The 57,671-nt window shown below is 56.5% G+C and carries 42 protein-coding genes and 2 pseudogenes (1 of these 44 running past the window's edge); 13 read left to right on the forward strand and 31 right to left on the reverse strand.

From position 1 onward, the window contains the following. Positions 1–733: group II intron maturase-specific domain-containing protein (locus GNZ12_RS04065; RefSeq protein ID WP_268959006.1), on the forward strand; the 733-nt coding region annotated here is incomplete at its 5' end. A gap of 352 nt (positions 734–1,085) precedes the next feature. Here the strand turns inward: GNZ12_RS04065 and GNZ12_RS04070 are convergent. The 12 genes and pseudogenes from GNZ12_RS04070 to GNZ12_RS04120 form a co-directional block, all read right to left on the reverse strand. Continuing rightward, positions 1,086–1,661 (reverse strand): cupin domain-containing protein, encoded by a 576-nt coding sequence (locus GNZ12_RS04070; RefSeq protein WP_172309135.1) that lies wholly within the window; start codon positions 1,659–1,661, stop codon positions 1,086–1,088. Between the two features lie 450 nt (positions 1,662–2,111). Beyond that, on the reverse strand, positions 2,112–2,450 hold the full coding sequence (locus GNZ12_RS44130; protein ID WP_235993589.1) for a GNAT family N-acetyltransferase: 339 nt from the start codon (positions 2,448–2,450) through the stop codon (positions 2,112–2,114). 6 nt (positions 2,451–2,456) lie between these two features. Next, positions 2,457–2,642 carry a hypothetical protein gene (locus tag GNZ12_RS44135; protein ID WP_235993590.1) on the reverse strand — a complete coding sequence of 62 codons (186 nt, stop codon included), beginning with the start codon at positions 2,640–2,642 and terminating at the stop codon, positions 2,457–2,459. Positions 2,643–2,842: 200 nt separating this feature from the next. After that, positions 2,843–3,067 (reverse strand): annotated as a pseudogene (locus tag GNZ12_RS45475) (lipid II flippase family protein); the annotation flags it as partial. Positions 3,068–3,258: 191 nt separating this feature from the next. After that, on the reverse strand, positions 3,259–4,734 hold the full coding sequence (locus GNZ12_RS04085) for a TolC family protein (RefSeq protein ID WP_172309137.1): 1,476 nt from the start codon (positions 4,732–4,734) through the stop codon (positions 3,259–3,261). Then, on the reverse strand, positions 4,731–6,824 hold the full coding sequence (locus GNZ12_RS04090) for a peptidase domain-containing ABC transporter (RefSeq protein ID WP_172309138.1): 2,094 nt from the start codon (positions 6,822–6,824) through the stop codon (positions 4,731–4,733). Before GNZ12_RS04090 ends, GNZ12_RS04085 begins: the two co-directional genes overlap by 4 nt. A 33-nt stretch (positions 6,825–6,857) precedes the next feature. Next, positions 6,858–8,195, reverse strand: a complete 1,338-nt coding sequence (locus GNZ12_RS04095) for an HlyD family secretion protein (protein WP_172309139.1) — start codon at positions 8,193–8,195, stop codon at positions 6,858–6,860. 31 nt (positions 8,196–8,226) lie between these two features. Next, a complete protein-coding gene (locus tag GNZ12_RS04100; RefSeq protein WP_172309140.1) occupies positions 8,227–9,159 on the reverse strand; it encodes a CPBP family intramembrane glutamic endopeptidase in 933 nt (310 codons plus the stop codon). Next, complete coding sequence (locus tag GNZ12_RS04105; RefSeq protein ID WP_172309141.1) at positions 9,156–10,115, reverse strand: CPBP family intramembrane glutamic endopeptidase; 960 nt, start codon at positions 10,113–10,115, stop codon at positions 9,156–9,158. The genes GNZ12_RS04100 and GNZ12_RS04105 overlap by 4 nt, the downstream gene beginning before the upstream one ends. 219 nt (positions 10,116–10,334) lie before the next feature. Beyond that, on the reverse strand, positions 10,335–10,805 hold the full coding sequence (locus GNZ12_RS04110) for a hypothetical protein (RefSeq protein WP_172309134.1): 471 nt from the start codon (positions 10,803–10,805) through the stop codon (positions 10,335–10,337). A gap of 79 nt (positions 10,806–10,884) precedes the next feature. After that, the gene (locus GNZ12_RS04115) at positions 10,885–13,692 is read right to left on the reverse strand and encodes an outer membrane protein assembly factor BamB family protein (RefSeq protein WP_172309142.1); all 2,808 of its coding nucleotides are present in this window, start codon (positions 13,690–13,692) and stop codon (positions 10,885–10,887) included. A 615-nt stretch (positions 13,693–14,307) separates the two neighbouring features. Then, positions 14,308–14,448 (reverse strand): annotated as a pseudogene (locus GNZ12_RS04120) (IS66 family transposase zinc-finger binding domain-containing protein); the annotation flags it as partial. A gap of 28 nt (positions 14,449–14,476) precedes the next feature. On the opposite strand from GNZ12_RS04120, the gene GNZ12_RS04125 reads away from it, so the two are divergent. From GNZ12_RS04125 to GNZ12_RS04135, 3 genes are all read left to right on the forward strand, one after another. Further along, complete coding sequence (locus GNZ12_RS04125) at positions 14,477–15,139, forward strand: alpha/beta hydrolase (protein WP_216673090.1); 663 nt, start codon at positions 14,477–14,479, stop codon at positions 15,137–15,139. 539 nt (positions 15,140–15,678) lie between these two features. Continuing rightward, entirely contained in the window at positions 15,679–16,512 is an 834-nt protein-coding gene (locus tag GNZ12_RS04130) for a DUF932 domain-containing protein (RefSeq protein WP_172309188.1), read from the forward strand. 130 nt (positions 16,513–16,642) lie between these two features. Continuing rightward, entirely contained in the window at positions 16,643–18,880 is a 2,238-nt protein-coding gene (locus GNZ12_RS04135; protein WP_172309143.1) for a ParB/RepB/Spo0J family partition protein, read from the forward strand. Between the two features lie 47 nt (positions 18,881–18,927). Here the strand turns inward: GNZ12_RS04135 and GNZ12_RS04140 are convergent, their stop codons facing one another. From GNZ12_RS04140 to GNZ12_RS04155, 4 genes are all read right to left on the reverse strand, one after another. Continuing rightward, positions 18,928–19,566 (reverse strand): hypothetical protein, encoded by a 639-nt coding sequence (locus tag GNZ12_RS04140; RefSeq protein ID WP_235993593.1) that lies wholly within the window; start codon positions 19,564–19,566, stop codon positions 18,928–18,930. Positions 19,567–19,648: 82 nt separating this feature from the next. Further along, on the reverse strand, positions 19,649–20,356 hold the full coding sequence (locus tag GNZ12_RS04145) for a nucleotide-binding protein (RefSeq protein WP_172309189.1): 708 nt from the start codon (positions 20,354–20,356) through the stop codon (positions 19,649–19,651). A 10-nt stretch (positions 20,357–20,366) separates the two neighbouring features. Further along, positions 20,367–20,831, reverse strand: coding sequence for a hypothetical protein (locus tag GNZ12_RS04150; protein ID WP_172309145.1), 465 nt, complete (start codon positions 20,829–20,831; stop codon positions 20,367–20,369). Positions 20,832–21,664: 833 nt separating this feature from the next. Continuing rightward, on the reverse strand, positions 21,665–23,140 hold the full coding sequence (locus GNZ12_RS04155; protein WP_172309146.1) for a mechanosensitive ion channel family protein: 1,476 nt from the start codon (positions 23,138–23,140) through the stop codon (positions 21,665–21,667). Between the two features lie 533 nt (positions 23,141–23,673). On the opposite strand from GNZ12_RS04155, the gene GNZ12_RS04160 reads away from it, so the two are divergent. Both GNZ12_RS04160 and GNZ12_RS04165 read left to right on the forward strand, forming a co-directional pair. Continuing rightward, positions 23,674–24,696, forward strand: a complete 1,023-nt coding sequence (locus GNZ12_RS04160) for a LysR family transcriptional regulator (protein WP_172309147.1) — start codon at positions 23,674–23,676, stop codon at positions 24,694–24,696. Positions 24,697–25,312: 616 nt separating this feature from the next. Next, the gene (locus GNZ12_RS04165; protein ID WP_172309148.1) at positions 25,313–26,254 is read left to right on the forward strand and encodes a helix-turn-helix domain-containing protein; all 942 of its coding nucleotides are present in this window, start codon (positions 25,313–25,315) and stop codon (positions 26,252–26,254) included. A 205-nt stretch (positions 26,255–26,459) separates the two neighbouring features. Here GNZ12_RS04165 and GNZ12_RS04170 read toward each other — a convergent pair whose 3' ends face one another. From GNZ12_RS04170 to GNZ12_RS04180, 3 genes are all read right to left on the reverse strand, one after another. Next, complete coding sequence (locus GNZ12_RS04170) at positions 26,460–29,240, reverse strand: ATP-binding protein (RefSeq protein WP_172309149.1); 2,781 nt, start codon at positions 29,238–29,240, stop codon at positions 26,460–26,462. 937 nt (positions 29,241–30,177) lie between these two features. Next, positions 30,178–31,080: an aspartyl/asparaginyl beta-hydroxylase domain-containing protein gene (locus GNZ12_RS04175; protein WP_172309150.1), complete on the reverse strand. Its 903-nt coding sequence runs from the start codon at positions 31,078–31,080 to the stop codon at positions 30,178–30,180. Between the two features lie 419 nt (positions 31,081–31,499). Beyond that, complete coding sequence (locus GNZ12_RS04180) at positions 31,500–31,928, reverse strand: OsmC family protein (protein ID WP_328805947.1); 429 nt, start codon at positions 31,926–31,928, stop codon at positions 31,500–31,502. A gap of 652 nt (positions 31,929–32,580) precedes the next feature. On the opposite strand from GNZ12_RS04180, the gene GNZ12_RS45480 reads away from it, so the two are divergent. The 6 genes from GNZ12_RS45480 to GNZ12_RS04210 all read left to right on the forward strand — a co-directional run bounded on the left by GNZ12_RS45480 (position 32,581) and on the right by GNZ12_RS04210 (position 40,633). Next, positions 32,581–33,060: a DUF3331 domain-containing protein gene (locus GNZ12_RS45480; protein ID WP_172309152.1), complete on the forward strand. Its 480-nt coding sequence runs from the start codon at positions 32,581–32,583 to the stop codon at positions 33,058–33,060. Between the two features lie 304 nt (positions 33,061–33,364). Continuing rightward, positions 33,365–33,907, forward strand: coding sequence for an acyloxyacyl hydrolase (locus GNZ12_RS04190; RefSeq protein ID WP_172309153.1), 543 nt, complete (start codon positions 33,365–33,367; stop codon positions 33,905–33,907). 1,488 nt (positions 33,908–35,395) lie between these two features. Then, positions 35,396–36,127, forward strand: coding sequence for a gluconate 2-dehydrogenase subunit 3 family protein (locus GNZ12_RS04195; protein WP_172309154.1), 732 nt, complete (start codon positions 35,396–35,398; stop codon positions 36,125–36,127). Continuing rightward, positions 36,127–37,905, forward strand: a complete 1,779-nt coding sequence (locus tag GNZ12_RS04200) for a GMC family oxidoreductase (protein WP_172309155.1) — start codon at positions 36,127–36,129, stop codon at positions 37,903–37,905. The genes GNZ12_RS04195 and GNZ12_RS04200 overlap by 1 nt, the downstream gene beginning before the upstream one ends. Next, on the forward strand, positions 37,902–39,269 hold the full coding sequence (locus GNZ12_RS04205; RefSeq protein WP_172309156.1) for a c-type cytochrome: 1,368 nt from the start codon (positions 37,902–37,904) through the stop codon (positions 39,267–39,269). The genes GNZ12_RS04200 and GNZ12_RS04205 overlap by 4 nt, the downstream gene beginning before the upstream one ends. Before the next feature lie 170 nt (positions 39,270–39,439). Then, positions 39,440–40,633 (forward strand): porin, encoded by a 1,194-nt coding sequence (locus tag GNZ12_RS04210; RefSeq protein ID WP_172309157.1) that lies wholly within the window; start codon positions 39,440–39,442, stop codon positions 40,631–40,633. Positions 40,634–41,076: 443 nt separating this feature from the next. Here GNZ12_RS04210 and GNZ12_RS04215 read toward each other — a convergent pair whose 3' ends face one another. From GNZ12_RS04215 to GNZ12_RS04270, 12 genes are all read right to left on the reverse strand, one after another. Further along, complete coding sequence (locus GNZ12_RS04215) at positions 41,077–41,598, reverse strand: DUF302 domain-containing protein (protein ID WP_172309158.1); 522 nt, start codon at positions 41,596–41,598, stop codon at positions 41,077–41,079. 83 nt (positions 41,599–41,681) lie between these two features. Beyond that, a complete protein-coding gene (locus GNZ12_RS04220; RefSeq protein ID WP_216673093.1) occupies positions 41,682–42,830 on the reverse strand; it encodes a YncE family protein in 1,149 nt (382 codons plus the stop codon). 72 nt (positions 42,831–42,902) lie between these two features. Next, complete coding sequence (locus GNZ12_RS04225) at positions 42,903–43,418, reverse strand: GlcG/HbpS family heme-binding protein (protein ID WP_172309160.1); 516 nt, start codon at positions 43,416–43,418, stop codon at positions 42,903–42,905. 127 nt (positions 43,419–43,545) lie between these two features. Then, entirely contained in the window at positions 43,546–45,063 is a 1,518-nt protein-coding gene (locus tag GNZ12_RS04230; RefSeq protein WP_235993594.1) for a cytochrome c, read from the reverse strand. 1 nt (position 45,064) lies between these two features. After that, positions 45,065–46,717 (reverse strand): GMC family oxidoreductase, encoded by a 1,653-nt coding sequence (locus GNZ12_RS04235; protein WP_172309161.1) that lies wholly within the window; start codon positions 46,715–46,717, stop codon positions 45,065–45,067. Positions 46,718–46,719: 2 nt separating this feature from the next. After that, positions 46,720–47,373 carry a sugar dehydrogenase complex small subunit gene (locus tag GNZ12_RS04240; protein ID WP_172309162.1) on the reverse strand — a complete coding sequence of 218 codons (654 nt, stop codon included), beginning with the start codon at positions 47,371–47,373 and terminating at the stop codon, positions 46,720–46,722. A gap of 1,176 nt (positions 47,374–48,549) precedes the next feature. Then, the gene (locus GNZ12_RS45225) at positions 48,550–49,050 is read right to left on the reverse strand and encodes a DUF302 domain-containing protein (RefSeq protein ID WP_172309163.1); all 501 of its coding nucleotides are present in this window, start codon (positions 49,048–49,050) and stop codon (positions 48,550–48,552) included. A 589-nt stretch (positions 49,051–49,639) separates the two neighbouring features. After that, on the reverse strand, positions 49,640–50,497 hold the full coding sequence (locus tag GNZ12_RS45230; protein ID WP_172309164.1) for an AraC family transcriptional regulator: 858 nt from the start codon (positions 50,495–50,497) through the stop codon (positions 49,640–49,642). A 686-nt stretch (positions 50,498–51,183) separates the two neighbouring features. Further along, entirely contained in the window at positions 51,184–51,531 is a 348-nt protein-coding gene (locus GNZ12_RS04255) for a DUF4148 domain-containing protein (RefSeq protein WP_172309165.1), read from the reverse strand. A gap of 1,172 nt (positions 51,532–52,703) precedes the next feature. Beyond that, positions 52,704–53,504 carry an MlaA family lipoprotein gene (locus tag GNZ12_RS04260; RefSeq protein WP_328805948.1) on the reverse strand — a complete coding sequence of 267 codons (801 nt, stop codon included), beginning with the start codon at positions 53,502–53,504 and terminating at the stop codon, positions 52,704–52,706. A 633-nt stretch (positions 53,505–54,137) separates the two neighbouring features. Then, positions 54,138–54,572: a MarR family winged helix-turn-helix transcriptional regulator gene (locus GNZ12_RS04265; RefSeq protein WP_172309167.1), complete on the reverse strand. Its 435-nt coding sequence runs from the start codon at positions 54,570–54,572 to the stop codon at positions 54,138–54,140. Between the two features lie 255 nt (positions 54,573–54,827). Continuing rightward, positions 54,828–55,760, reverse strand: a complete 933-nt coding sequence (locus GNZ12_RS04270; protein WP_172309168.1) for a LysR family transcriptional regulator — start codon at positions 55,758–55,760, stop codon at positions 54,828–54,830. 1,058 nt (positions 55,761–56,818) lie between these two features. Here GNZ12_RS04270 and GNZ12_RS04275 point away from each other — a divergent pair. Continuing rightward, on the forward strand, positions 56,819–57,671 hold the 5' portion of the coding sequence (locus tag GNZ12_RS04275; RefSeq protein ID WP_172309169.1) for a LysR family transcriptional regulator. 182 nt of this gene lie beyond the right edge of the window; the window shows 853 of its 1,035 coding nt (coding positions 1–853); the start codon lies at positions 56,819–56,821; the stop codon falls past the right edge of the window.

Below are 57,671 nucleotides of genomic sequence, written 5' to 3' on the forward strand. Positions count from 1 at the left end.
ACCATTCGCCATTCGATTCCCACCGCCACACGACCGGCCGGCGGAAATGGAGGCCCCTCTCGCCTGCCCGGATCTCCGCACGGCGCTCACGCCGACCAAAGTTATCTTTTGCGTCCATGGCGTGATCTCACCTCTGCTGGCGAATATCTACATGCGCCGGTTTGTGCTGGCATGGAAGAAGCTCGGACTTCAGCGCAGTCTTGGCAGCCGCATTGTGACTTACGCGGATGATCTTGTGATCCTGTGCAAGCGGGGCAAAGCGGAAGAAACCTTGGTGCGCATGCGCGAGATCATGAGCAAGCTGAAGCTGACGGTCAACGAGGAGAAGACACGAATCTGCAAGGTTCCGGAAGGCGAATTCGACTTCCTGGGTTACACGTTTGGGCGGATGTACTCGGCGACGACTGGACAGGCCCGTATGGGCATGCGTCCGTCGAAGAAGAGTATCCGGCGCATGGTCGAGAAGATCCACGCGCTGACCGCCGCTTCGATGACGTGGCTCGATACCACGGAGCTGATTGGCAAATTGAATCGCACGCTACGCGGCTGGGCGAACTACTTCAAGGTAGGCACGGTCAGTCGCGCATATCGGGCGCTCGATAGCTATACCAGCACGCGGTTGCGCCGGTGGTTGCGTACCAAGCACAAGGTAAGACGTCGCCGGGGCGGGAGCTATCCACCCTCGCACCTCTACGGGCACTTTGGTCTCGTTCGTCTACAAGGGCCTTGGTAGTGACTTGCCGTGTACGAAGGCGTGATGTCTTGTCCGAGAGCCGGATGCGGGAGATCTGCATGTCCGGTTCGATGAGCGGGTTGTGGAAACGGGGTTAAGGCTAGGATATTCGGGCACCGCCAAACGAAAGAGGCGGAAACAGACAAACCGAACCTAATGCTACCGCGCCACAACTCGACTCTACCGAGGGTGTGTCAAAACGCAAAAGTTGAATGTTTTGAGGGGTCACTTTACCCTTCCCGACACGCCATCAAGCCGTTGTAGGCCCTTCTCGAAAGCCGACTTTTTGAACGAGAGGCGTGAGCCTGAGTTTTGACACACCCTCGGCCGACAGTGATCCTACAACGTACCACTAACGCTCGCCGCCATTATGTTTGTCGACCGCTGTGTTTTCAGCCGTAACGCCGAATGATTGCACCAGATCCAGTATTTTCGGCCTGGTCGGTTCTCCTTCCATATAAGGTGCCTCTACCAGCCGTCCGACGGCCTTCAGGCTGCGGATCATTACCTTGCCGCTGTCCGGGTACGTGCAGACTTCGTGCGGATCATTCAGCCCGACCGCAAAGTAGACGAGGTCCTCGTCGAACGGATTCGCCAATTGGTGAGCGACGCCGGTGCCCGCAGGGCACGAGATGCAGTCGCCAGCCCGGATTTCCTGCACTGTCTCGCCGTGGCGGAATACGCCTCGACCGGAGAGCACGAAGAACACCTCGTCCTCACGTGCATGTGTATGAAAGGGGCAAGCGGTTCTGCCCGGTGCCACGCGCGACAGATTAGCGCCAAGACGCCCCGGGCTACCATCGAGAGCTGGCGTCAGCGGCTTCCATGCGCTTCCCCAGTGTTCCCCCTCCAGTTGCTCGACTTCCTGGACGTCGCCGACGTTGACGACAAGTGGTGGCGTCGGCGCACGCTCGGGCACATTACCCATGGCTTTTTCTCCGTCGTTAATATCACGTTAGGACAATATAGCTTTCACCGTTTTCGCGCGGAACCATGCAAAAAGAAATCGTCACTGGTGTCGATATTGAGGGGCTAGACGAGACGCTCGATGCCGCGGCGGAAAAATCTCCGATAGCGCTCCACGGGCGCCGATTTTCGACAAAATAAGCGTCTGGGCCGAACGGCCGTTTGTGGCCGCGTCGAGGCAGTGCCCTCTGTGATTTGCTCGCCGCAAACCGGCCATTGAGCGAGGCCGGACGAGACGTCGCTCAGCCAAACTAGTCGACGGGCTCGACCGGCCGTTCATGGCCGGGCACCGCCTCATGCGAATCGCATAACCGCTTTGGTCTTGGACGGCGGTGGTCGACAGCACGCGACCCGCTTCGGACTTTCAGTTTGCTTCAAAGCGGCCGTTCAGCGCCGAAAGCGCCGGCGCTGCCTAGCATCCTGATGACCCACGCATCGGATTCACCGATTTTTCATACAGTGAATCGACATAGTCGCCAAGCTCGGGCATTGGCGTCACTCCTACCCGGACGAAGCCAAGCGCTTCATAGTAGGCACAGAGCTTGGTGTTTCTCGCGTCGCAGCCGAGCCGAACATAACGTCGGTTCAGAATGCTGACCTGGTCTACGCACCAATCGATAATGAAGCTGCCAAGTCCACGGCCGTTGAAGCCCTTTCTCACGGAAAGTCCACGCACATAGCCGGCGATTGGTTCTTGGGGTCCCCAGTACGCTTCATCATCCCAATCCAGAGAAAACGTCCCCACCGGCATGCAGTCTTATTCGACAACATACACCGCTCTTCGCGAGAGACTGTTCAGCACCCACCTTTCGGAAAAGCCATCGCCATCCTTGCCCCATGCATAATCGTCGTGGGCCACCTTGATCGCATGCGCATCGTTTCGGATCAGCGTAATAGCCTGCACGTCATCTGCTGTTGCGCGGCGGATGCTTCTTGAGATCATCGCTTGTAGCTCCGTTCGTTGTAGCGTTTGTCATCTCGATCGCCGTGGAGATCCACGCTCCGATTGTCAACCGTCTGGTCCGTATGGCGAACGGCGGAAACTGGCTTGGCCTGCGCCGAAAGGAGGCAACGCGAATGAATCGGAAGCCGCCATGCTTTCCCCGTCAGCGGTCAATCCGTGTCGGGACGGTTTACTCAGCTCTAAATCAACTCGGCGACGCGTACGATAATCAGCGCTGCCGGTATTAGCATTATTTGCGCGCACAGGGTCCCGAGAACACGCGCTCCAGCAAGGGTGATGATAGCTCGCCGAAAGCTGCTGTCGGAGGTTTGGCCTTCGATGACGTCGTCCGCCTCGACAGATACTTGAGTTGCCACACGTTCGCTATGGTCAACGCTGGGTAGCGGACCATTGGAAACAGACGATGGGCGGCTGGAAATTCGTGAGTGTTCACTGCACTGAGCCGCACCGCTTACAGCAGAAATAGAAATTCCGCCATTTCGGAACGGCGGCTTTTTTATGGCTCGTTCCCCTCCCTTTGACGGCTCGGTAGACGATGGCCGGCGCGCAGACCTTGGATGCACGAAGCAGCGGCACGATGTGTTTCGGACCGCCGTCAAGGAGCTTCGGCGTGCGGTGCCCAACGTTCACCGTCAAGCGTACCAATTGAAAACGCGAGCACCAGCCGCGAAACGCGCCAGTCGGCCTGCGATTGGACTACCTGACGTTGTGCGGTCGCAAGTGTATTCTGAGCATTCAGCACGTCGAGCAGCGGCCCGACACCTGCGCTATAACGTTTGCTGGCAACATCGTATGCCTCCTGTGCGCTTTCCTGAGTGGACGCCGCAACCTGTACGTTTGCCGTCTTCGTTATCACGTCCTGATAATTTCGCCAAACTGCCGAAGCAACTTCCAGTTCGGCTTTATGCAGGTTCGCGCGGTCGATATTCACCTGCGCTTCGGATGCCTGCCGATGGTACTCTTCGCCGAAGCCAGCAAATATCGGGATGCTGATTTGAATTCCGACATATTTGCTACCTGTACGCGTGTCGCGCGGAAATGCGCCCAGTGATTTATCGTTGCTCAGCGAGCCGGACAGGGAAATCGTCGGCATTTCCTGCCGCAGTGCAAGTTTTGCGTTCGCTTCGTCAGCTTGGATTTGCGCTTGGGCTTCTCGCAGCTTCGGATTGACGGATTCCGCGAGCGCGAGCAGATCGGAAATTGAAGACGTGAAATTCACGTCCGGCTGTGCGCCTGAGTCAACGTCTATCCTGACCTCAGTTTCGACCGGAATTCCCATCCGCAGGCACAAGGTACCTTGCGCCGCTTTCAGCGTACCGGCTGCATTAACCCGCGTATAAATCGCTTCCTGCCATGCCGCTTTGGCCTGTAGTTCATCGTTGAGCGTGCCCGCACCGGCAACATGTTTGTGCTGGGCAATCTCATAGCTTCGCCGCCCGTTGGCTTCGGCCTTGATCGCCGCATTGAGCGTGCTTTCTGCGGCCCAGACCGCATAGAAGGCCCCCGCAGCCTGTTCGAACACGGTCTGTAGTGCATCGGTATGCGCAGCCTTGGAAAGCTCAAGAAGGCCCTTGTAGTAGGCGAGATTGGCATCCCGCCTTCCGAAATCGAATAGCACCCATGACAGCTTCAACTCGGCGTAGCGATCCGACGCGCGGCCAATCTCGTCGGGAAGCGTTGGACCTGATATGGTTTGCGTTTCGGTCGTGTGCGAGCGGGTTCCGTCTGCGTCGAGCGTCGGCAACCAAGCAGCCTTTGCGACTCCGACCTGAGCCGCGTTCAAAAGCATATTGGCCCAGCTTTCGCGCACGGTCGGATCACTGCACAAAGCCCGGCTGACCGCTTCGTATATGGAAACAGGCGATTGCAAACTCGTCGGGTTGCAGGCACCAGCATCGCGCGCCATCCGGTTCAGTTCGGGCGACACGTCTTCGAGCCCGGCACGCGTCGAAAAAGGATCAATTTGTGCCTGAGTAAGAGGAGTGGCAAGCAGTATAGCCGCGAGCACGATACCGGTAAGCGTGAAGGCAAGACGACCGACAGGCGAGCGCAGCAAGTGAATTTTCGTCATGCCGTTTCCCGCGCGCGCCCAAGCTCGATGACACGATCCGCGGATGCGATGGTTTCGGGCCGGTGCGCCACAATGATCCGCGTGATATTCAGCTTGCGCATGGCCGCGTTCACGGCACGCTCGTTTTTGACGTCCAGATGGCTCGTTGCTTCATCGAGCAGCAGAATTTTCGGACGACGGTAAAGCGCACGTGCGAGCATCACGCGTTGCCGCTGCCCCGCAGACAGTGCCGAACCCATATCACCGATGTAGGTGTAATAACCCATCGGCATCGCCCGGATATCCGCATGTACGGATGCCATTTCTGCGCATTCGCTAATCCAAGCGAAATCAGGCGACGGATCGAAGAAGCTGATATTTTCGGCAATCGATCCGGCAAACAGCCGGTCCTCCTGCATAACCACACCGATCAACGAACGATAGTTCGCGAGACCCATTTGTCGAATCGACATACCGCCCGCGACGATTTCTCCGGAGTGCGGGATCGATAAACCCGCCAGCAGTTTAAGCAGCGTCGTTTTGCCCTGACCCGAAGGCCCGACAATCGCGACTGCTTCCCCTGCCTCTACGCGCAGATCGAAGTTGTCGATGATCTTGGGTCCATTCTTGGAATAGCTGTAGGACAGATTTTTGACTTCAAGCGTCGGCGCGAATTCATCCTTATCCGGCGCTCGCCTAACCTCTTCGCGTTCGCGTTTCGTAAGCACGATATCCGCGAGCCGAGCCACGTGTAGTTTCAGGATTCTCAACTCGTATAGCTTGTCGATCAGCGCTGTGAAACGGGCAGTGAACTGCCCGCGATAGGACAAAAAAGCGAACAGCATGCCGAGCGACAAGGAACGATCAATGACTGCCAGCGCGCCGAAATAGGTCACTAGAATCGCTTCGAGCCCAAAAATGAAACGGTTGCCCGTGCTCGCGATCAGTTGCAGGCGGCGCGTTCTCAAATCAGCATTCTTTTCACTGACGACGACGTTTAGCCATCGTGCAAGCCGATCCTCAGCCTTGCCGAACAGGCGCACACTCTGGATGCCTCTGACCGATTCCATCAGCATGCTTTTCCCGCGCGCCGCAAAAACAATCTGCTTCTGGTTTGACATTCTGAGCGCGCCATAAATGCACGCTCGCAGAATGGCATAGAGCAGCACAGCAACCACGCTGATAATCGATAGTCGGGCGTTGTAGACGACCATGATAATGATCGTGCCAATCGACATGAGGCCGTCAAGTACAGATTCGACAAAGCCGACCGTGAGTGCTTGCTGGATCGTGTTCACGCTGTCGAACCGCGAAACGATATCGCCGATGTGGCGCTTACCGAAATAGTCGAGCGGCAGATGGAGCAGATGGCGGAACACGTTTGCTAACCACTGCACATTGACGAGCGTGCTGAATGTCGTAACGGCCCACGAGCGCATCGCTTCCGTGGCTACGTGGATCACCATCACCAATCCAAAGCCGAGTGCCAAAACGACAAGCAAATGCCGGTCGCCGGTCGTAATCGCTTGGTCCGTTACCCATTCTGGATAGAACGGCGCGACGATGGTGAAAACCTCGAGTGCGAGCGCGAGCAGAAAGATTTTGAGCAATCCGCGACCGACACCGCTTGCGCGTCCCATCATGGAACGCAAGCCAATTTCCTGTCGCTCCCGGCGCGGCTGAAATGCCGGTGTCGGCACCAGTTCAAGGGCCATGCCGCTGAAATGCAGCGACAATTCCTTGAGGGACATGCGCCGCGCGCCGAGTGCAGGATCAACCAGCATCACGTAATCGCGGCCAACGCGTTCGAGCACAACGAAATGCCGGAAATCCCAATGCAGGACGCACGGCAGGCGCAGCATGTGAAGCTCTTCCGGTTCAAGTCGAACAGCACGCCCGGCCAGATCAAGCGCTGCGCCGATCTTAAGCAGATCGACCAAGGTAAGCCCTTTGAGCGACGGCGAAAAGCGCCGCCGCAACGTCGGCAAATCCGTGTCGTACCCATGAAACGTTGCGATCATGCTTATACAGGCTAGTCCGCATTCCGTGGCTTCCGTTTGCAACTGCGCGTCAATGCTGCGCCGAAATCCGAATTGAAGTTGGCGATTCATGGTCAATTGGGTTAGGTGAAGCGTGAACTGCGGTCAGGGCGAGCGGCGGGTGAGCGTGTAGAGCGGTTCCAGAACCCATTCGTACAGCTTGCGCGTGTCAAGTACCACGTCGGCGTCCACGCGCATGCCGTCCTGCAACGGGATGGCTTCACCGTACGCATTGATGGTCTGCGAATTGAGCGCGACCGTAATCTGATACAGATTTTCGGACCGGTCAGGATCACCCGTATCGGTTACGGCCTGCGCCTGCAACTGCGCCGGGCTCAGTGCGGTACGCGCTATCTGCGTGACCTTGCCCGCGTATGCTCCGAATTTCTGATACGGGAAAGCCTCATACCGCAATTCAACCGGCGCACCGATTTTTACGAAACCGACTGCTTTGCTTGGTGCAAATAGCTTCACGTCAAGGCTTCCACCCTGCGGCAGAAGTGACATTAAAGGCGTCGATCCATTGACCGACTGACCCGGACGGGCAAGCAGCGCCGTTACCGTGCCTGCAATCTGCGCCGGGATAGTGATTTCCCGGTTCGATTCGTTGTCAGCTAGTTCACCGTCCACCTGTAGCATTTGCCGCCGGATGGTTCCCAACTGGTTTTGTTCGTCTAATGGCGCGTTTCGAAGATCGGCGTTCACCTGAGCCAGTTCCACCTGAGAGGCCGTGCGCTGCCTACGCAAGTCTTCGAGTTGCGCGCGACCCGTTAGCATGCTCTGTTCGTGCTGTTCGTATTCCGATTGCGATACCACGTCGTCATGCCGTAACTGTGCGAACCGCGCACTGTCGATTTCGGCCAACCTGCTGCGCGCGTCAAGCGTAGTAATTTCCATATCCAGATGCTCGATACCCGCGCTCAACTCGATGGATTTCGCCTTGAGCATCGCTATGTTCTGCTCGAAAATGCTTCCAATATGCCGCGCATCGCTTTCGAGACTGGATCGGCGGGCGTTCAATTCAGCGCTGATTTGCTCCCGTGAATTGCCGACCGCGCTTGTTCGTTCGGTCGAAATCGTGAGCAAGGGTTGACCGGCCTTCACGGCATCACCTTCGTTGACAAGCACGCGAAGCACCGTGCCGACAGTGGGCGGATAGATTTCCGCCGCGCCGTTGTCAATCATGACGCGGCCTTGCACCTCTTCTTTCCGTGTGTACTCACCAAAAATGAGGAACAACACGACCGCGACGGCAATCGCAAAAAAAACAACGCTCCCGGACAGGCGGCGTGCTGAACCGGTCAGCACGACTTCACCCAGCCATTGATGCTTGCGATATTCGAGCGCGGCAGGCCGGAACAGCAACGCGCGCTTATTCTGCTGTTGCGGCTCCTGTGCCTCTTCCGCCTGCTCAGTGTCCGGAACGGTTGAGATATCGCTCATGGCTTGCCTGTCGTCATGGCTTGTCCAGCGGTCACGGTGCGCGCCCTTGATATTCACGCGGGTTGAAAGTCGGCAACTTCGGTTGCAGGTTCTGCGCGAACCAGCCGTTAGTTTTTGTCAAAACCCAGTACATGAGCGCGAAAGGCAACCCGCTCTTGATGGCGGCGAGCGCAAACCAATCGAACGTCGTTACAGGTGCCGACGTTTGCGTATGCCATCCTCCGCTAAAAAACAGCATTTCCAGCGACACACAGATATTCAGCATCGCATGTGCGCCGACAGCCAATTCGAGACGTTGATCGCGCAGGCTCAAAGCCGAAAGCCCGAACGAAGACATGAACAGCATCGCTTTCATGTGGAAATCGTACTGCGTGTGATAGACCGCAAAAGCCAGCGCAACGATTGTCACGACGACGAGTCGAAAGCGGACATATTGCCTAAGTGTCTGCGTCAACCATCCTCGGAAAAACAGTTCTTCCGAAAATGCAAAGAACGGAATTGCGATGATCGCAGCCGCCGCCGCGAAAATTTGACCGCTAGTCGGCAATCGCAAGTGTCCGAATGGGATCATCCACGCGCCGTATCGCGCCGATGCGTAAAGCGTCATAGCCGTGAGCGCAATCAGATTGACGGGCAGAAATAGCGCCGCACCAGATAGGCAGCGCCGAACACTAAACGTCAGGTCAACAGAAATCAGGGAGCGGAACGGGCGTCGCATAAAGTATTTGCACGAAACCCAGAATCCTAGAGCACCAACCAAAGTCCCCCCGCTAGTAAGCAAGCCTTTCATTTGGGCAGCCGCATTGAAATGCGTGAAATAAACCGACCAACCTGTAAAGGCCAGTACCGTCAGCGTACTAAGGATGCTGATAAGCGCGATGACTAACAACGTCAAGACGGGAATCCACCACTCGGTTCGTCCTAACTTCGCAAGATCGATGAAGGAGTAGGATTTCGTTTTCATGCGCAGTGCTCCTCGGAAGCAGCTTTTTCGTTATTGGACAGGCGTTCGCCCGCAGGCGTAAACCATCCGTTCGTCTTCTGCAAAAAGAGAAACATCAACGCCAAAGGCAGCGCGCTTTTTGTCAACGCGAAAACAGCTGCGTCTGGTATCAGGATTTTCGCATTGGAATGCGGACCGGTAAAGATCATCGGCATCAGCGTCACCCAAATATTCGACATGGAGTGTGCCCCAATCGCAAGCTCAAGCCGTCGATCCCGCAAACTCAGGACGGAAAATCCCACGGAATTAAAGAACATGACCATCTTTACGGACCAGCCATATTGCGCATGGAACATCGCGAACAAAATGGCAACGAGTACCGCGACGACGACCGGGACGCGAATATATTGCCCAAGGGTCTGAGTCATCCATCCCCGCAGATATAGTTCTTCGCCGAACGCGAAAAAAGCGATCATCGAACTTTCGACGAATAATCCTAAAATCCTGCTGAAACTCAAAGTGTCTTGCTGTGGATGAAAATATCCAACCGGAGACGTCCAGATACTGAAGCGCGTCCCGGCATAAATCCACATGAGCGCAACGCCGACCATGAAGGCAGGCAGATAGAGCGCAACGCCGAGCAAAAAGCGTTTTGCGCTAAATTTCAGATCGACCGAAATGAGCGAAGCAAACGGGCGTCGCAAAATGAATTTACACGCAAGCCAGAAGCCCAAAACACCAACCGGACCGCCCGCGTCAGTGAGTAAATTTTGAACGGCTAGAGTGAAGCTGAAATGATGGAAATACAGGTTTCGATACGCCTGCATTCCCGGAATGGGCAACATCAAAGAACCGAGAGTGCCCACGGCACTGAGAAGCGCAAGAATCAAGATGGTCAGTGCAAGAGCCCGCCAGTCGGTCCGGCCCAACTTGGCAAGGTCAACAAAAGCACGTGCAAAATCGTTTTTGGTTTTCATGAGCACATTTCGACTAGAACAGCGGTTGCTATTTTCTGCACAGTGCTTTGCAGCGTGGCGACAGCGCTACAGCGTAGTTGCGCTATGGAACATCGTGACAGCGCGTTATACCGATGAAGAAAGGCGGCCAGTCGCGGGACCAGTTGCGCACCATCATTCACCGATCAGGCAACGAATCCGATTTACCGGAAATTCATGACCAGTACGTCAGGGGACGGCTTAGTGGTTATGACCGCCGCCGCCATTTCCGCCGACGCCAATCCCATGCGCGAGAGCACCGACCGCATAGCCTGCGGCGAAACCAATCGGCGAAGACTGGAACGATGCGAGGTTTGCTGTTTCAGCTTGGCCCAGAGAAAGACCTTGTTGCGCGGCGTCATAGCCTGCTACTGCAGAGGGTGCCCAACCGCCAAATGCCGTGTCTTGCAGCCCCTTCGTCGCTTCTGCGAGTTGGCCGTTATTTTCGGCTTGCGAAATGGCATCGTTATCGCCGGTATTAAAACCGGCATCGGCCAACGACGTTGCGTCGTCGGAAACGCCCGCATCGGCTGACGCGTCGCCATCGCCATCGCCATCGCCATCCCCATCACCGTCGCCATAGCCGCCGTCGCCATCGCCGTCCCCATCGCCGCCATCTCCATCACCACCGGCCACATAACGCAGCAAATCCAGATCGTCAATCGTTTGCATTGATTCACTCCTGAAAAAGCGGGTTTGAAATGTGCAACCCCAATGGCACCCGCGCAGCCATTGATCCTTGAATCGGTGCTTAGGGCAGACGCATGCCAACGTTCGTGTTCGCGTCGTCGCATTGCGCCTGCTCAACAAACGCACCACGCATCGGAAGCGGATTTGCTTTGCCTTCGGCAAGCGCCCAAGTCAGGCAGGGGGCAATTTTCCACGTCGCAGCTGGAAAATCGGGCAACGACGCGACGAATGTTTCTTCGTCCATCCCGCTTTGCATGGTCGAGACAGGCAGAAATATCCGCGTTTCGTTGTCGCCTTCACAGATCAACGCATCGCGATCTATGCGGAAATATCCGCGGCAGCGCGCGCGATCCCCAATGCTGCGGCCTTTGAACAGAAGCGACAACAAAACGTGCTCCGCGCTCGTACGGTGGCCTGCAACTGCTTCTTTCAGGTCATCCAAGGTCTGGGCACCCGTGACCGGCAACAGAGCCGTGGTGAACGCTGCACCGACGGCTTGACGGCGAGCGTCATCGCACGACGCGCTATCCGCGCAACGCGTCACAGCAACCGCCGAAAGTCGATCCCTCAAACCGAGGTCGAAATGCTCCGGCTCGTCGTACTGCTGCGGGTCAAGCAGCCACGATACGAAACGCGTTAATTCAGCCGGTTCGTACGGAAAAGGCGCGCCGTAGATCGGCCAACCGGAAATTTCCGCCTGCCGTTCAACCGTGTGCCGATAAAGCATGTGCCCTTCCCACTGAGCTAGCTTCGCGTTGCGCAGGGCATGAAGATATTGACCGTGTTCGTTGGAATATTCCGGCGAATTCGGCAACGCGCCGCCAAGCTTCGCACCTGCTGCGGCGCGTACCACGATCCCGAACTTTTCATGGTTCAACGCTTCGAGCGTGGTTTCCTCAAGCTGACCAAAAAGGCTCACGCTGACAGCCGTATCGCGAAGAGAATCGGTTGGCAGGTTCGCGCATGCTTTCATCGCCGCGACGATGACCGACAATTCGGGCGACAAATCGCGTGCGGTGAACGTCCATTGCCCGCCGCGTCCAACGCGTTGCATGGTCGTCCGGTTTCTCAGGCTGACAAACACACCGCCCTGGGGCACCGTACCTGCCAGTCTATATTTATCCGGGTCAGGCAAAGGCGTCCGGTTCACAATCGCATCAACAACAAGGCGAGCCAGTTGCATCGCGATTACGTTGGCTTGCGGTTGACCGACCGATGTTTGTGCAGGTGCGAGCGGCGGCGTCACGGATATGCCGTACAGGCGATTGGCCGTACTGGCGACAACCAGCATTTGATTGACTGGATCGTATTCGACGGCGCTCGTAATGGCGTCTGGCAGTTGGAACACACCGGCGAGTTCAAACGTTTCCGGCTCGATTGCCCGTACGCGCCCATTCGTGCTGCCGAACCATATCCACGGCCCGATACGGGCGGGCGACGAAAAAATCTTGGAGTGCGCGCCGATCTTCGCGATACCTTCGCCTGTCGCCAGATCAATCACGTACAGATATTTGTCCGTCGAGCCGCAGTAGGCGCGCGCACCGTCGATTAAAGGCGTGGTGTAGACCGCATTTCCGGTCTGTATGCAGAATTTCAGTTCGCCGCTATCGAGACTGAGACCACGGATACCGCCGTCGAACGATCCGAACACAACTTGACGACGGGCAGGATCGAGCGCGGGCGCGTGCTTGATTGCGCCGGTCGTCTGGAATTTCCAGCGAAGGGCACCGGTACGCGCATCGAGCGCCAGTAGTTCGCCGTCGTTCGTGCCGCACAGCACTAGCGAAGGGTCAGCAGCATAGACCGGCGAGCCGTGGACGTAGCACCGCACCGGAAATTCCCAGACTTTCTGACCGGTTTTCGCGTTGATGGCAGCGACACCCCCGCCGCGCGTTGGACTGGCGTACTCAGCACCGATAAAGACGAAATTCAGATCAGCGGCGTAGGCCGGGGATGAACCGATCCAGTCGGGTTCAACGTAGCGCCAGAGTTCGCGCCCGCTTTCGGCGCACAGTGCATACAGGCTGCCATCGTAGCCGCCGAAGAAAACGGATTCAGGCGTCACATATGGGGTAGACCAAATGCCCTTGTGCTTTCCCGTCGCGATTTTGAAATTCCAGCGCGTCTCGCCGCTTGCGCCATCGACACAACGCATTTCGCCGCTGTCCGTGCCGAAGTAGATAAGGCCGTTTTGCGCCTGTGGTGCCGACTTGGGCACGACGTAATGATGATTTGCGGACGCGGCTTTATTGACCCAACGCGTGATAAACGTAAGCTGCGTTGCAAGGCTTTTAGGCGATGACAGTTTCAGGCCAAAATCCGCCAGCGCATACGCAGATTCGACAGTAACACCGTGCCGTTTCTGCCAGTCCGATCCCGTGTGCGATCCGTAATCGATCACGGCCCATACTTTCCAGATCGTCCGGTTAATGTCAGCGAGTACGACCCTCGATTGTTCGACGCTTGCGCCACTGTTGAAAATGTCATCCACGAGCAGAACCGGCGCGTCGGAAACGCCACCTTCAATCGCATTCATCCGGCCATACTTTTTGCGCTCCTTGTGAATGATAAAGCCGTTGACGTTGTAACCTTTTTGCGCGGCACTCATGAGGATTGCAGCCACGAGCGGAACAGCAGCCATTTCCATACCGCCGACTTGAAACGGCTGTTCGTTCGCATAACGTGCCCAAAATAATTCAGCGAGCGTATCGAGCCCTTCAGACGACAGTAAGACAGGTCTTAAATCGATCAGCCACGAAAGCGATTTTCCACTGGATGAGACAAGCCGGTGTTGCGGTGCACGGAATATGCATTTCGCTTCGATTAAGTCGCGCAACAACGCTTGTCTGTTCGGGCTGAAATCGTTCATGTCTCTAATATGATCCGATTACGTCATGCGCCCTGTCGGGAGGGCCAATGACGGACAGTTAAAAAAACAGCGAAACACGTTTATTTGGGATTTACCCTTCGCTCGACTTTCTGTTAGGATACAAAAAGCTTTTAGAAAGAAAAACCGTTGCGATGTGTTGGTATCCACGCGAGTTTCTGGATTCTGCCTTGTCCAGACGAAACGCTGTGTCGATATTTCGAAAATTATGCGAAACGGATTATTACGGTTCATTACCGAAAATATCAACAGGCAATCCTGCCGATTTATAGTTCGCTTCAAAGGGCGTACTAGGTTTTCCAAAGAAAAAGCCTCGCGAGAGTTCGACGGGGCCTTTCTCATTTCATAGCCGCTTCAGCCTCGAGTTCCCTGCTGCTGAGGGTGATGGCTTATTTGTGCGCCTCGCGCATCGGTGCGTTCATATCATTGATGCCCGAACAGATTCGCGCCGTCGCAATTGCCTCGTCATCCAGTTTCAACCGCGATCTGCAAAGCAATTCTCTAGGAATTCCCGAGCTTCATTGACTGCACGACCAGCGCCGCAAGCCCGTTGATGCTCTTGCGGAAATCGACCGCATCACGATGGAGGTAGACCTTCACCCTGAAGCTCGCCGGTACGTACTCAAGCTGCTCAGAAACGTCTTCGCCGAGTTGCTTCATCGCGGCACCGCATTGCAGGCAACGCTCGGCCGAGTCTGGAAGATATGCGTGCGTCTCGCGCGGCAGATGATCGGGTATCGTGCTGTACGGACTGAGCGCCGGCGGTATGCTGACCTACCACGTGGCAGCCCTGAACAAGACGGTCGCGGCCATTGTCGGCATGACCTTCCTGGATCAGCGCGAGCAGCAGGTGCGCGAGGAGACCAATCTCAACCTGCTCATCAGCCGCGTCGGCATACCGCTCACCGTGCTCGCCGCTAGGACGCCATTGCGGCGGCTGCGCATGCCCATGGCGCTCGCCAGTAAGATGCTCACGCTGGTCAACGTTCCGGCCGCGTTAAAGGTCTGCCTGGCTGACCGCACCTCCGCCAGCAAGTGGGTGACCCTCGCTTTCCTCGCGTCATACACGAAGTGCGTGCCCATCATGGAGCCGGAGGCGTTCGACGTCTGTCCTATCCTGTTGACGCAGCCCGCGCAGGACCGCTGGACGCCGCTGCACCTGGCCGAAATCTTCCTCAAGCGTATCCGGCGAGTGCCGATGCGTAAGGTGACGCTGGAGAATGCCGGGTACTACCCGCTGGAACAGCCGGGCTTGTCGCAGATGGTCAATGCGATCCAGGAGTTCGGCACCATGAGCGCCGCGTCCGCTCGCGTACGCAGGGATCGATCCACGGCGAATGCGGCGGCGAGGCTAGCGAAGCCGGTACGCCGCTTGGACTTGGGTCGAATGCCTTTCTCGCCGCCCTGGACAGTCCGCCTCAACGGCTAACGTGAACGAAGAACCGGAGCGAGAAGTCTAGCGGCGCGCAAACCCATCGATAACCACCCATACCGATAGGACGCCCCCGACGTTTACGCACCGGGACCGCCTTCACGCTGTGCGCCGTGCCGCGTCCCGCGCCTCGCCCCTGTCGGGCATCAAACCCTGGCGCAGCAGTCAACTCCGTCGCCTTCTACCCGAGCATGGCCGGCACAACCACGCGGCGGCGTCGGCCGCGCGGCATCCCTGCCCGGTCAACCCGGTGCATGGCATGCACCGGGCTCCCAGGTTCCCGCCCTTGACCCGCGACCGTAGCCGATAACGGGCACGCATCAAGGGGCAAGGGACCGTGTTGCCCGCACCCCTCCCTCGCCTTTTTCCTTGACGCGCGCCCGCTATCGGCTCCTCAAGTCGCACGGGCGGAAACCAGGGAGCCTGGCGGCAGCAAAGCCAACCCCGGGTTCCACCGGGAGGTGTGCAACCGCGACGGCAAGGCACATCCCCTCGCCCGGCTCAGGTCCTCAACCCTTTCTGCTGTGGAGACTGCCATGCAACTCGCTTCCTCCTTCCGTTACGGCTCACCGATGCTTCGCGCCGATTCGCCACTGTCGGACGATCAGATCCGCCGCGTTGCCCCGTCCATCTTCGCGGACGGCAAGCACCAAAGCCGCTCGGAGCGCTACACCTACATTCCAACCATCGACGTGCTGCGCGGCCTGCGCAACGAAGGTTTCCAGCCGTTCATGGTCTGCCAGACCCGTGTACGCGATAAGGGCAAGCGCGAATACACGAAACACATGCTCCGGCTTCGTCACGCCGACCAGCTCAACGGCGATGAAGCCAATGAAATCGTGCTGCTGAACTCGCACGACGGCACGAGCAGCTATCAGATGCTCGCGGGTATGCTGCGCTTTGTCTGCCAGAACGGCATAGTCGCAGGCGACAACGTGACTGATATCCGCGTGCCGCACAAAGGCAACATCGTTCAGAACGTCATCAATGGCGCGTTCGACGTGCTCAACGGTTTCGACCTGATCCGCGAGCAGAAGGACGGCATGCGCGACGTCACGCTCGACCGCGACGAACGGCATGCGTTCGCCCGCTCCGCGCTCGCGTTGCGCTACGACCCGACCGACGCCGAGACCCCCGCCCCGATCACAGAAAACCAGTTACTCGCCCCGCGCCGCTTCGAGGATCGTCGCGATGACCTCTGGACGGTCTTCAACCGCGTGCAGGAAAACCTCACGAAGGGTGGCCTGCATGGACGCACGCGCACGGGCCGCTCGATGTCAACGCGACCCATCACCGGCATCGACCAGAACGTGAAGCTCAACCGCGCCCTCTGGATGCTCGCTGATGCGATGCGCCAGATGAAAGCATAAGCACAGCAGGGGCGGCAACCCGCCGCCCCACTTCACGTCTTTCCATCAGGACTCCTATCCGGGTCAATTCCTGATGGATTTCGGAAGCGCCCTGACCCGGAACTTCCCTTCCCATTTTCTGGAGTCAATCATGCAAGCCCATGAAGTTCAAACCACTTCCTCGGTAAACGGCACCGAAACCGTGCCCGTACTCGAAACCTGCTTCGGTAACGAGCAGCCGGTCGTGACCGTTCCGTATTCCAGCCTGAGCCCCTCACCGCTCAATGCCCGCACGGCACCGCTCACGGGTATTCCGGCCCTCGCGGTCAACATCCGCGCAAAGGGCCTGCTGCAGAACCTCGTCGTCCACGAGATCAAGGGGACGCGCGGCAAACAGCGCAAATACGGTGTCTGCGCGGGCCAGCGCCGCGAGGCCGCGCTCGACCTGCTTTTCGAACAGAGACACATCGCCGCTGACTATCCGGTTCCCGTGCGGATCGTCAGCGAAGGCGAAGCCCTCGCCATTTCGCTGATCGAGAACAGCGAACGCGAAGGGCTCGACCCGTTCGACGTGCTGCGATCGTACCGGTTGCTCGCCGAGGAAGGCCGCAGCATCGATTACATCGCCGCGCTGTTTTCTGCCACGCCGATCACGGTCAAACGACGCATGAAGCTCGCCAACGTATCAGGCAGGCTGCTCGCGCTGCTGCGTGAGGACGCGATCACGCTCGACCAGCTTGCCGCGCTCGCCCTTGCAGACGATCACGAGACGCAGGAACACATCTGGTTCGATGCAAACGAGTGGCAACGCCAACCCAATTATCTGCGACAGGCCATCACGCGCGCCGAGATCGACGCGAGCCGCAGCCGTCTCGTGCGTTTCATCGGCCTGACCGTCTATGAAGCAGCAGGTGGATACGTGCGTCGCGACCTGTTCACTGACGATCAGAACGCGGGCTATATTGCCGACGCCGAACTGCTTCAGCGCCTCGTCGCGCAGAAGCTCGACGCAGCGGCGGAAGAAGTCCGTGCCGAGGGATGGGGCTGGACCGAAACCCGCGTCGAACGCGACTTTCTTGAACTGAACCGTCACGGCAGGCTGCGCCCGGTCCAGCGCCCCTACACGGAGGACGAGCAGAGTGAAATGGATTCGCTCACTGCGCAGCAGGACGGAGTGGCCGAAAAGCTCGAAGCACTGTCGGACGATGATGAAAACGCCTACGAGGAAGCCGACCGGCTCAATGAGGAAATCGAACGCGTCAACGCCGCGCTCCTCGCACTCGAAAGCCGCGCGGAGGTGTGGGACGCGCAGCAGATGGCCGAAGCGGGTGCGTTCGTGATCGTCGGCCCGCAGGGTGAACTGCTCATCGAGCGTGGCCTGGTGCGGCGCGAGAACAGTGCAGCGCTCGACGCGGCAGGCGCGACTGTCACCGGCACGACGGAAGCCGAAGCCGCGGACACATCTGGCTCGCCGGCACCGAAGATCAGGCCCGTTCATAGCGCGAAACTCTGCCAGCGGCTCACCGCGCACCGCACCGCGGCCATCCGTGCGGAACTGGTCGAGCAGCCTTCCGTCGCCCTCGCGGCACTCCTGCGGCAACTGATCCCGCCGACCCTGCCAGAGCAATACGGCCACACGTCCGCGCGGGACTGTCTGGCGCTTTCCGGCGAAAACAACCATGACAGGCTGCTGCGGGCAGCGGACGACCTGGCTGCCAGTCCCGCGTGGTGCGCCATCGAGACGCAGCGTGCCCGCTGGATCGCGGAACTACCTGCGAAATGCGCCGACCTGCTGCCGTGGCTCGTCCGGCAGGACCCCGGCACGACGCTGCTCGATCTGCTCGCGTTCTGCACGGGCGCGCTGCTCGACGGCATCGCGGGCGAGGAAAAGCCGCATGCGATCAATGCGCTCGCGAGCGCCCTGAACCTCGACATGACCCGATACTGGACGCCAACCCGCGCCGCGTATTTCGATCATGTCAGCAAGGCGCGCATCGCGGAAGTCGTGTCCGCCGCCGTGTCCCCGAAGGTTGCCGCCGATCTCTGCAGGATGAAGAAGGCCGACGCCGCTGCTGCCGCCGAACTGCGGCTCTCAAAGGCCGCATGGCTCCCGGAAATCCTCACCGATCGGGAAATCCCGGCCTCGCACTCATGGGATATCCACGACGATGAAGACGACGACTATGCCCACCCCGGGGACGGCGCAGGCGAGACACCGGACAGCAAGGACGCCGACGCCGAACCGGATGCAGACAACGACGACGAGCACGTCAACAATACGTCTGGCGATGCAGACGCGTCTCCCCTCACCCGCAGTAAGGTGCCTCCATGGCCTTTCCCGACCGCTGCCAGCGTGAGCATCGCGCACGCTGACCGGCACGAGTCGTAAGCCCGCTTCGTTGCCCAGGTAACCGGGCAAGGCAGACGGCGGCCGTTTCACGGCCTGCCGTCTGCCTGCCGGAACTGCACCGTGCGACAGTCCGCAACCACCAGATGAGATCCTCTCCACCAGTCAACCAATCCGCCTGAAAGTAGCAGGCAGAGGACGGCACCGCCCACCAGCAACAACCGACGCATCGAGCGCGCAAAACGCCTTTCCGTACGTGTAGCCATCGTCTCCACGCGCGCCGTCGCTACCTCAACAGCTTGCCCGAACGCGCTCACAACGCTGTCCAGTCGCTCGCGTTGCTCACGGGCCGACACCGCTGCGACACCAATCAACCGGTTGCCAGCTTTTCGCGCTACCTGATTTGACATGCGCTCAGCCAGGGCCATCATTCCGGTCTCATTGAGTTGCGCGAGTGCTGCCCGGTACCGCGCCTCATGCTCCTGTATCAGGTTTTCCGCCAGTTGGATCGTTGCCTTGCATCGCTCCAGCGCATCCCGATGCTGCTGCATCAGCGCATCGGTTGCGCCACCAACTTCGCGGCGTGCGGCTTCGAAGCTCCCCTCGCTCGCCCACCGGATACGCTCCGGCATGGCTTCGAAAAGGCGCGCATAGTATTCGAGTGCAGCGATAATTGACCACAGCGCGTCGTTGTCATGCAGGTTCAGCGCGCTCGACACCCGATGCATGCGCGCAAGACTGGCCACGTCCGGAACATCGCCGCACACTTCGCGAAACAGGCGGATAAGCGGATCGACCGACTGCGACCGGCTATTGCTCACGTGTCGCCCCGTCGGCCCTGATCACCTTCGAGAACATGGCATTGCAAAGCGCCCGCCAACGCAGCAGTTCCGCCCGCTCTCCTATGTGCATCATTTCTGCTGCCTTGCGGATGGAAATGCGTTGACTGCGCAGTTCGTCCGCAACCCGATCCGCCAGATCAGGAAAGTCGAGCGAGCGCCCTTTCGTCTCGATGGCTTTGCGAAGCTGTGACTCCTGATACAGCGTGAATTTGTCCGGCGCACCGAAGTAGCCGTTGCGAACGACGTGCGTCAAGGTATCCGGAAACGTCTGTCCGAAAATATGCAGCAACTCCAGGCTATCGCGCTGCCGGTTGATCACCCATAGCACCACAAGCTGCCGATCCAGTTCATCCAGCGTACGGGCCAGCGTCCCGCCGTATCGGGCAACCCCTGTCTGATTGCGTGCTGCGGTGTTAACGATCACTGCTGCGTCCCGGTGTGTATCGCAGAAGTTGACGAATCCGATCCAGCCATCTGCGTCGTCGAGATCATAGGCGGCGCACCTGATTTCGTCCCTGAGCGCTTTCATGACATCAGGATTCGATGTATCGGTTTCCAGCAGTACCGCGTGAATACCCTGTCGCTGCAGGTAGTCAGCCAGGGCGAGCGTCACCATGCTTTTTCCAACACCGCCCTTGCTGCCGCCGACGAGATAAATCGGGTGAGTCGTATCCATGACCACTCTCCTACAGGTTTTCGATATCAGGCCTGAGTTCAAACGAGAACGTGTCCTGAATCTCCATTGATCCCGGCTGGTCTACGTCCCTTCCCCTTTGTTGTCGTTTGATGTCATGTACGTCGTTCACGCGCGCGCCCTTTCGCTTTACAGCCTTCTTAGGAGGGGACGACTGGTCGGCCTCCCGCGCTCCCTGCGGATTGGCCGTTCTGGAAGCCGCGTCGGAACATGCTGGACGATACAGCGCATATTTGGCTGCGCCAATACTCACATCCAGCCCCTTACGCACAGCCTCCTGAACAATTTCCTCGAGCGTATAGCCTTTTGCCTGGGTGGCAGTGATATGTGCCCGAATCTCTTTCATCGCATCGCTGACCGTGACGCGTTGTTCATTCCGTGGTTTCTCCGGTAATGCCTCAAGGGCATGGACAAACTCATCCCACTGCGCCCGTGTGTAGCTTTTTGCAACCGGCACGATTCGCTCCCATGCGTCGCCATCGAGACCATCATGCGAATCGTGAAACGGCTCGTCAATACCCCTTCCGACGATAGAACTACACGATCGGAATCAGTCGGAACACGCAGGAAACCGATGGAACAAAGAAATATTTTTGATGCCGTTCTCGAATCGACAGCCTTCAATAGGGTACATCGCAGACTTTGGTGTATGAGGTATCAAACTGCTGCGCGGCGGCGCGCGAGCACACCCGCTTCACCCTCGAACGTGAATCGCGTAGTGAGCAATCCCGCAAACGCAGCACCTGCAAGACTCAAGCGACCATACCGGCAGACTTGATCGGGTAGCCCTACGGACTGCTCACGCCCAGATCACAAACCGGCAACGTGAGCTAGCCGACATATGGCGATAGCCCGTCAGACTGAAGCGACACGATAGCGCGACCTGCAGTATTGCCCTGTGTAAATTCACCCGGATGACCTCGCGAACTGCGGGCTCAGAGCCATCAGACTGCCACTGCCAATCCCTCGACATCGCGAGATGTAATCATCCGAATCGACTGGACACGCTAACAGACTGTCGGCACAGAACCAACGGAATCGCACGGGTGACCTCTCAGACTCAGCAGATCAACCTCGCGGAAAATGCCAAATTCCACGGCCGAAATACAACATTCGAAAAGTGATGGCAGGATAGGCTACCGCCGGTTCTGGGCGCCGTGTGCAACTTACTTCTGCTAGATGAACATTGTCGCGGCCTCAATAACCTTCCGCTTGCGTTGGTTCGCAGTAGCACGGTGACGAGCCCTGCCTGATCTGTACGGGCGGTCAATATCCCCGCTCAAACCCGCCTCAGATATGCCTATGATGAATGGAGTTGATGCAACGGTGGATCCAGTCGACAAGGCCAACGCCTGAGCTTTGAATTTCTTCAACAGGTTGCATAAGCGCGTGCCCCTTGCGTTCGCGGGCCACTAGCGTGGCCGCGAGCACATGCGCTACGTCTGTATGTTGTTTCAGCAGGCTGGTGACCGCGTGCCGGGGAAGCTCGTAGGCAATAACATATGTCCGCGCAGCGAACGATACTCCCGACGCAACGCCAGCAACGGGTCCACTTTCTCCAAAGTACTCTCTTGGACCGAAGCGCACGACATCATCGCGCGGGTCGCCATCTGCCGAGAATGACGCGCCGACGGTCCCGTACGCGACGATGGTGATCGCCTGCGACAATTCGCCGGCGGCAAGTACAATCTGGCCGGGCGCGAACTCACGCCGAACCAGCGTCGACGCCAACTGCATACGTTGTTCTCGCGAGAGCATGCCAAACACTCCGATTGCTTCGACAAGACGGTACACGAGTGTCGGCTCCAAGCCATTGTTCGCACGCTCCACGGGGTCGGTCAGCGCCGAGAATGACTCCAGATGGCGGTGAGCGGCATCGTAGAATTTGTTGAGTAGCTCGGTCGAAGACCGCTGACCAGTGGGGAAGAACGTAATTTCGTAGCTGGTCGTCTTACGGCCGATAGCTGTCGTGGCGATTACCGGCTTCGGATGAGCCGCTATTCCAACACAAGTCTCGATCGCAAGTTCCAACGCATGGGAAACATCAGAGGGGCGGATCTCGGTCGGAGCCTCGAACTTTGCGACCGCGGCGTGAGGACCTGCGGGAACGCTCAGATTGATAATTCTGGACTTCGCAATGATGCTGTTCGGCACAACGATCAGATCCCGGTTGGCCTTTGCGATGTGGGTTGCGCGCCAGGTGATTTCGACAACCTCGCCTTGGGTTGAGTCGTCCAACATCACGGAGTCTCCAACGCGGTATGGCGAGGTCGCATTGATCAGCAAACCTGAGAACAGATCTGAAAGCGTGCTTTGTAGCGCCAGTCCTAGCACAATGGCAAGAGCGCCTGAAGTCGCAAGTACCCCCTTCACGGGAATATCGAGAACGTCGGTAATGATGGCAAGCGCTGAACCCAAATAGAGGAGCGTCGCGATGACGTCCAGCAAGAACCGGTTCTGGCGCAAACGAGAACCAACGGCATAATAAGTTCGAACAACGGACATGATGGTTGCTGCGGCGAGCAACCACCAGGAGATCTCCAGAACACCGCGCAAGAATTGCATTTCCGGATAGGCCATGCGGTGTGCCGTTTGTGTCGGAACGATGCCGTAACCGAGCAATGCGGCGGTCAACGCCGCAAACGCGACGCACTTGCTGGCGACATAGAGCACGGGCCGACGTCGACCTGCCGTCCACAGCAACAACAATGCGTTAATGGCGGCAGCCGCACACGGTAAAAGTAGTTGGGTGAGAAATTCTTGCATCTAGAAGGTGTTTTTTCCGAGCCTTTCTAACGAAGGAACGCGCCACTTTGCCATTGGCGAAGTGAATGGTAGAACGAATGATTTGGATCACTGCGCGTGAGTACCAAATACCAAAGCGAGCTTTGACACTGTTGGCGTTGAAGAAAATCGCCTCTGCTGCTCGACGCAACCCAACGGCCGCACCATACCGTCCTGAGCCCAACCGGGTAAAGCCCCAAGTAGACAATTCACTGTTACCTCCGGCATAACAAGCGGAACCATGCCATTTAATTGGGGGTGCCGGAGTAGACACCATCGTGTCGACGTCACTTGCTCGGAGTAGATTAGTCTGCCGAACAAATTGACGCATTCTGGCAAAAAGGGTTGCGATGGCTTTCTTCTTCGACCCTGATACTTGAGGGGTGACACTTCAGAGTCGATCAACAATGTATTTTCGATCGCGTGGCTTATAGAGTGCAATGGATTCTTGCAATGACGGACATAAACGCGTTCAAAATCCGTGTAACAATCGCGCCCTCTATGCAAGGATAGATATGAATAAGCTTCAGGCCATGCGCGTATTTGTCCGTGTCGTCGAAGTCGGCAGCTTTACCGGCGCTGTGCGGCAGTTCAACACGACAACGGGGTATGCATCGCGCGCGATTTCCAATCTCGAAGCCCATCTGCGAGTGCGCCTGCTCAATCGCACGACACGGCGCATCGCGCCAACCGAGGCCGGGGTGCGTTACCTGCAACGCTGCAAGCAAATTCTGGCATATGTCGACCAGGCAGAAGCCGAGGCGAGCGGTGCTGAGGTTCACCTGACAGGCAAGCTGAGAGTTCATGCGATAAACAGCTTCGGGCAGCACTACCTCGTGCCGATTGTGCATCGCTACCAACAGCGTCATCCGGACGTGCACATCGATCTGACACTCGCACAACGTGCCCCGGATCTGCTGGGTGAAGGCTACGACGTTGCACTCGCACTCATGCAGAGTCTTCCCGACTCGAACTTGGTTTGGCAACGATTGGGGAGCGAATTCAGCATTGCTTGCGCATCGCCGGGATACCTGAAACGCAACGGCGTGCCGAAGGCACCCTCCGATCTCAAACGACATACGTGCCTGCAAACGGTGACGCCAGTGTCTCCAGCTGATCAATGGCTTTTCGACGGGCCGAACGGCCGAGAGACGTTCTCACATGGGGCCGCAAGCTTTCGTGTCAATGTGACTGAGACCGCGGCGATAGCGGCGAGTGAGGGGATGGGTATCGGCCTGATTCCGGTTCACTCGGCGATCAATGATCTGCGCAGCGGGAAGTTGGTGTGGATCATGCCTGAGTACACATCTCAGACATTGAATCTGTACGCGTTGTATCCCTCGCACCAGTATCTCGATGCGAAGGTCCGCGCTTGGGTCGAGTTGTTACGCGACGAACTACCGGCTACGCTCGCGGCCGATCAGCTTGAACTGCCCCGGTATGCGCGAACCGCGCCGTCTACCGACCTGCTACTACCATCGTGGGTGCCGGAGGGTGTCATAGCGGGTGTACCACGAGAGCCGTCGTCAAACTGTTGACGTTACGCCTGAAGACACGCTGTCTGCGAGGAAACTGGTTTAGCCTAAATTTTGTGGCCCACGCGGGCGACAGCGCTGCAGAACTAACGAGTTGGTGATGAGTGTCCGACGCTGATATGCCATCGGCGACTCCGCTGGAATCGGTAGCAGTCCCACCACGTGGATTTACGCTAGCTTGCGCGACCTGAATATTGCTTGGGGTTACCTCTTGGCTCGCTTGCACAAAGGATGAGACAGCCGGAATTTCAACAGCAGCTGCGATGAACAGTGATTGAACGAATTTGTGTGCTTACCTCTAGAGTTTGCTTCCACGCCAACACACCTTTCCGTTTCCGTGACTGCAGTCTGGGCCTTGGGTTGCCTTAAAGTAAGCGCTCGCAGAAAAATAGAACGTGTCGAAATATGTACTGCCCACTACTCGGCTGGACATCGCGGTGCGCAAGCGTTGGCGCTGCCTAGCCCAGCGGTTCACCGCCCTTCCGCGCTCCGGCTAGCGGCTAGTTCCCGTTTGAATTAAGCAATCACTACGCGCACTTGTACCCTCTGCTCTTTTTTGGGATACATTTATCGAAGAATCACTGATTGGTTCGTTATCACCAGCCAGGCGGAGGTTGTTTTGAACGACAACTTGAACGCAAAAATTGCCGCGCATGACGCTGTGGCCCCCTCTTCCCCAGTGTTGTATCAAGGGACAATCGATAGCTTGCATGCCACGGCAGTCAGATATCGATATGAAGATAAGAACTTTGGCTATATGCCGGTCCCGGAGCGGGAGGATTCCTATTTCCTCGGCGTGAAGTTGCGTTCGATGAGTTCAGTCCGCATGTGGTACGGCGAGCGCCTGGCGAGCGCCGCACCGATGCCAGTGAATGCTATTTGCTTCACGCACTTCGATAATCAACCACATGCCGAGTTGTACGACCCATTTGATTGCATGGTTTTCAGGATTCCGGCGGCGGCCTTGGGCAGAATCGTAGAGGACGCAGGGGCACGTCGGATCGAAGAACTTAGATGCCCTGACCCCGGCGTGCTTGATCCGATATTGGGTCATCTGGCGTCGTGCCTATTGCCTGCATTGGATGATCCGTCTAGTGCCTCCACGCTTTTTGTCGATACGCTTACTCGCGCTCTGAATATCCACGTGCTAAGCCTATACGGCGACTTGGCCGTCCCTGTCGCAAAACCCCGTCAGGCTGGTCTAGCCGCCTGGCAGCAAGGCCGCGCCAAAGATCTTATCCGCGCGAATCTGGCTGGGAATCTCACAGTGGGTGACCTAGCGGCTGAGTGCGGACTGTCGGTCGGTCATTTCGCTTACGCATTCAAACAGAGCGTCGGGCTATCGCCCTACCAGTATCTGATAGAACAACGGTTGGCGCGTGCCAAACAACTAATGCTCGAGACACGACTGTCGCTTTCCGATATCGCATCGATGAGCGGGTTTGCTAATCAGGCCCATTTCAACGGCCGTTTCGTGAAAGCTTTTGGTGTTCCCCCCGGCGCCTGGAGACGTATGCTGGATTCAAGTACTTCCGCGCCCTTTTTAGGGCACGAAGGTTAGCGGAATCTTTGAATATTTTAGCTTCCATATTCACGGCTTTATTGCTCGGAGACACGCATTTTTCCTTCTGCGAGAAGTTGCCGCGTCTGAAACTCAACGTCTAAGTACGACCCCAGCTTCAGAAGCACTGGTTCACGTTACGTCGACATGGCGCGTGACGAGCCTTAACCTCCCAGCCCCCCCGGCTCAGTCAGGATTGGCTATTTCACGACAAGCTCTCAAATAAAAGATGTGCTTGTGCGAAATCCCCTATGTTCTGTTCATTGGACAATCGATCCAACACCCGCTCGATTAAGTCCTTTGCTTCGAATCGCTTGTTCTGTTGACGAAGTATAGAAGCCAGAGATGTCGATGTCCTAAGCTCCCACGCAAGCGTGCCCTGACATCTGGCAATATTGAGCGACTTGTTCAACAGGTCAAGTGTTCTACCCAATCCCGCCACTCCGGTTTCATCGTAGTGCCTCATTGCTGCAGAGCGTAAGTTTTCAGCAGAGCACCAGATCGGATCGTTCGACTGCGCTCGCGTAACCAGCGCGGAAGAAACAAAGCCATTCGGTAAAACGCTAGACTCCTCGATTTGCCTTGGACCCCACGGGCCAGATCTCAGATCGCTCGTCGCCAGCCGACCTGCAGGCGAGACTTTTGATCTCTGTCCCAAGCTTGTGCGAAAAACCTGCACGTACTGATACCAATAATGAAACTCGACGGTGATGCACAGACGTTCGAGTTCGGAAAGTCGCTGATCGACGAGGTCAAAATTTCCTGACCACATGTAGACGGGACATACGGCCTGCGCCAGCGCAAAAATCATAGATATCGTTCGCTGCGATTCAACGGCCTCCTGCAAGCTAGCCTCTGCCATTTCGACAGCTTTTTTAAACCTGCCTTCCAGCCAGTAGATGCGGGCGAGCATTGTAGATTGCACAACCTGGTGGTCGTAATCGTACGATCCTCTTCGAGGACTGATGTGGGGATCTGACTGGCTCGACGCGTACTCCAAATATTTTCGCGCGCGACGAATCTGGCCTTTGAAAAGAAACGTCGTTCCTTTGAGTGTCGGGAACATAAACGGCGAGTCCGTCTGCGTCGTTGCGGAACGACCATACTCTTCCGCGCAAGCAAGGGACTGTTCGTATTCGCTTAAGCCAAGGTGATAGGCCCATAATCCACGAAGCGCAAAAAGTTGCGTTTTCTTGTCATGATTCGTCTTCGCGAGAGCCAATCCTCTCTCAAGAGAGTCGCGGATTTCCGCGCTCGGTCCATGCAAGTGATACAAAGCAGGAGCAACGGCAACCAGAAGTCTCATTTTCAATACACCGTTCGGCCTCGCAGCTTTTTCCAGGTCATTGAGTGCCGTTCTCACCAATGAGACATATTCATTAAGTAGAGAAAGATGAAACCAGATGTGAGATGACGCGACAAGGATCTCCCAACCGAGCCTGTTGTGCTCCAACGTTGAGAAGCACCAGGCCAGAGCAGATCGCAACTCGTCAATTAGCGATCGATTTGTGCATTGGCTTTCGTAACGGACAGCGCCCCAACGCGATTCGAGTTTCTTGACGATCTGAGACACGTAAGTCGCATGTCGAATTCGGACGGCATCAGCGCTCGGAGAAGCGGCCAATTTTTCAAGCGCATAAGATCGAGTCGTACGTAAAAGGCAATACGATGTCTGACCACCCGAGAGGCTCATGCTAATAAGCGACTTCGCAACAAGATCGGCAATTCCGACCGCTACTTCACTGGCGGAGAGGTTTTCGCCCGAAATCACCGCGATAGCGGCCTCGTGTGTGAAACTGATTGTGAATACGCTCAACCGCTGAAGCAAGGTCTGTTCGCCTGCTGACAATAACTCATAGCTCCAGTCTAACGACGCTTTAAGTGTTCGCTGCCGCGGAACGGCCCCCCGTCGCCCACGTGTCAAGACAGAAAAAGAGCTTTCCAACTGTGCGATCAGACCATGCAAACCAAAACCATCAATTCTTGCTGCAGCAAGTTCGATCGTAAAGGGGATTCCATCCAGCTTGTTGCATATCCAGGATAGTGCCGACCCATCAGCATCCGTAAACTGAAAACTATCAAGCGTAGCTTGCGCCCGCTCCACAAATAACCTGGTTGCCGGAAATGCGAGAGCATCCTCAATACTTATCTGCATTTCGTCCAGTGGGGGGCACTGGAGTGGCGCCAATCGGTGGACCCACTCGCCGCGTGCGCGCAGAGGCTCGCGGCTTGTGGCAAGTATTCTGATTTTGGGTGCACCTTCGAGCAACGTCTCAGTGAGGACAGAAACATCGTCGATCAAATGCTCACAGTTGTCTATGATTATCAGAAGCTCTTTTTCGCACAGAAAGGCCATAAAGTCGTTCAACTGTGGCGCGTTCTCTTGACTAGCGCCTATTGCATTAGCCAGTGCACAAAGAATCTCGCTCGGTTGTTTGAGCAATCCCAGATCCAGAAAGCACGTCCCGCCACGAAATCCTCCCGCTATCTGCTTCCCAATTGCAATCGCCAAGCTTGTCTTTCCGATTCCCCCTGACCCAACAATTGTGACGAGACGGCGGCTTGCAATCTCCTCGCCGATCGTCTTTACCGCCTCGTCGCGTCCAAACAGAACGTTGAGTGAAGCCGGCAACTCTGGAGGACTTTCCGACTGTCCATTAGCGGATAGAAGCCGAATGTCGTCGGCAGAGAATTGATAGCCTCGGCCGGGAACATTGTAGATGTATTCGGCGTTCCGGCTTCCTTCTCGAAGCGCCTTACGAAGGGCGGACATCTGAACACGAAGATTGTTGTCCTCAACTACCGTTTCTGGCCACACATTCGAAACCAGTTCGTCATGCTTGACGATATCTCCGGCTCGTTCGACCAGAAGGGTAAGGATTTTGATTGCTCTGTGACCTAGATGAACTTGCCTTTCGCCGTCAAACAATTGACCTGGCTCTGGATAGAAGCGGAACGGTCCAAATGCGATTGTGCGGTTGTGCATGACGAACTCCACCCAAGCGCGCTGTCAACGCGAACTGACGACCGAGGAGACAAGGTCACTTCGGTCGTGAAAGACCGACGGCGCAGCCTCAAAGTTTGGGTTTCACCATCGAAGACATCGGAATCGGCCGCGGTGTCAGGCGCTGCTCGATCCAATCGGTTCTTGTTCTGGATGGCAAGCCGCCCAAACATCTTCGAGCTCGCAAAAAACTGCGCCCCCTGAGGGCCCCTCGTCGTGTCACAGTGCACAAGCACATCAGGGACAACCACAGGGCAATTTCACCGCAAACTAGAAATCAACGTTTCTCTAAACGACCGGTTTTTTGTCAGAATCCGAGGTTATGTGGTGGGTGATGCTGTTTTTGAGTGTGAGATCCCCGGCATGCCAGGCGTGCCACTCCGCAGCCCTAATACGTTCAGATTTTTAGACTCTCGCTCGCCGCGACCAGCACGACACTACTGAGAAATGGGCGCCGCCGCCAGCGGTCGAGCGGTCCGCAAAAACATAGGCTTTGGATCGGGCAAAGACTTTGGCCCTCTCTGTGAGTCCCTGCAGGACAAGCGCCGGAAGGCACAGGCGAGGGCTACTACCGAATCATTTTGCATGCGATACGTCTGACGAATGTCGGGCAATGCCCTTCCCGCTTTTGCAGAAATTTGGCTCAAGCAGTGCCAGGACTTTAAGAACCGTCGGCGGCCCCTAGGCGAATACCACACTCGGAATTGGCGTGCGACGCGTTTTTGTAAAGGGCAGGACGTCCACCGGGAAGGCAGAGTGGACGCCTCATACGCTCATCGTCGATGACTAGATCCATTGCGATCGTTGGTCCAGCGAAACACCATGCTAGTTGGTCGCGCCGTATCGAAATTTTAGCGTCATGGTGACGGAGTCCGTCGTGCACGCTCCTCAGAAGGAGGCAATTATTATGCGCAAACTCTCAGTGCCAAAGAACGGCGGTAGCCACTCCAATAAACAGGCACCACTTGACGATGTAGTAGACGATACGATTCCAGGACTTCAGACGCTTCCCAACTAGCCGGATTGCGTATAAGTATCGAAATGCATGGTTCAGACCACCAGTGTGGTCACCAACTTCGTTCGGCGACGCTGCCGCGCGCATAAGCAGACCACCGGCCATTCGACTTATCGTCTTTGCCCATCGGTATTTCATGGGACGTTCTATGTCACAGAATAGAATTATGCGGTCATATCCCGTTCGGTTTGCTGCGTGGTGGAGATACGTCTCGTCGAAAACTGTATCCTCACCGTCGCGCCACGAATAGCTAATACCGTCGACGACTATGGCGCATCTGTCATCGTTTGGCGTAACAAGTCCGAGATGATAGCGTAGCGATCCGGCGAACGGGTCGCGATGGGGATTGAGTGTTCCACCTGATGGAAGCATCGCGAACATCGCGGCTCTTACCATCGGAACCTGTTCTAGGAGCTCGATAGTCCGAGGACATAGCTCCATTGCGGATGAATGCGGAGTGCCGTACCACTTCAGGTAGAACCGCTTCCAGCCCGTGCGGAAGAAAGAATTAAAGCCGATATCGTTGTACTGGTCTGCCGCCCTAATCCTGCTGGCGTCACTCAAAGCCAGCGCTTCTTCGCGAAGCGTTCGCCAGTGCTCCCGTAGCACCGCGAGTTCCGGGAAATACTGCGTCGAAACGAATGGCGTGTTGGGTACAGACGAGAAAAGATAAACGAATAGATTCAGTGGTGCAATAAACGTAGAGTGATCGCCAAGTTGTCTAAAAAAACTCCCATGGCGAGCTTTCCCACGGCGATGCGTGTAAACCGCGCACAACAGGAACAAAGCTAGGACAGTCCATCGCATTAGAAAACGAGTCCTTTTTCGTTTCGCATGTCAAGGATTACGCATTTCCCAAAATTTCCGTATGGTCTCTTCCTAGCTGCGTAGACAAGTCAGACTACGGCGGCCTCTCAACGAAACTTCGAAGGTTCAGCCGGGTTTCACTTGCCCCCCGGAAACAGACCAACGGCTAGCCACCGTGGGGCTAAAGCCACTATCAAGGCACTCGATGACTGGGACTTCTAACGAGCACTTGACGTACGTAAAAAAATAGAGCCGCCATGAGGCGGCTCAAGGCCATGCCAGCGACGCACGGAGGTGACAGAGCCAACAGCACACACAACGACCGCCTAGTCAACATATATGCGATGAGAATCAACGCCGACTACAGCGGCACGAATCGATCATACACGGTGAAAAATCACAACCTTACTGGCCCGCACCTAATCCACGATAAGCTTGGCGTCCAGTGTGATCTTCGCGTTCAAGACTTTCGAAACAGGACATCCAGCCTTCGCGTCGGCCGCCGCCTTGTCGAAAGCGGTCTTATCGCCGCCCGGAATCTTCACAGTCACATCAAGATCGACAGTGGTTATCGCAAAACCACCGTCTACCTTGTCTAACGTCACTGTTGCCGTTGTTGCGATAGTGTCGGGAGTGATGCCTACCTTCCCCAGTTCGGCTGACAAAGCCATCGAAAAACAACCTGCGTGCGCCGCTGCGATGAGCTCTTCCGGATTCGTGCCGATTCCGTTTTCAAATCGAGTACTGAACGAGTACTGCGCCTTATCGAGGACTCCGCTCTCCGAAGAAATCGTCCCCTTTCCTTGCGGCACGCCTCCTTGCCACACAGCAGATCCCTTTCGCTTCATCTTCATCTCCAGTTGCCCCGAATGAACGATATTTCCCGGCTGGTGCGGGAGCGGAATAACCGATTTACGAAAACGTCACCCGCCACTCAATAATCGCAAGACATTTTTCACAAAATAATGTCAGTATTGGCGTAAAGAATCGAGTAAAACGTTGCTAAATGACGCTAATTTCCAGGAAGCCCCGTAACAAAATTACGTGCGCTGTTGATGAGGACCAACGTAAGCTGACGAACGAGCTAGGCAAGATTGTCAGACGAGGCACACGGACGACGATAGACGCGTTGCCACAACTATCGGCATGGAAACCCGCGAGCCAACGACCTGGCGAGTCCGATCACGCAGTCGACTGCGTTAAAAATAGCTAATTTGCGTTGCGTTTATTCGCGATAGGCTTCCCGGCAGTAGACATTAGTCCAGTCATCTTGGGGGTTTAAAGACGAACAGACTCCTTAAAAACAACTTAACTAAATTTAGCAAGCTTTTACTCACCTCAAGTTCGCCTCAAGCATAAGAATTGGTCAATACGGCGTGGGTCATACGCAATCCGGATCAGTTATCTCTGCAATAACCGGACAAATCCGAGTCCCTCACGCAGAGCACCGGAAATATCGAGAAATCGTCAGATCGAATACTTACCGAACAGGAAAGCAGGATGGCAGCCCTTCACGCTAGCCGCGATCCGTGGACTCATGTAGTGAGGCTCCTCGAAGTCGGTAGCGACGAGAAAGCAGGCCTAGAGAGATTTCGTCGGGTCAAAGAATCCGACCCTCAAGCAATTGATTCGTCTGCAACGACTAAAGTGAGTGTCACAGGGCGCACCACAGAACGTACTGTCACCGTCATGTGGTGCAACCCGACCATTGGCTACTATGGAGCTCAGACGTGGTGCCTGAGGTTTGCCCAGGAACAGGGGATCTGCCAAATGAGTGGCGAAGAAATCCGTCCGGGCGATTCGGTCTTCAGACCTAGATGTGGCTCTCCGCCGCCGATCAATGCCAAGGCTATGATCCTCGCGCGCAACGTACACGTTCCGCCAATCGAAGATATGCCCGTCAAGGCGCGCGCGGCGGCGCGCTCACAAATGACTCGGCGACGGCGGGAAGCAAAACCGGCCCGTCAAGCGCGAAAGTAGTTACACACGTACGTTGAACCGATTCATACCAGACGTTGCTTTGGCAAGTATGGCTATCTAGCGATAGCCTTGACTTAGAGAGGCAAAACGAAAACGTATGCTCATAACGGTCGTTCGGACTGACGCCATGCAAGTCAACAGGGCAACTCACCACATCTGAATGTGGTTCATTTTGAGGCTGGAAGGCAGGCGAAACGAGCGATGCCTGGTTGGAGTGGCAGGACCAGCCCCATGCCCCAATAATCGCCTCCGTTACAAGCCGCCCCTCCACATCGAGGACTATGAAGAAGGACAGAGCTAGCTGATGCGGACATTTCTCAGAACTGTGCTTCTATGCATACTCATCGCAGGCTCCCAAGGTTCTCAAGCAAGCGAATTTGGCATCCAGCTTGGCGGTGGCGTTGCAGATCACGATGTGAAGAAAGGTGACCTGGGCTTGGATTGGGATCCAGGTGTCTCGTGGTGGAATATCGCCGGATACTACTTTACGGTCGTGGGCGAGGCGCACGCTGCTTATTGGAACATTGACGAGTCTGGACGGGCCCGGTCAAGCATCTGGGAATTTGGCGTCACTCCTGTTGTCAGGTTTATTAGAAGCTCCGGATGGTTCCGACCATACGTCGAGGTGGGAGTTGGTGTACGACTCCTCTCTCATGTTCGCGAAACAGACGACCGCACGTTCTCTTCATCATTCCAGTTCGCTGACCTCGTCGGCGTTGGCTTTCAGTTCGGTGAACGCCAAAACTACCAGGTCGCGTTTCGATTCCAGCACCTATCGAATGCAGGCATCAAGCATCCAAACCCAGGCATCAATTTCAGCGAGATCTACTTCCAATATAATTTTTGACTATCCACAGAAGTCGGAGATGCGATTTCTCATTGGGCGTGTCGCCGGCGTCAGGTGCAATGCGACAATGGACCGCATTGATCGTGGAGTAGAACATTGCCACGCACATCACAAGGATCAGGGTGTATTTTCGGTGCGTCCGGTAAGCCTAACTGACCGGCTCTAGACTCAAGGGTTCCTCCAAAAGAGCCGTGCCCTCTGATTCTCGCACTCTGTTAGCGAGAGATAACAGATATGCAACCGTCGGACTAGAACCGTCGCTGACCTCCGGTTGACATCGAGCAGTTGAACGCGGCGTGTTGAGTTCTGACGACGTCGCTTATCTGCCACGGTCCATGGTCACAGCATATCGAGAGGGGTGTCATTAAAAAAGTAGATTTCGTCTCACTCAGATGAGGGATTTAAAAACACGGCATTAGCGACTATTAGCAAGCTTTTACTGTTACGGATCGAGACGACGGACCAAACTAGAAGAGGATCTGCGGTGTTAACCTCGAACGGTTCTTCCCGGTCGACGTTTTTCATGGATTGCTGTCGGCTAAGGTCGGATCTCCGCAAGAAGTGGTTCGCCAGATCTCCTCGGCACCAGACAGCAACTTCGGGAGCCACTATGGTCTTCTTCAGGCGTTTCAACCACTCTTGGACACGAGCGTCGGCGTATCTTCGCGCGATTTCTGGATTGATTTGCGAAACCCGACAGCCGTTGTTCTTCTCGACTCTACGATCTACGGTATGGGTTCCCAGACCGATCTCGCGGCAAGTGCGTCCGGCCCCCCATCAGATCCCCGCAATGTCTCAACGATCTATGCGTCATCGCAATGGTACCCGGTACATCCGGACACGCCGTACTCCTTGGCGAAAGGCGATGCGAGGCCCTAAGGTCCCATCGAACTGACAAATCGACGTCGGTAGTTGTATATAAAAATATCCCTGGAGCTTGTATCGATGGAACTCGAAGCGGCTAGCTACCTCCACTCAAATGGCGAGGTAGCGATGACTGACTTCGCATCAATCACGCTCAGCACTTGCCCCTGCAGCATCAGAGTCGAAAATGCTGCAGATATTGGAGATGCCTTGAGGAAGTCCTTTGCTCGCCCACGATTCGCATTAGTAGACGTCGAGGCTTCTTAGCATGAGGCTGCATGTCGTCCAAGGTACAGTTGGCTCACGCGAAGGCATTTAGCCTCTCCTCTACATGCTTCGAGCGATCGTTGATGGACGACTTGATGAAATTGTCAAACTTGCGCGAACGAATTTTCGTTGAATCAGTACGTTCAGGACTCTTCTCCTGATTGGGTGTTCTGACAGATTCTTGGCGTGCAATTTCGCGGTCTCCGTGTGAGACGGCATTTCATAGAAGTCATTTCATTTCTGAAGAGGTTTTGTCTGGAAATCGCGTACGGCTGGATTCGGTCTTAAAAACTACTTTATCGACAACGAACGGTTGAGCACGACCGGTTAGCGCGCAGTACTCAGGTGACTCGATAAATGTCCGATTTCCCTCTTACCTCCCGCCGCGGCTTCTTACGCACGGCTGTTGCGCTGGTTCCAGCCGGGACTCTCGCCGGTTGTGAAGTCAAGCAAACCGCCACGACTGCTCAAGGCGCGAGCGGCGCCGCCTCCGCGGGCCAACCCTCCGGCGTCGACTACAAGCCGCATTTCTTCGACGCGAAGGAATGGGCGTTTATCCACGCAGCGGTCGATCGCCTGATTCCGTCGGACAGCGAAGGCCCGGGAGCGGTCGAAGCCGGCGTGCCCGAGTTCATCGACCGGCAGATGGATACGCCGTACGCGCACGGCGCGCTCTGGTACATGCAAGGTCCGTTCACGCAAGGCGCGCCGGAACTCGGCTATCAGTTGAAGCTCGTGCCGCGCGATCTGTACCGGCTTGGCATCGCCTCGGTCAACGCCTACTGCACGAAGACCTACTCGAAGCCGTTCGACGCCCTCGACGCCCCCACGCGCGACACCGTGCTCACCGCGCTCGAGAAAGGCTCGATCGAACTCGCGGACGTGCCGGCCGGCGTCTTCTTCGGCCAGTTGCTGCAAAACACCCGCGAAGGCTACTTCTGCGACCCGATCCACGGCGGCAATCGCGACATGGGCGGCTGGAAGATGATCGGCTTCCCCGGCGCGCGAGCCGATTTCATGGACTTCGTCAACCAGAACGGCGAGGCCTATCCGTATGGCCCCGTGTCGATTGAAGGAAAGCGCAGCTAATGACCACACAAATCAAACCGCACGTCGACGCGGTCGTCATCGGCTTCGGCTGGACCGGTGCGATCCTCGCGAAGGAACTCACCGAAGCCGGCCTCAAAGTGGTCGCGCTCGAACGCGGCGAGTATCGCGACACCTATCCGGACGGCGCGTATCCGAACACGATCGACGAGCTGACCTACAACGTCCGCAAGAAGCTGTTCCTCGATCTCTCCAAGACCACCGTATCGATCCGTCATAACGTCGGCGAAACGGCACTGCCTTATCGGCAGCTTGCTGCGTTTCTGCCGGGCGAAGGCGTCGGCGGCGCCGGCTTGCACTGGTCGGGCGTGCATTTCCGCATCACGCCGGAAGAGCTGCGTCTGAAGAGCCACTATGAAGAGCGCTACGGCAAGCGCTTCATTCCTGACGGCATGACGATTCAGGATTACGGCGTCAGCTACGACGAACTCGAACCGCATTTCGACTTCGCCGAGAAAGTGTTCGGCACCTCGGGCCAGGCGTATAAGGTCAACGGCAAGGTGGTCGGCGACGGTAACGTGTTCGACGCGCCGCGCAGCGACAACTTTCCGCTCCCCGCGCAGTTGAACACCTACTCGGCCGAACGCTTCGGCAAGGCCGCGCGCGAACTCGGACTGCACCCGTACCGCCTGCCTTCGGCGAATACCTCGGGTCCGTACACGAACCCGTACGGCGTGCAGATGGGCCCGTGCAACTTCTGCGGATTCTGCAGCGGCTACGCGTGCTACATGTACTCGAAGGCGTCGCCGAATCTGAACATCCTGCCTGCGCTGAAGCAGTCGCCGAATTTCGAACTGCGCTCGCGTTGCCACGTGCTGCGCGTCGAACTTGACGACACGAAAAAACGCGCCAAGGGCGTGACGTACGTCGATCCGGCGGGCAACGAAGTGTTTCAGCCTGCGGATCTCGTGATCGTCGCGGCGTTCCAGTATCACAACGTCCACCTGCTTCTGCTCTCGGGCATCGGCAAGCCGTATGACCCGGTCTCGGGCGAAGGCGTGGTCGGCCGCAATTTCGCGTATCAGAACCTCTCGACGATCACCGCGTTCTTCGACAAGGACACCTTCACCAATCCGTTCATCGGCGCGGGCGGCAACGGCGTCGCCGTCGACGACTTCAATGCCGACAACTTCGATCACGGTCCGCTCGGCTTTGTCGGCGGCTCGCCGTTGTGGGTGAATCAGGCCGGCACCAAACCGATCAGCGGCATCGCGACGCCGGCCGGCACGCCCAACTGGGGCGTGGACTGGAAGAAGTCGGTGAAGGACCACTATGCGCATACGATTTCGATGGATGCGCACGGCTCCAACATGTCGTACCGCGACGTGTTCCTCGATCTCGATCCGACCTATCGCGACTCATACGGCCAGCCGCTGTTGCGCATGACCTTCGACTGGAAGGACAACGACATCAAGATGGCGCAATACGTGACCGGGCAGATGCACAAGATCGCGCAACAGATGGGGCCGAAGTCCATCGGCGTCTATACGCGCGAATTCGGCGCGCACTTCGATTCGCGCCGCTATCAGACGACTCACCTCGTCGGTGGCGCGATCATGGGTACCGATCCGAAGACGAGCGTGTTGAACCGCTACCTGCAAAGCTGGGACGTGCATAACGTGTTCGTGATGGGCGCGTCGGCGTTCCCGCAAGGCATCGGCTACAACCCGACTGGCCTCGTCGCGGCGCTCGCCTACTGGTCGGCGCGCGCGATCCGCGAGCAGTATCTGAAGAACCCAGGCCCGCTGGTGAGCGTATGAAGAAAAACATCGATGTGAAACGCCTGGGTCAGGCATTCAGACGCGTGCGCGCAGCGTCGTTCTGCGTGGCGGCTACGTTGGCCATTCCGCTCGCCGCGCAAGCCGCAACGCCTCCAACTCAATCCGACGCGGCGTTGATCGCGCACGGCGAATACCTCGCGCGTGCGGGTGATTGCATCGCGTGTCATACCGCACAATCGGGCAAACCCTTCGCGGGCGGCCTGAAGTTCGACACGCCGATCGGCGCGATCTACTCGACCAACATCACGCCCGATCGCAACACCGGTATCGGCTCATGGACCTTCGCGCAGTTCGATCGCGCGGTCCGTGCTGGCGTGCGGCCGAATGGCGACACGCTGTATCCGGCGATGCCGTACCCGTCGTATGCACGTTTGAGCGATGACGACATGCATGCGCTGTATGCGTACTTCACGCAAGGTGTCGCGCCGGTGAACCAGACGAACCGTGCGGTCGATATCGTCTGGCCGCTGTCGATGCGCTGGCCGCTCGGCATCTGGCGTTATCTGTTCGCGCCAGATCCCATGGCGTTCAATTCGAAGCACTATGCCGACCCGGTGGTCGCACGCGGTGCATACCTCGTGCAGGGCCTCGGCCACTGCGGCGCCTGCCACACGCCGCGTGCAGTGACGATGCAGGAACGCGCGTTGAGCGATCTCGACGGCTCGGAGTTTCTCGCGGGCGGCGCAGCGATCGACGGCTGGGTCCCGTCGAGCCTGCGCGCTAATCCACGCACCGGCATCGGCTCGTGGAGCGAAGCCGATATCGTGCAATTCCTGAAGACCGGACGCACGCAGCACAGCGCGGCATTCGGCGGCATGACCGACGTCGTGCAGCACAGCATGCAGCACATGAACGACGCCGATCTGACCGCGATCGCACGCTACCTGAAGACGCTGCCGTCGACCGATCCAAAGGAAACGCCGTACGTGTACGACGATACGGCGGGTCGCGCCCTGCGCACCGGCGACGCCAGCGCACCCGGCGCTGCGGTATACCGCGACAACTGCACGGCCTGCCACCGCAGCGACGGCCGCGGCTACACGCGCGTTTTCCCGGCACTGGGCGGTAATCCGGTTGTGCAGGGCAAGGACGCGACCTCGCTGATTCATGTGCTGCTGACCGGCAACACGCTCGAAGGCACGAAGACCGCGCCCTCCTCGTTCACGATGCCGGCCTTCGGCTGGCGCCTGAACGATCAGGAAGTCGCTGACGTGACGAACTTCGTGCGCACTAGCTGGGGCAACACCGGTTCGACGGTCAGCGCGGCGGATGTCGCCAAGGTCCGCAAGACGGTCACGGTGCATGCACCCGAAATGCCACCTAACATCGCGCAAGGTCACTAACGTGGCGAGAGCACTCAACGAGGTTCGTGCGAGCTCACACCTCAGGCCTACGGGTCGATCACGGGAAATCAAGTCACTTTTTTGAAGGTGTGGCCGGCTGACTGTCCCGAAGAAGAAGGTCCGTCTTGACGGGTTATCCGAATTGAAGGTTTACAGGAGGCATGTCAACGATGAAAAAACAGTGGGTAGCTTCGGCCTTGATATTCTCCTTTGCGGGAATCGCATCGGCACAAAGCTCGGTCACGATATACGGCATTGTCGATGCCGGCATCACATATCGGAGCAATGAGCGGACCGGATCGCCCGGGGCATACACCGGACATTCGAATTTTAGCGTCACTAGTGGGAATCAGTCAGGCAGCCGTTGGGGCCTGAAGGGCAAAGAGGATCTCGGCGGCGGCTGGAACGCCCTGTTTCAACTTGAGGATGGTTTCGACGTCACGAATGGCAAGATCCTACAGAATGGCGGTTTGTTCGGGCGCCAAGCATTCGTTGGAATCGGAAGCACGCAGTACGGCACAATCACATTGGGGAGACAGTACACATCGCTGAACGACTTTCTCGCTCCGGTGTCCCCGATCGCTTACATTGGCGGCTTCGGTGCTCATCCCGGCGACATCGACGACCTGGATCAGACCGCGCGTGTCAATAATTCAATCAAATACATGAGCGCGAGTTATTCCGGCTTCACATTTGGCGCGCTGTATGGCTTCGGAGGTCAGCCGGGCAGTCTGAAACAGCAGAACACATGGAGCGTCGGCGCCGGTTACGGCAACGGTCCATTAAATATCAGCGTGGGCTACGAACGCTCGGACAACAGCAAGAGTGGTCCGAAGGACACGACACTCGGCAAGTGGAATGGCTCCGACGATGGTCTGTTTAATTCGTCCATCAACGAAGGGTATGCCAGCGCACAATCTCAGCAAATCGTCGAGGCAGGCGTAACCTACGATTTCGGCTCGGCGCTCGTAGGTTTGAACTACAGCAATGTGCAATATCGATCCGGCGCAGAATCCCTGTTCAACGGTATTGCGACCTTCAATATTGCGGGCGTCTTTGCCCAATGGAAGATTCGACCGAATATCCGGGTGTTTGGCGGATACAGCTATACGCGAGGCGGCGAAGTGGATGGCATCGAAGACCGGGCTCAATACCACAATGTAACGATAGGTGCAATGTACAACCTGACAAAGCGCTCGGTCATTTACGTATTGAGCGGGTATCAACACGCCTCTGGAGGCACGCTCGACGCTTTGGGCAATCCAGTTCCGGCGACTGCGTCCGTGTCGGACAAAGGCAACGGTCACTCGTCAGCGACCCAATCACAAGTCATTGTTAGCTTCGGGATACGACATCAATTTTGACTATCACGGTAACCCCGATGTTTCTGTGCTCAGCGCGTCAAGTCTGATGCCCTTGTCGTTTGTGCGCAGGTCCAATCGGGGGCTCCCCCCCACCGCGCCAATTAACGTGATTCGACGAGTCGCTCCCGCACTAGACGGACTCATGGCTCGAAATCCCAGGCAGGAAGCCTCTTGATGTACATCGCTATTGGAAAGACAAAATGGGATCACCACCCCAGAATCTTTCCTTCGCGCGACATCAATTCCGGATCTCTCGGTAGGCGCCTAAGAATACGTCCGAGAATCTCAAACGATGTCCGCATCGACATCCAACAAGCTGCCAGTGCTGGGGCGCCTTGGTAGTAAAGGTGTTTGCCTCCCAGACGCGCCTCATCGTTCGCATGAAACTCGAGCTAGGTGCACGATCGAAGCGCCGTCCCAGAGTATTGCCAATCGGAACATCCCTAACCACGAGCCGTTGCGGCCACAATCAGTGCTTCGAATTTCTTATCGAGAGCTCGCGCTGCCACTTCAAGCTCCGCATTTTCTCTGATGACTATGAGTGATGACGGTTTGACATAGGTAAGTATGCATCCAGATCCATCGTTTGCCTCCGAGAGTAGCAGTTCGACGGGTGCAAATAGACCTGCCGTGATGTCATGGCGAATCATCGTGATAGCGATCAGGGGGTTTCCAAGTATCCATCTCAGCGAACGCCGCTTGATTCCAAACTTGCTGATCCACCCGCCGTGATCGATTTCGCTGAACAGCATAAACCCACTCTCTCCGACGAAACGTCGCTCAACCTCTGTAGCATACTGCTCTTCTGATATATCTTCCCTCGCTAATGCAACCAGCTCTGGAATGGTTGCATTACCGCAAAGTTTCCTGAGTCGGCTCAGAACTTCGTCAAACGGTACCGGCGTACTGATTTCAACCCGAATACCTTCGAATGTCTGGACTGCTTCCGTCACGTCATCTCTCATTCCGACCTCCTGTTAATTGAACCCACACCACGGCGAAATCGCAACCCGCACAGTCTGAAGTTAGGTCTGCAAGACTACTCTCTTCAACGTGGCGTCGTACGGATCGATGAAGGACCACCGCTTAGTGCAATCCTTTGACCTGTATCGCGCAGATTTCCACCGTTCACGTCGAAGATCGCGAGCTGCTTTTCAACGTTGTATTGAACGATAAGATACTTGCTGTCCGCAGTGAACACGATCCCCTGAGACGCCTGGCCGCCCGCCACCGCGGCCACATTTACTGCTCGTCCGTCACGAATTGCAAACAATACGATCTTTCCCTGAGCGCGACGTCCTGGGTTACCTGCCCGAAGATTTGAGCCGTCCATTGATTGCACCCCGATCCATTTTCCGTCGGCGGAAATCGCTACGCCTTCAGGCAGCGATGGAACACTGACGTGTTGTACCGCGCGAAACGGCTCATGGGATACGTCAATGAGAGTCACAGTGTCAGAATCGCCAACCAAGGTCCCCCGGTAAGAGGGCAACCCCGCCAAGCCAACATCGCTCACAACCGCCCAATTCCCGTCGCTTGATACATCGACCGTATACGGTGCCACGCCGCTTGACAGCCGCAAACCACTGTCCGTTACCTTGTCGTCAGCGACATCCAATACGGCGACACCTTGCTCGTCACGTAATGCGACCAGCGCGTGCCGTCCGTCATGCGTGAAACTCACACCCGCCAGACGTTTTTGGCCTACCCGCAGGCTCGCCGCAAGGCTTACATGCGTGCCCTCAATGCGAAGCTGAACCACGCTACCGTCAACACACGCCACCAACGCCAGGCTGCCCGCGCGGTTGACTGCAATGCCCTGCGGATGGCTACCCACCTCGATGCGGACGACCGTAGGTTCCCGTTTCTTCAGGTCAACGACCTGCACAAAAGTATCCATAAGCAACTGGCTGGTCGCGTGGTCGTAGCGCGTAGGTGCGCCGACCAAAGCGATCGTCGCGTCTGGCGTTATGGCTACGGCCTGCGGTGGCCCCTGAACGCCATTTTCCACCTCTACCTGCCGTTCCACCCGAGGCGGGAAATGACTTGCGTCAAGGAGCGTCAACGTGTCGGACTTCGGATTTTCCGGATATGTATCAAGCCCCTCGACACGCTGATATTTCGCATCATTGCCGGAGATGATCCAATCAGCGCCGTAGGACGTATTGGCCGCGACGACGATGGCAAAGCCGAACATTGCTCGCGCCCACTGACAGTATCTCGAAATAGGTAATTTCACCCGTCGACTCCTTAATGATCCATCGATTGATCACTTAACTGCGGCCGCACCGGCTTCGGCGATGACCGAGTCCTGCACGCCGGCACCGCCGCTGGCTCCAATTGCACCAATGAGTTTGCCCCCGATAACAATTGGAATGCCTCCCTCTCCCGCCAGAACGCCCGGAACTGAAAGTGTGGCCATCGAGCCGTTCCCAACCGCATCCTGGAAGGCTTTCGTGGGCCGACGAAACTGCGCGGACGCGTGCGCCTTCGCCTCTGCTATCGCGATGGATGCCAGCTGTGTGTCATCCATCCTGTCGCAGGACACCAACATTCCCTCGCTGTCGACAACCGCCACCGCGTACTGCCAGTTGCGACGACGTGCTTCTGCTTCGGCCGCGCCGATTACAGTCCTGGCTTGCTGCAACGTTATCGGGGGCCCGTACGGAATGTCGTATGGAAGAGTGGCTGGCACCGCTGTCGACTGGCCCTGTTGCGCTCGCGTCAAGTTCGTAGCTGCGAGTAGCGCAAGCAAGAAAACAGGAGAGACGGTAGCTTTGAACATGACACTCTCCCAAAAATCGTTCGCAAAAAGTAACCGATCAATCACGCAGTCTGATAGTGGCGTTCGGGCTGTGTCCTTTACAGCCGACCTCGTGCGCCCGACACGTCGCAGACGACTCCTTGCAGAATCATTGAGCTATTTCCTGAACGTTCGCCTTAGCTCTTGCACGTCGTCTTCGCCAAACATCTCTACCTATTACCAGCCAGATCACCAGTAACTCGAGCACAAAACATGCAGGCAAGATGAACGGCTGGATCCACGCAAGAAACGGCACCGGCCCACCCCGTCGCGCTATAGCGACATCCGTCGGAGTCACGCTGACCGACGGATTGCCAAAATGCTGCAAGACATAATTCGATATCGCGGCTATTTGTTCGTTGGTCAACGGCTGCACGTACGAGTCTTCCCCAAAGTCCGGCATTAGCACATGAGTATCGCCGACCTTCCTGTCTACGCCGCGCAAGATTGCGGCGACGAGATTGGAAGGATTTGCACCGCCGGTCGCAGTGTTATGGAACAGGGACGGATAACTCTGATCTTTGCTGCCCGAACCGTCCGAACGGTGGCAACTAGCGCAATAGCCGCGGTATAGCACTGCTCCGGAGGTTGGCGCAGTTACCCACGTCCCACTCGGACCAACATCTACCGAGGCGGCAGCGTCGCCGCGCCCTCCGTACCCGAATGCGGGTGTGCCCTCACCCGCTGTGCGGATTGGTCGTACGCTGCGTAAATATACCGCGATGGATTTGAGATCGTCGGTAGACAGCAATTGCAAGCTGTTCTGTACTGCCTCGGCCATGCCGCCCGCCGCCTGATTTTTTCCGACCACATGACCCGTCTTCAGATATGCAACCAGCTCGTCGTCCGTCCACGTACCTATTCCACTGACTGGGTCGGACGTGATATTGGGTGCATACCACGGTCCGAGTTGGGCGCCGCTGAAAGCACGGTCGAGGTCTTCCGCCATCAATGCATTTCGCGGCGTGTGGCATGCGCTGCAATGTGCCTGCACGTTAGTCAGGTACGCGCCGCGATTCCATTCGATGCTGCGATTCGGATTAATGGCAAAGCGCTGCTTTTTGAGGAACAGAAGATTCCATACGATCATGGACTGACGGATGTTGAACGGAAACGGTAACGTCGTTTTCGGTGGCACTGAGTCGACCGGTTCAATGCCCTTCATGAAGTATGCGTACAGAGCATGAACGTCCACATCAGTCAACCCGGCGTAAGACGTGTAGGGCATCGCCGGATAGAGATGTGCCCCATCGGCTCGCACTCCATCGCGCAATGCGCGCGCGAACTGCGCTTCCGTATAGTCGCCGATTCCGTCTTTCTTCGACGGTGTAATGTTGGTCGAGTAGATAGTGCCTATTGGCGATACAATTCCGTAGCCCCCAGAGAACGCTTTGCCTCTATCTGCGACTGTGTGACAAGCCATGCAATCGGAAGCAATTGCGAGCAAATGGCCCCTGTGGATGAGCTCGGATTCGGTATCATGCGCATCGACGGACGCACCGGATTTAGCAACGCTTTGTGCAAGCGCGCCGGTCGAATGGATTGCAAGCATACAGCCGACGCTGAATGAGACTGCCGCCACAGTCAACACCACTGCGCCACTCGAGCTTGACAACTCCTGACTCATCTCATGCTCGCCGCAGAGATTGCTCGATCGAGTCGGCCGCCTTGATCCCGAGCGCTGCCATCGAGAGCGTCGTATTTACGACCGAAGCCGAGGCCATAGCACCACCGCCCGGCAGCCACAGATTCGCGTGGTCATGTGCGCGGCAATTCCCATCGACGACCGAATCCTTTGCGCTTGAACCCATAATTGCGCCACCCATGATGTGGTTATTTGCGTTCAGACTTTTCGTGATATTGAACTCGACCGCGTCAAAGAGGCTGCCGATATGTTTAAGTTGCGCGTGCGCGGCGGTCGCGCCGTCGCGCACGTAATCGCCGACATCGTAGTAAATATCGGGGCAAGCAAGCCCATGCGGATCACGGCGTGTTCTGCTAAGTGTCAGTCGGTTTTTCGGATCCGGCAGTGGTTCGAGACTGATCGACAGGTCGACACCAAAAATAGCACGGCGACGAATTTCATCGTCAAGCTCCTTGCCAATCAGTCCAAGTCGCAACGCTTGCTCCGTAGCAGGCGCGACGCGTGAAATGTTGTTCAGAATCATCTTGTTCGACGAGTACTTCGACCGGAATGCGCCATCGCGCGGACCGACAATACAACTGCTTTGCGCGGGTCCGCGACCAAGCCACAGTGGTTCGTTCGCGAGAAACGTACAGTGAAACCCAGAATGATCCATCATGTTTCGACCGACCTGATCCGAGCTGTTTGCAATGCCACGTGGATTGCGCGCGTTGGCCGCAAGCAATAACAGGCGCGGTGTTTCGATACCGTTGCACGCAAGCACAAAAATCTTACCTTTGGCAGTGTGCGACTGATGATTCGCGCCGTAGAAATGGAGCATCGTAATATTGTTCTGGTCATCTGTATCGATCTTGTACGCGACCGACTCCGCCAGGACTTTCGCGCCATTCTTCTCTGCGCTCTGGATCGTGTGGATGCCGTTGTACATCGCTCCGATCGGACAGATCGGCTGGCAGTTGTTGTTGCCGCAGCAAGTCGGGCGGCCGTTCCATGGGCGCGTGCTGCGGCCCTGCGGGATCGGAATTGACTTATATCCATGGGCGTTGACGACCTCCGCGAAACGAGCGTCGCCATAAGCCCAAGGCACCATGTCCATCGGATACGGACGACTGCGCTCCGACGGCGACTGCCGTTCCGGATCATTCGGACCTGCGACTCCGAGCGCTTCCTCTGCACGACAATAGTAAGGCTCGAGATCGCCGTAGGAGATCGGCCAGTCACGGCCTACGCCATATGTCGATTGCATCTTGAAGTCCACCGGCAAATGCCGCCAACACGAAGCAGCCCAATGCCAAGTCGTACCGCCAACCGTGCGCAAATAGCCCTGCTGGAACGACCCCGCGCTTGGGCCGCTCAACGCGACGTAATCGTTTGGTGGAAAGTACAGCGGTGCGGGTGCCCCTTTCGCTTGCGGATACAACCCCTGGAAGTCCGAGCCGACGCGATTCGGAAACGGCATGTTGCGCCAATTCTCGACCGCAGTCGCACGATCAATTCGTAATCCGGCCTCGAGAATCACCACTGAGTGGCCTTTTCTCGCGAGTTGATCGGCGATCAATCCGCCGACCACGCCGGAACCGACTACTACGACGTCCGCGACAACGTCGCCACTTGAAGATATTGTCGGCGAGGCCATGGTCATGCCTGTTTGTCTATGACAGGAACAGACGCAGGAAGACGTGCTCTTTCGGCTTCAGCGGGCGTAGAGACGCCGGCAGCAGGTGGCGGTATTTCCCACCACAACGGGCCGTTGGCGCAATAGGTCGGCGGGCTAAGGCCATCCGCGACGGTTAAGTACATCAACGAATCGGCATACGCGACCATCGTCGAATGATGGTTGCGTGTGACTGTTCCCGTGTACCAGCTCGCGACGATTGCCAATGCGACGTCATGCAAGCCGGCCATTTTCGCGAGCGTCAACAGCTGCTGCGGCGTCTGACCTGCACGTGTCTGACGAGCAAGCGCCGCTGCACGATCGGGGAAACTACTGTCTTCAGTCGATAGCGTTGCGAATAGCCGCATACCTACCGTCGAGTCCATGGAGGTGTGGCCGGTCAGCGCAACCGACAGGGCAAGAAACTCGGATCCGCGGAAACTTGCGGGGTCTGCGCCCGGGGGGCGGGTTGGCACTTTTGATACGGCATTGTTCGACGCCTGCGCGAGTCCGGCAACCGGAAAGACCAGCGGTGAGAAAATGGCAAGTTGAGTGGCAACTGCGAGGGTCTTTAGCGCGCACCTACGCGTCAGGTCCGGCGTGAAGCCATTAACACTGCTGAGTTTCTCTTCAGACATGTTGAAAGATCACAAACGGGCGAAGTGTGGACTGGTTCATTTGTTGCGTATATCTCAACAAAGGGCGGCAAAGTGTCTGACTTCAACCAATTTTTGGCTCGATACTTAACCCGGCGAAAAACGCTTGTCTAATCTGCAACAATCGCGGTTGAACGACCGCACGGTGTGTTAGCGATTCGGTCCAAGTGTTGGCGTCGATTCTTAGCCTTGCGAGACATCAGCACCGGTCACCACCGACCAATTCAGGTCCGTCTTGATAGACGGTGAAGTGCCCGGCTCGAAATCGCCAGCAACATACAGCAGTGCGTTTTCACTTGTCACTGACCTCGAACCTAGGCTTCAAATCATGAAACGGTCAGCGGTACATTAGACAACTAACATTTTTCTCGTGTACCGCTCCGCTGGTCGTGAACGCAGCCTAGAGAGAGCAAATTCCGATCATCCTAGGCATGCCGTTCGTCGCCGCGAGCCTTCAATGAAAATGTTGTCTGTAACAGTTTCATTTAGCCCAAGCGAAGCGTGGAACAGCTCGATCGGCAGCCTAAAGGACCAACGCCCTCTCCGTACATGGCCACCCCTCTTGCAACCGGTCAAAATAGAAAGAACTATCGAGATCTTGACAGTCCGAGGACGAGAGTGCGAATAAAGCATTGCTAAATTCTGCTAATAGCTTGATAAATCCGATATTTCATGTCGAATCTGGTCTTATATCGATTTCCGTTCTCACTTTTAAGCGCATAGATCGTATTTTTCAGCTTCCAAACGAGTCGCCTGAAACGTATGCGTCACTGCAGCCTCGTAATTGCCCGTTTCTTTTCACCGCGAGTTCGTACCCGAGTCGAGCGTCCGTCAGCCGTCTCATGCCTCGCCACGTCATCGAGCTGCCAGGCGTAGGATCTCCGACACGAGCCGGATAGCCTCCAGCCGATCGATTTCCGTTTGCGTAAACTCCACACCTGACGGGTCCTGCGGAACTGCTCGGCTGCTCGCCGCGCGCCAGAAGATGCGCCAGCTTAGGTCCGCTAGCCCTTCCCTAGTCCATCTCGCCGTTGACTATCTCCTGCCAGACGATCTACACATCTACCTACATAGACAGTGTGTGCCGACCGGGATCGTGCGCCGTACGGCGCAGCCCGTCAGGATGATGCGAGAGTACCCTCGATACTTCGCCTGCTACTATCTTGAGGCATCTTCGATCGCGTGCGCCACTACTGAGAGAAGCTTCCTATCGAGATCGTGTGCGATCTCGTCGATCTCTGAGCTCTCGCAGACGTTGAGAAGAGAAGATGGTTGATCATACTCAATGCGAAGGCGATTCTCTTTGTCCTCGTACGCAATCAGCGTTAAAGGGACATACTGGCCAGCCCGTAGGTCGTGCTTGGTCATTTGTATCGCTACCAACGGGTTTCCCAATATGAACCGGAGCGCCTTGCTACCTTTCCCAACCATGTTAAGCGCACGACCGTGGTCAAGCGTAAAAAATATCATCAAGCCCTGGTCTCCCTCCATGCTCTTTATTGCAGCCGCCGCTTGGCGAGGCTGCCCAATCAAAGCCGCAATTGCAGCCTGATCGAATTTTCCGAGTCTTTCCTGGAAGGCTTTGACAAAATTTTCAAACTTGACGTCAGAGTTGATCGTTACGCGAACAATTGACCTCTGGGTTTGAGATGTTGTCACTTTAAACTCCTTTGAGATCGTGCTTGGTTGACAGGCCGACAAGAACTTAATTCACTCGAGCACCGTATTCGGATTATGGACGAGGTTTGAAAAACACGTCATTTGCAGCGCTCTTGCCATTGCCAGCAATTGTCAATAGAGGGAGGCGATCGGCGCGACACGGTCCCACGTGGACCTAACCATCTCTCAGTGCGCACGCGCGGCTACGCCACTCGAACCGCGAGAGAAACCAGATCCCGGCACTTCGGATATGGTCATGATCCCCTTGGGGCTCTCGTCGGAGATCACGCGAAGCATTGGCCTTTATGCAACGAACAAAATTTCCCCATCTGGAAGCGATTCTCAGCGTCGAGCACGGTACCGCGCTGACCGCAGCCAACGCCGCGGAACTGCACATCTCAGCGGCTACCAGTTTGTATTCTCGTGTCGTCGGTGTACTTCTGTTGTCCCGGACCGTTGCCAAACCTCCCGGTGTGTTCGCAGATGAAGTGATGGATAGTAGTAGTCGAAATTTCTGGCGCACTTCAATAAGCTGCAGCCATGCGGAACGGCCCGACAGACGCTTTATAGGGCATCGCAACAAGTAGCTTCATATTCGCAGCGCTCCCGCGCGATTCGACGCTGCGCGGCGGTACTGAGTTGGCGAGATGCCACGAGCCGACTTGAAGGCGCGGCTAAACGAAAATTCCGACCGATAACCGACACGCGATGCGATCTCCGTGAGTCGCAGATCGGTTTTCTCAAGCAACCGAGCAGCAACGCCCATACACCGGCGTATCAGGTAGCAATGTGGCGGCTCACCCACAGAGGCGCTGAAGTTGCGAGCGAAAGCGGCTCTCGACAAACCAGCTTCCTGGGAGAGTTCTTCTAGTGTCCACGCGCATTCCGGTGCTTCATGAATGCGCGGGAAGGCCCTCGCCATATGGGGCGACCGCCGGCCCGAAGACCAGTCGTTGGCGACCGGAGACGTAGTGTCGACCGAATCGCGCATGAAGTGGATGAACAAGGATGAAAGCAGGTTGCGCACTACGATCTTACTGCCGAAGTTAAGTGTCTCCACTTCGTTACGGAGCATGCGCAGTGTATCGCTCAGCGGTGAACATCCGCGTTCCGTACCAGTGCGTAGTGAAACGGCTCGTGGTAAAGCCCGTAAGGCGGGAAGTGCCAGCTGCTGGTCCATGTCAAACTGGTCGCAGATCAGCTTGACTGCCCTTGGATTACGATCGACGATGCCATCACGCTTAGCCAGGAACGCCTCCAATGGCATAGCTCTTCCCCGCCGCGAATACGCCACTTCGTGCCCGCAGCCACGCGGAATCAAGATTAGTTCGCAGCCTGCAATTCCAAGCTTTCCGTGTCGGGTTGCCGCACGAAGGCGCCCTTCCGCCACGAAATGGAACACCACGGCGTCGCGGGGTTCTGCAGCGAACTCCCACGGGGCCGCCACGCGCGCGCACCAATACCAGCCCGTCGGCGCGAACTTCTTTCAACCAATCGTTCAAAGCGCCCATGACTGCATTCTGGCAGAATGAAACGATCCCCTATGCTATGGCGCATTTTGCGCATGGTCCCATTGTGATGCAGCCGAGACGATGAAGAGCGCGGAAGAATTATTCGATACCAAGGGTCTCGGGCAACTAGATCTGCGCCGGTTTGGTGACATGCGTTGGTTCGATCCCAATTTGAACGCGGCTGCAGAGAACCTTGCACCGAAGTGCGACACATCTCCAAGGGCGCCGGTAGCGCTTTGCGCGCACAGCCTTGACGCATCAGATCGATTCTGCACTCAGTGCGTCGACTGTGAAGAAGTAAGAGAGTGAACAGCGACAGCCTAATGGCAAGGCCGCCAAGCTCCTGCAGATTGTCCTGAAACCAAGCTTGAAGGGCTCGCCTAAATCGGGCGGTAAGCAGACAAAGGCGCTTCAGCGCCCTTTTTCATGTAAGGAGCCGCTCAAACTTCATCGGGCAGGCAATCTCCCTTTTATATCACCCGTGAGGGACTCAGGCTCAGCCCTGAGATTCCCGTACATTCCTCAAAACAGCTTCTGACGAGTTGCCCCCCAAAGGTTCGGCGCGTTCAAGAGATCTTGCGCGACCTCATGCGGGAAATTCGCAGCATGTGGCGCGAATGCTTCAATGACCGAAGTAGATCGGCTTCATGCCGTCGTTGGATGGTGTCGATCGATGGGCACCGGATACGGACGAACCCACGACCGTGCCGCCGAAGCCGCTAGTGTCAACGACGCGAGCCTTTGCTGCAGCGGTCGCTTCGTTCTGTTCGGCTACGCGCGCTTCCGCAGCCTGAATTTCGGCCGGATAGGTTGCGTCATTGCTGGCGCCTGGGTTATACCCGGCCTTTTCGAGCTGAATCAGTTCGGCACGCACTTCAGCGCGCGTTTTCGGTGCGTTCGACTGAGCAAAGGATGCAAGCGGAGCGACGAGTGCTACGGTGATAGCAACTGCTTGAATAAGGGTTTTCATGATAATTTACCTCGACATTTCGTTTAGCTGCTACGGACAGCCCTGTTCGTAGCCAGTGACTACAGTCTAGGTAAGTTAATGCTTAAAATTAAGCTGCCCGAAAGGAAAGCATTGTTACCATTCTTAAGGGTAAAACCATTAAAAACGGGGATTGGTGATGACCCGACTCAACGTGTCCATGCCAACATTATGCTCAGGATTTTTAGGGGACCGGATGTTCGGTGGAGCTCACTCACCCAAAGCACTTCCGCTTGCTTCTGGGTCCACCTAGACAATGTCCAAAGGTTGCCACGCGGCAGCCCTCCTTCGTGCGGCCAGCGCGCCGGGAAGAAAATCACGCTTCAGTGCATCCTGCTCTCGATGCTCTGCCCATCGAAAGCCGATAATTGTTCGACTGAAAAATGCTAGCCGAGCGAGTGCACGTCGGCGCCGAACTTCGAGCACAAGATTCGGTTGGGATCCCCGCTTAGCGCTGTTTTGGTAGTCAGAGGTGCGCCCACCTTGTCCATTGCGATGTCAATGGACAACCCTAAGCAGAGGTGCTGTCGCTGGCGTTAGCATTCGCCAATTAATCTTTGGTTGTTGTGCGCCCGCCGCGCGCCAAGTTGCGGAGACTTCAATCAGGCGGCCGAACTCTATAAGCGAAGTCGCGGGTGCCCAAATTGCTAACCAGTTGCCAGATGATCCGTGGATATGGACAACGGTGTCACTGCCGCCATCTTGTCAGAAACTTCACCCTAATCGACATGTCCCCCATGCGCCCGAGCAACTTCGCCAAATCGATACGCGTTGTTCTAGCTGTTTAGTGTTCCCGCTGAGTAGACAAATTTTCTACATGGACCACCTCGCTGCACGGTGCCCTTTGACAAGGGCGATCTAATCGCAAGGCACCTTGCGGCACCCCTGCTTCCAGCAATCGAATAACAGGAAATCGCCTGTTCACTGTTCTTCGACGCAATCACCCGTGGTCCAGGTGCTCACATTCTCCAGGCTAACGGAAACTCTTCCGGCACCTTGCGTCGCTCGAATCGTGAACATCGAGTTCTACTGCAGCTCTCAGTGACATCCCGTCGCGAAAGTAGCTGACTGTTCAGCCTAGGGTCGAAGCCGACGGTGAGCATTCAGCAGAAGATCTGCGATCCGCCGGATCGAGCATAAGCAAGGATTTATTCCTATTTGGTGACAGCGTCTCCTGAAGGGGTCGAAGCGCCGGACAGCTGCGTCCGTCCACTCCGAGAATCCGGCGTCACTCCCACCGTCCGAGGCTGACTCGTATCTGAAACCTCTGTCGGTTCGACATCGGCGTCGACGTAGTTCGGCGGGGCGGTGCCGCTGTTCAGCAAATAGCGACGTCGCTGCATGTAAGCATCTCGAACAAACGTGTACTTATCCAATGCTGCTTGCGACAGCACATCCGTCGCGCCGAGAAGATCAGCTCGAGCACCTATGAAGTTCACGCCAAATAGGGGCACGCTGGCTTCCGCCGGTAGGTAGCTTGTGGGTGTGGTGAAATACGAAAATATCCAGCCCGTTGAGTCGCGGAGGGAACTCGGGCCGAACAACGGTAGCACGAGATAGAAACCGGAAGGCACGCCATAATGCCCCAACGTCAGACCAAAATCCTGATTGTGCTTTGGCAAACCGGCAGGTGTCGCCCAGTCGATCAGACCACCGATCCCGAACGTCGAATTGAACGCAAAACGCATCAGATCTTCGGTGGCGTCGGTACCCTTCAGTTGCAGCACATCGTTCGAGAAGTTTCCAACGTCGCCGATGTTCGAGAAGAAATTCCTTATTGCCGTGCGAATTGGGTTCGGTGTTATCTTTGTGTATCCCACGGCCACCGGACGCGCGACGTATGTGTCCACGCGATCGTTGAATGAAAATACCGCGCGATTCAATGGTTCCAGGGGATCTCCCGGCGTCCGGTCAAAGTTGGTCGCGCAACCGAACAAGCCTAGGATACTTGTCACCACTATCCCGAGCTGTAGACTTCGGACCTTCCGACTTGCTTGCATCGCTTTCTTTCCTTGCGTTCCTGTCTCTCGAATCGCCCCGACGTTCGTACGAAAGTCCGGTCGTAACCGCCCCTTCACATATGTCGCAGACGACAAATGCAACACCTAGTCGGTGCGAGATTTCGCCTATTGCCGCATGGGAAAGTTTGCAAATCATCGGGTGCTCCGCAGTTCGCTAGCAAAACTCAAACTGCCCTGCGCACCGGTTCACTCGTGCATCGAGTTTAGCGAGCAATAACGTTCTGAAAAAGCAGGCTTCGCAAAAGACACTATTGTTCTGCGGCGAACAAAGCAGTGTACGGGGGGTACCATGCATTAAGAGCGTGCATTGTGAAAAGCCTGCTAGCGCGCATACATCATGCGCATCGATAGAATTGTGCTGGCCGTTTTACATTTCGACGCACTTCTTCCGCCGGTGGTACTTGAAGCAACGACCTCAGCGGCGACGTCATCAACGCACGCACGAACCTGCGCGACGACAAATGTATCGGCCCACCCTGCAAATCGTTCGTTACGGGGAACGTGCAATACGCGGATTGACTAACGAAAATGTGAACTTTCCGAATCGCGCTGCGGCTCAGGCGAGCTTCATTCTTTCGAGACGTCGCGCGTCAGGCGGAGAAGCTCACGCCTCAGAGACGCCGCTTGCTGGCGCCCGAACTTGCGTTCGAACTCGTCCTGAGCCGCGCTCCAATGCGTCACGGCCTCGTGTAGCTTCGCGTGGCCGCCACTAGTCAGAACCAGTTGAAGACGCCGCCTCACCCGTCCGTCTTGCTCGCTTGCGACAAATCCATTGCGCAGCAACGGCCGAAGTATGCGCACAAGCGTGGTGCGGTCCATCACCATCGCCTGCGCCAATTCCAGCATCGTCAGCCTTGAGCTACATCGAAGCGCACAAAGGATGCTGAACTGCGTCGGCGTAATACCCGCTCCGCTCAGATGTCGCTCGTACAATTGCGAAATATGCCGCGCAGCCTGACGAACAGCGAAACAGTCGTCGTTTTCGAGGGATTGGATGTGCATTCGCACAGATTAGTAGCACAGATGCCGACTATCAATACTCGTCGTGCATCAGTTTCTTTCATAACGGAAAACCATCGGAGGTAACGGGTCGACATGAGGCGGAGAGCTAGGCGGCCACTTGTCCAACTTTCGGAATCGTGGACTGGTCAGGTACTTCTAGCGACCTCGCGCGACCGAGCGACAAACCCATTTCAACGCCCTTCATAAGCTTAGCGCTAAAGCGCTGAACAGAACGTGCACCCGTGAGGCAAAGCATCACGCCTCCAACTTAGCCCGCACACGCCGGGCCCCTGCTACCTCGTCGAAAAATGCCGCAGCATACTCGACGAACACCTTCACCTTAGCCGGCAGCAGGGTTCGTGAGTTATAAGCGAGTCGAAGCTCAATATCTCCGTCAACAATTTCGAAGTCTTCAAGCATGGCCTCGAGCTTACCTGAAGCCAGCTCCTCCTGGACCAACGCTACGGGCACGACGCCGACGCCCCAACTCTCCAATACCATTTCCCGGTTGAACACCGGGTTGTTCGAAGCGATATCGAACTTCAACGGGACGGTCAAATCCTCGTCACCCAGGCGAAAAGTCAACGATGGCTTGCGAAGTGCGGGCGACATCGCGACGAACGTGTGATCAACCAGTTCAGACGGATGCTTAGGAACCGCGTGATTCTTGAGATATGCCGGCGTCGCGACGACCGAGAGCGGCATGCGTTCCAGAAGTCGAGTCACCACGGTGTCGGTGCTCAACATAAAGGGGATAACAATCCCTAAATCATAGCCGTCCGCCACCAGATCGACAGGTCGCTCGGTAAGAGTTAGGTCCAGACTTACTTTTGGATATTGCCGCTTGAAGCCTGAAATAAGTGGCACGAGCCGACTTACGGTCGCAGTTGTGTGAGCAACAAGTCGAAGCACGCCAGTTGGCTCCCGTGTCTGGTTTGACGCTTCAGCTTCCAGCACCTCCAGTTCATCGAGAATCCGGCAACAGCCGTCATAGAAATGCTCCGCTGCTTCGGTGAGCGAAACCTGTCGAGTCGTCCGATGAAGCAGACGGCTACCCAGACGATGCTCAAGTGTCGTTATGGCGCGCGACACAGCCGGCGTGGCTATGCCCAGCATGTCTGCTGCGCGGGTAAAACTTTTCGCTTCAACGACCGAGCGGAAAACACGCAAGCTATCAAGGTAATCCATAGGGCACCTTCGGTAGGCATATCTGCAATCGGGCATTCTGTTACGCGCAAAGCTACGTGCGCAACCACTCGTAGCCACAGAACGAAAGCCAGCCAGATCTCCTTGACGAACGGAGCGTAGTGTCGTGGCAAAGCCTCCGCGCCATTATCGAGCAGCACTCGATTACGTGTTCCGGAATTGTCGCAGAGTTGCATATTTTTGCGCCTATTGCCATGACGCGTAGCTTCGATCCAGCGGCCGCACTCCGTCCTATGCGAGTGGAATCAACGTTTCCGCTCGAACACGCCAATCAAACGGCTTGCTCGATCCGGAAGGCGCACGCAAAACGTCGCCGCCTCACCCGAGCGAATGCTGGGCGAGGCGGCCTCCCAAGCAGGATGAGCGTGTGCGCCAAGTCCAGATGATCGGACAAGCCGGCAACTCTGCCGCGACGCGTCTGGGCTGGATCCGTCGAGGCTGCCTGACACAGGGGCTAGACGCTCGCGACACGCACCAGTGGAACATTTGATCTCATCTGCGTTTTCTACAAAATACGCAGATTCAAGCAAAAAACCGGATTTCGGTCACTCCAGAGAAAACGACTCCTGCGAAGTTTTTTACCATATCCACCTTCCCGTCTATTCGATGAAGAGTCTTCTATAGGTTCACCATAGTCGGGACGATTCAGTATTCATCATACGAGTACAGAGAGAAAAATCTCGGCGTAATATTTTGCTATCGCCGTTTCCATCTAGCCAACGAACAGTCTTCTAGGAGCTCACTGCACTCAGGACGAGTTGCCACGCGCTATACGATTCGTTGCCAAGGATTACCACGCAACGACTCAGCACGCGACCGCGAAATCGGGAAACACGGATGAATATGGATACCATGATCCTGCCTGCCCACATTAGTCCGTTGAAGATTGATCTTCAGGCAGACATGCCCTGGATGGAGGGCACCGCATCCTCTTGTTTAAACTCATTGATAAGAGTCGAATGACTTCCGTGACTCGGAAGATCCATGTTATCGAGTTAACTGCGACACGATCTCGCCATGCAATTCAAGGGAGAATTACTATGGATCGGCTGCAAGCGATGCTGGTGTTCACAAGGGTCGTCGACAGCGGAAGCTTTTCACGCGCGGCGGACACGCTCGATCTCGCACGAGCGTCGGTCACAGTCATTGTTCAGAATCTTGAGACTTATCTGAAGGTTCACCTGCTACAGCGTTCGACACGACGGCTCAGCCTGACACCCGAGGGCGCGCAGTTCTACGATCGTTGCGTGAGAATACTGGCGGATATTGACGAGATGGAGGGCGGCATGTCGATCGTTGGGAAAATGCCGCAAGGCAAGCTTCGCATCGACACCCCAGGGTCAATCGGAAAGACCCTACTGATTCCAGCTTTGGACAACTTCAGAGCCCGTTACCCGGACATCGAGCTCATCATCGGTTGCGGCGATAAGCCTGTCGACCTAATCCAGGAAGCAGTCGATTGCGCAATCAAGCTCGGATCACTCGTGGATTCAAGTCTCGTGGCGCGACGCATCGGCACACTGCAGCGCGTGACAGCAGCAGCGCCAAGATATCTGGAACACCATGGTGTTCCACATTCAATCGACGATCTGTGTGCGCATGTTTGTGTGCGGTACCTGTGCCCCGGGGCAGCACGCACAACCGACTTACAATTTCAACTGAACGAAAGAATGATCGAATTAAATCTGCGAGGAAGCGTGACGGTCAACGACATGGAAGCCTATCTTGCATGCGGCTTAAAGGGGCTCGGCATCGTCCAGGTGCCTCGCTTCATGGCCATGCCGTACCTTCGCTCAGGAGAACTGGTAGAAATCCTGCCGGATTGCAAGCCGAACGCAACCCCTGTTTCCGTTGTCTATCTGCAGAACCGGCATCTGTCGGGCTCTGCAAGGG

This window comes from Paraburkholderia solitsugae, assembly GCF_013177695.1.
In the GTDB taxonomy this organism is placed as follows: Bacteria; Pseudomonadota; Gammaproteobacteria; order Burkholderiales; family Burkholderiaceae; genus Paraburkholderia; species Paraburkholderia solitsugae.

Bases quoted from the DNA above. Each gene is read 5' to 3' on its own strand.
- GNZ12_RS04070 (WP_172309135.1), bottom strand. From the start codon at position 1,661: ATGGGTAATGTGCCCGAGCGTGCGCCGACGCCACCACTTGTCGTCAAC.
- GNZ12_RS44130 (WP_235993589.1), bottom strand. From the start codon at position 2,450: ATGCCGGTGGGGACGTTTTCTCTGGATTGGGATGATGAAGCGTACTGG.
- GNZ12_RS44135 (WP_235993590.1), bottom strand. From the start codon at position 2,642: ATGATCTCAAGAAGCATCCGCCGCGCAACAGCAGATGACGTGCAGGCT.
- GNZ12_RS04085 (WP_172309137.1), bottom strand. From the start codon at position 4,734: ATGACGAAAATTCACTTGCTGCGCTCGCCTGTCGGTCGTCTTGCCTTC.
- GNZ12_RS04090 (WP_172309138.1), bottom strand. From the start codon at position 6,824: ATGAATCGCCAACTTCAATTCGGATTTCGGCGCAGCATTGACGCGCAG.
- GNZ12_RS04095 (WP_172309139.1), bottom strand. From the start codon at position 8,195: ATGAGCGATATCTCAACCGTTCCGGACACTGAGCAGGCGGAAGAGGCA.
- GNZ12_RS04100 (WP_172309140.1), bottom strand. From the start codon at position 9,159: ATGAAAACGAAATCCTACTCCTTCATCGATCTTGCGAAGTTAGGACGA.
- GNZ12_RS04105 (WP_172309141.1), bottom strand. From the start codon at position 10,115: ATGAAAACCAAAAACGATTTTGCACGTGCTTTTGTTGACCTTGCCAAG.
- GNZ12_RS04110 (WP_172309134.1), bottom strand. From the start codon at position 10,805: ATGCAAACGATTGACGATCTGGATTTGCTGCGTTATGTGGCCGGTGGT.
- GNZ12_RS04115 (WP_172309142.1), bottom strand. From the start codon at position 13,692: ATGAACGATTTCAGCCCGAACAGACAAGCGTTGTTGCGCGACTTAATC.
- GNZ12_RS04125 (WP_216673090.1), top strand. From the start codon at position 14,477: ATGCTGACCTACCACGTGGCAGCCCTGAACAAGACGGTCGCGGCCATT.
- GNZ12_RS04130 (WP_172309188.1), top strand. From the start codon at position 15,679: ATGCAACTCGCTTCCTCCTTCCGTTACGGCTCACCGATGCTTCGCGCC.
- GNZ12_RS04135 (WP_172309143.1), top strand. From the start codon at position 16,643: ATGCAAGCCCATGAAGTTCAAACCACTTCCTCGGTAAACGGCACCGAA.
- GNZ12_RS04140 (WP_235993593.1), bottom strand. From the start codon at position 19,566: ATGCATCGGGTGTCGAGCGCGCTGAACCTGCATGACAACGACGCGCTG.
- GNZ12_RS04145 (WP_172309189.1), bottom strand. From the start codon at position 20,356: ATGGATACGACTCACCCGATTTATCTCGTCGGCGGCAGCAAGGGCGGT.
- GNZ12_RS04155 (WP_172309146.1), bottom strand. From the start codon at position 23,140: ATGCAAGAATTTCTCACCCAACTACTTTTACCGTGTGCGGCTGCCGCC.
- GNZ12_RS04160 (WP_172309147.1), top strand. From the start codon at position 23,674: ATGAATAAGCTTCAGGCCATGCGCGTATTTGTCCGTGTCGTCGAAGTC.
- GNZ12_RS04170 (WP_172309149.1), bottom strand. From the start codon at position 29,240: ATGCACAACCGCACAATCGCATTTGGACCGTTCCGCTTCTATCCAGAG.
- GNZ12_RS04175 (WP_172309150.1), bottom strand. From the start codon at position 31,080: ATGCGATGGACTGTCCTAGCTTTGTTCCTGTTGTGCGCGGTTTACACG.
- GNZ12_RS04180 (WP_328805947.1), bottom strand. From the start codon at position 31,928: ATGAAGCGAAAGGGATCTGCTGTGTGGCAAGGAGGCGTGCCGCAAGGA.
- GNZ12_RS45480 (WP_172309152.1), top strand. From the start codon at position 32,581: ATGGCAGCCCTTCACGCTAGCCGCGATCCGTGGACTCATGTAGTGAGG.
- GNZ12_RS04190 (WP_172309153.1), top strand. From the start codon at position 33,365: ATGCGGACATTTCTCAGAACTGTGCTTCTATGCATACTCATCGCAGGC.
- GNZ12_RS04195 (WP_172309154.1), top strand. From the start codon at position 35,396: ATGTCCGATTTCCCTCTTACCTCCCGCCGCGGCTTCTTACGCACGGCT.
- GNZ12_RS04200 (WP_172309155.1), top strand. From the start codon at position 36,127: ATGACCACACAAATCAAACCGCACGTCGACGCGGTCGTCATCGGCTTC.
- GNZ12_RS04205 (WP_172309156.1), top strand. From the start codon at position 37,902: ATGAAGAAAAACATCGATGTGAAACGCCTGGGTCAGGCATTCAGACGC.
- GNZ12_RS04210 (WP_172309157.1), top strand. From the start codon at position 39,440: ATGAAAAAACAGTGGGTAGCTTCGGCCTTGATATTCTCCTTTGCGGGA.
- GNZ12_RS04215 (WP_172309158.1), bottom strand. From the start codon at position 41,598: ATGAGAGATGACGTGACGGAAGCAGTCCAGACATTCGAAGGTATTCGG.
- GNZ12_RS04220 (WP_216673093.1), bottom strand. From the start codon at position 42,830: ATGTTCGGCTTTGCCATCGTCGTCGCGGCCAATACGTCCTACGGCGCT.
- GNZ12_RS04225 (WP_172309160.1), bottom strand. From the start codon at position 43,418: ATGTTCAAAGCTACCGTCTCTCCTGTTTTCTTGCTTGCGCTACTCGCA.
- GNZ12_RS04230 (WP_235993594.1), bottom strand. From the start codon at position 45,063: ATGAGTCAGGAGTTGTCAAGCTCGAGTGGCGCAGTGGTGTTGACTGTG.
- GNZ12_RS04235 (WP_172309161.1), bottom strand. From the start codon at position 46,717: ATGGCCTCGCCGACAATATCTTCAAGTGGCGACGTTGTCGCGGACGTC.
- GNZ12_RS04240 (WP_172309162.1), bottom strand. From the start codon at position 47,373: ATGTCTGAAGAGAAACTCAGCAGTGTTAATGGCTTCACGCCGGACCTG.
- GNZ12_RS04255 (WP_172309165.1), bottom strand. From the start codon at position 51,531: ATGAAAACCCTTATTCAAGCAGTTGCTATCACCGTAGCACTCGTCGCT.
- GNZ12_RS04265 (WP_172309167.1), bottom strand. From the start codon at position 54,572: ATGCACATCCAATCCCTCGAAAACGACGACTGTTTCGCTGTTCGTCAG.
- GNZ12_RS04270 (WP_172309168.1), bottom strand. From the start codon at position 55,760: ATGGATTACCTTGATAGCTTGCGTGTTTTCCGCTCGGTCGTTGAAGCG.